General features: G+C 68.0%; 57 protein-coding genes and 1 tRNA gene (2 of these 58 cut by a window edge). 26 read left to right on the forward strand and 32 right to left on the reverse strand.

Annotated features, from left to right (window positions below):
- The 4 genes in view from NDI86_RS07020 to eif1A are tightly spaced (at most 57 nt apart) and all read right to left on the reverse strand, a layout consistent with a single transcriptional unit that may run on beyond the window.
- Positions 1-573: the 5' portion of a DUF7089 family protein gene (locus NDI86_RS07020; protein WP_310899704.1), read on the reverse strand. Its footprint begins 213 nt before the window's first position; 573 of the gene's 786 nt are visible here — the first part of the coding sequence; its start codon is at positions 571-573; the stop codon falls past the left edge of the window.
- Positions 574-669, reverse strand: coding sequence for a hypothetical protein (locus NDI86_RS22215; protein WP_470303439.1), 96 nt, complete (start codon positions 667-669; stop codon positions 574-576).
- Between the two features lie 57 nt (positions 670-726).
- Entirely contained in the window at positions 727-1,662 is a 936-nt protein-coding gene (gene rio1, locus NDI86_RS07025; RefSeq protein ID WP_310899705.1) for a serine/threonine-protein kinase Rio1, read from the reverse strand.
- 42 nt (positions 1,663-1,704) lie between these two features.
- Entirely contained in the window at positions 1,705-1,992 is a 288-nt protein-coding gene (eif1A, locus tag NDI86_RS07030; protein ID WP_220588516.1) for a translation initiation factor eIF-1A, read from the reverse strand.
- Positions 1,993-2,104: 112 nt separating this feature from the next.
- On the opposite strand from eif1A, the gene NDI86_RS07035 reads away from it, so the two are divergent.
- Both NDI86_RS07035 and NDI86_RS07040 read left to right on the forward strand, forming a co-directional pair.
- Positions 2,105-2,518, forward strand: coding sequence for an SCP2 sterol-binding domain-containing protein (locus tag NDI86_RS07035; protein ID WP_310899706.1), 414 nt, complete (start codon positions 2,105-2,107; stop codon positions 2,516-2,518).
- 80 nt (positions 2,519-2,598) lie between these two features.
- Positions 2,599-2,787, forward strand: a complete 189-nt coding sequence (locus NDI86_RS07040) for a DUF7470 family protein (protein WP_310899707.1) — start codon at positions 2,599-2,601, stop codon at positions 2,785-2,787.
- On the opposite strand, the gene NDI86_RS07045 is transcribed toward NDI86_RS07040, so the two are convergent.
- From NDI86_RS07045 to NDI86_RS07065, 5 genes are all read right to left on the reverse strand, one after another.
- The gene (locus NDI86_RS07045; protein WP_310899708.1) at positions 2,784-3,776 is read right to left on the reverse strand and encodes a sensor histidine kinase; all 993 of its coding nucleotides are present in this window, start codon (positions 3,774-3,776) and stop codon (positions 2,784-2,786) included. The genes NDI86_RS07040 and NDI86_RS07045 overlap by 4 nt on opposite strands.
- 466 nt (positions 3,777-4,242) lie before the next feature.
- Positions 4,243-6,636, reverse strand: coding sequence for a bacterio-opsin activator domain-containing protein (locus NDI86_RS07050; RefSeq protein WP_310899709.1), 2,394 nt, complete (start codon positions 6,634-6,636; stop codon positions 4,243-4,245).
- Between the two features lie 92 nt (positions 6,637-6,728).
- On the reverse strand, positions 6,729-6,878 hold the full coding sequence (locus tag NDI86_RS07055) for a hypothetical protein (protein ID WP_310899710.1): 150 nt from the start codon (positions 6,876-6,878) through the stop codon (positions 6,729-6,731).
- Between the two features lie 124 nt (positions 6,879-7,002).
- A complete protein-coding gene (locus tag NDI86_RS07060) occupies positions 7,003-9,186 on the reverse strand; it encodes an outer membrane protein assembly factor BamB family protein (RefSeq protein WP_310899711.1) in 2,184 nt (727 codons plus the stop codon).
- A gap of 251 nt (positions 9,187-9,437) precedes the next feature.
- Positions 9,438-9,508: transfer RNA gene (locus NDI86_RS07065), tRNA-Gly, on the reverse strand.
- A 221-nt stretch (positions 9,509-9,729) separates the two neighbouring features.
- On the opposite strand from NDI86_RS07065, the gene NDI86_RS07070 reads away from it, so the two are divergent.
- The 4 genes from NDI86_RS07070 (at position 9,730) to NDI86_RS07085 (ending at position 14,495) form a co-directional block, all read left to right on the forward strand.
- Positions 9,730-10,563, forward strand: coding sequence for an NAD+ synthase (locus NDI86_RS07070; protein WP_310899712.1), 834 nt, complete (start codon positions 9,730-9,732; stop codon positions 10,561-10,563).
- Between the two features lie 468 nt (positions 10,564-11,031).
- Positions 11,032-11,421, forward strand: coding sequence for a DUF7383 domain-containing protein (locus NDI86_RS07075; protein WP_310899713.1), 390 nt, complete (start codon positions 11,032-11,034; stop codon positions 11,419-11,421).
- A gap of 175 nt (positions 11,422-11,596) precedes the next feature.
- Complete coding sequence (gene thsB / locus NDI86_RS07080) at positions 11,597-13,273, forward strand: thermosome subunit beta (protein ID WP_417936249.1); 1,677 nt, start codon at positions 11,597-11,599, stop codon at positions 13,271-13,273.
- A gap of 235 nt (positions 13,274-13,508) precedes the next feature.
- Positions 13,509-14,495, forward strand: coding sequence for an ornithine cyclodeaminase family protein (locus NDI86_RS07085; protein WP_310899714.1), 987 nt, complete (start codon positions 13,509-13,511; stop codon positions 14,493-14,495).
- On the opposite strand, the gene NDI86_RS07090 is transcribed toward NDI86_RS07085, so the two are convergent.
- Positions 14,492-14,701 (reverse strand): DUF7535 family protein, encoded by a 210-nt coding sequence (locus tag NDI86_RS07090; RefSeq protein ID WP_310899715.1) that lies wholly within the window; start codon positions 14,699-14,701, stop codon positions 14,492-14,494. The two genes, NDI86_RS07085 and NDI86_RS07090, sit on opposite strands and share 4 nt — an antisense overlap.
- A gap of 124 nt (positions 14,702-14,825) precedes the next feature.
- Between NDI86_RS07090 and leuS the strand changes: the two genes are divergently transcribed.
- Entirely contained in the window at positions 14,826-17,495 is a 2,670-nt protein-coding gene (gene leuS, locus NDI86_RS07095) for a leucine--tRNA ligase (RefSeq protein WP_310899716.1), read from the forward strand.
- A 12-nt stretch (positions 17,496-17,507) separates the two neighbouring features.
- Here leuS and NDI86_RS07100 read toward each other — a convergent pair whose 3' ends face one another.
- Positions 17,508-17,960, reverse strand: coding sequence for a peroxiredoxin (locus tag NDI86_RS07100; RefSeq protein WP_310899717.1), 453 nt, complete (start codon positions 17,958-17,960; stop codon positions 17,508-17,510).
- Between the two features lies 1 nt (position 17,961).
- Positions 17,962-18,363, reverse strand: coding sequence for an Hsp20/alpha crystallin family protein (locus NDI86_RS07105; protein WP_310899718.1), 402 nt, complete (start codon positions 18,361-18,363; stop codon positions 17,962-17,964).
- Between the two features lie 244 nt (positions 18,364-18,607).
- Between NDI86_RS07105 and NDI86_RS07110 the strand changes: the two genes are divergently transcribed.
- Positions 18,608-20,347, forward strand: coding sequence for a BCCT family transporter (locus NDI86_RS07110; RefSeq protein ID WP_310899719.1), 1,740 nt, complete (start codon positions 18,608-18,610; stop codon positions 20,345-20,347).
- Between the two features lie 4 nt (positions 20,348-20,351).
- Here the strand turns inward: NDI86_RS07110 and pheA are convergent, their stop codons facing one another.
- From pheA to lpdA, 4 genes are all read right to left on the reverse strand, one after another.
- Positions 20,352-21,164, reverse strand: coding sequence for a prephenate dehydratase (gene pheA, locus NDI86_RS07115; protein WP_310899720.1), 813 nt, complete (start codon positions 21,162-21,164; stop codon positions 20,352-20,354).
- 42 nt (positions 21,165-21,206) lie between these two features.
- Positions 21,207-22,037: an aldo/keto reductase gene (locus NDI86_RS07120; protein WP_310899721.1), complete on the reverse strand. Its 831-nt coding sequence runs from the start codon at positions 22,035-22,037 to the stop codon at positions 21,207-21,209.
- A gap of 49 nt (positions 22,038-22,086) precedes the next feature.
- On the reverse strand, positions 22,087-22,713 hold the full coding sequence (locus NDI86_RS07125; RefSeq protein WP_310899722.1) for a hypothetical protein: 627 nt from the start codon (positions 22,711-22,713) through the stop codon (positions 22,087-22,089).
- A gap of 105 nt (positions 22,714-22,818) precedes the next feature.
- On the reverse strand, positions 22,819-24,240 hold the full coding sequence (gene lpdA / locus NDI86_RS07130) for a dihydrolipoyl dehydrogenase (protein WP_310899723.1): 1,422 nt from the start codon (positions 24,238-24,240) through the stop codon (positions 22,819-22,821).
- Between the two features lie 220 nt (positions 24,241-24,460).
- On the opposite strand from lpdA, the gene samp2 reads away from it, so the two are divergent.
- From samp2 to NDI86_RS07145, 3 genes are all read left to right on the forward strand, one after another.
- Positions 24,461-24,661: a ubiquitin-like small modifier protein SAMP2 gene (gene samp2 / locus NDI86_RS07135; RefSeq protein ID WP_310899724.1), complete on the forward strand. Its 201-nt coding sequence runs from the start codon at positions 24,461-24,463 to the stop codon at positions 24,659-24,661.
- A 70-nt stretch (positions 24,662-24,731) separates the two neighbouring features.
- Positions 24,732-25,223 (forward strand): peroxiredoxin family protein, encoded by a 492-nt coding sequence (locus tag NDI86_RS07140; RefSeq protein WP_310899725.1) that lies wholly within the window; start codon positions 24,732-24,734, stop codon positions 25,221-25,223.
- A 2-nt stretch (positions 25,224-25,225) separates the two neighbouring features.
- On the forward strand, positions 25,226-25,603 hold the full coding sequence (locus NDI86_RS07145; RefSeq protein ID WP_310899726.1) for a GNAT family N-acetyltransferase: 378 nt from the start codon (positions 25,226-25,228) through the stop codon (positions 25,601-25,603).
- Positions 25,604-25,606: 3 nt separating this feature from the next.
- Here NDI86_RS07145 and NDI86_RS07150 read toward each other — a convergent pair whose 3' ends face one another.
- From NDI86_RS07150 to larB, 5 genes are all read right to left on the reverse strand, one after another.
- Positions 25,607-26,059 (reverse strand): pyridoxamine 5'-phosphate oxidase family protein, encoded by a 453-nt coding sequence (locus tag NDI86_RS07150; protein ID WP_310899727.1) that lies wholly within the window; start codon positions 26,057-26,059, stop codon positions 25,607-25,609.
- 85 nt (positions 26,060-26,144) lie between these two features.
- Complete coding sequence (locus tag NDI86_RS07155; RefSeq protein ID WP_310899728.1) at positions 26,145-27,533, reverse strand: phosphohexomutase domain-containing protein; 1,389 nt, start codon at positions 27,531-27,533, stop codon at positions 26,145-26,147.
- Positions 27,534-27,577: 44 nt separating this feature from the next.
- The gene (locus NDI86_RS07160; RefSeq protein WP_310899729.1) at positions 27,578-27,865 is read right to left on the reverse strand and encodes a GIY-YIG nuclease family protein; all 288 of its coding nucleotides are present in this window, start codon (positions 27,863-27,865) and stop codon (positions 27,578-27,580) included.
- An 87-nt stretch (positions 27,866-27,952) separates the two neighbouring features.
- Positions 27,953-28,102: a DUF7563 family protein gene (locus NDI86_RS22220; RefSeq protein ID WP_310921580.1), complete on the reverse strand. Its 150-nt coding sequence runs from the start codon at positions 28,100-28,102 to the stop codon at positions 27,953-27,955.
- A 114-nt stretch (positions 28,103-28,216) separates the two neighbouring features.
- Positions 28,217-28,993, reverse strand: a complete 777-nt coding sequence (larB, locus tag NDI86_RS07165; RefSeq protein WP_310899730.1) for a nickel pincer cofactor biosynthesis protein LarB — start codon at positions 28,991-28,993, stop codon at positions 28,217-28,219.
- 248 nt (positions 28,994-29,241) lie between these two features.
- On the opposite strand from larB, the gene NDI86_RS07170 reads away from it, so the two are divergent.
- A complete protein-coding gene (locus tag NDI86_RS07170) occupies positions 29,242-29,409 on the forward strand; it encodes a DUF1931 domain-containing protein (RefSeq protein WP_220588548.1) in 168 nt (55 codons plus the stop codon).
- Between the two features lie 161 nt (positions 29,410-29,570).
- Here NDI86_RS07170 and rpiA read toward each other — a convergent pair whose 3' ends face one another.
- The gene (gene rpiA / locus NDI86_RS07175) at positions 29,571-30,251 is read right to left on the reverse strand and encodes a ribose-5-phosphate isomerase RpiA (protein ID WP_310899731.1); all 681 of its coding nucleotides are present in this window, start codon (positions 30,249-30,251) and stop codon (positions 29,571-29,573) included.
- Positions 30,252-30,309: 58 nt separating this feature from the next.
- On the opposite strand from rpiA, the gene NDI86_RS07180 reads away from it, so the two are divergent.
- Together NDI86_RS07180 and glmM are read left to right on the forward strand one after the other, a co-directional pair.
- Positions 30,310-30,483, forward strand: coding sequence for a hypothetical protein (locus tag NDI86_RS07180; RefSeq protein WP_310899732.1), 174 nt, complete (start codon positions 30,310-30,312; stop codon positions 30,481-30,483).
- 37 nt (positions 30,484-30,520) lie between these two features.
- A complete protein-coding gene (glmM, locus tag NDI86_RS07185) occupies positions 30,521-31,834 on the forward strand; it encodes a phosphoglucosamine mutase (RefSeq protein ID WP_310899733.1) in 1,314 nt (437 codons plus the stop codon).
- Positions 31,835-31,877: 43 nt separating this feature from the next.
- Here glmM and NDI86_RS22225 read toward each other — a convergent pair whose 3' ends face one another.
- The 5 genes from NDI86_RS22225 to NDI86_RS07205 all read right to left on the reverse strand — a co-directional run bounded on the left by NDI86_RS22225 (position 31,878) and on the right by NDI86_RS07205 (position 35,026).
- Entirely contained in the window at positions 31,878-32,033 is a 156-nt protein-coding gene (locus NDI86_RS22225; RefSeq protein ID WP_419181047.1) for a DUF7563 family protein, read from the reverse strand.
- Between the two features lie 64 nt (positions 32,034-32,097).
- Positions 32,098-32,676, reverse strand: coding sequence for a DUF7090 family protein (locus tag NDI86_RS07190; RefSeq protein ID WP_310899734.1), 579 nt, complete (start codon positions 32,674-32,676; stop codon positions 32,098-32,100).
- 72 nt (positions 32,677-32,748) lie between these two features.
- Positions 32,749-34,365, reverse strand: a complete 1,617-nt coding sequence (locus NDI86_RS07195) for a hypothetical protein (RefSeq protein ID WP_310899735.1) — start codon at positions 34,363-34,365, stop codon at positions 32,749-32,751.
- A gap of 57 nt (positions 34,366-34,422) precedes the next feature.
- Positions 34,423-34,863 carry a DUF2391 family protein gene (locus tag NDI86_RS07200; protein WP_310899736.1) on the reverse strand — a complete coding sequence of 147 codons (441 nt, stop codon included), beginning with the start codon at positions 34,861-34,863 and terminating at the stop codon, positions 34,423-34,425.
- A gap of 31 nt (positions 34,864-34,894) precedes the next feature.
- Positions 34,895-35,026 (reverse strand): hypothetical protein, encoded by a 132-nt coding sequence (locus NDI86_RS07205; RefSeq protein ID WP_310899737.1) that lies wholly within the window; start codon positions 35,024-35,026, stop codon positions 34,895-34,897.
- 119 nt (positions 35,027-35,145) lie between these two features.
- On the opposite strand from NDI86_RS07205, the gene NDI86_RS07210 reads away from it, so the two are divergent.
- Positions 35,146-35,826, forward strand: a complete 681-nt coding sequence (locus tag NDI86_RS07210) for a class I SAM-dependent methyltransferase (RefSeq protein ID WP_310899738.1) — start codon at positions 35,146-35,148, stop codon at positions 35,824-35,826.
- A gap of 193 nt (positions 35,827-36,019) precedes the next feature.
- The gene (locus NDI86_RS07215) at positions 36,020-37,027 is read left to right on the forward strand and encodes an AI-2E family transporter (protein WP_310899739.1); all 1,008 of its coding nucleotides are present in this window, start codon (positions 36,020-36,022) and stop codon (positions 37,025-37,027) included.
- On the opposite strand, the gene NDI86_RS07220 is transcribed toward NDI86_RS07215, so the two are convergent.
- A complete protein-coding gene (locus tag NDI86_RS07220) occupies positions 37,024-37,803 on the reverse strand; it encodes a sulfurtransferase (protein WP_310899740.1) in 780 nt (259 codons plus the stop codon). The two genes, NDI86_RS07215 and NDI86_RS07220, sit on opposite strands and share 4 nt — an antisense overlap.
- Positions 37,804-38,059: 256 nt before the next feature.
- On the opposite strand from NDI86_RS07220, the gene NDI86_RS07225 reads away from it, so the two are divergent.
- The 5 genes from NDI86_RS07225 to NDI86_RS07245 all read left to right on the forward strand — a co-directional run bounded on the left by NDI86_RS07225 (position 38,060) and on the right by NDI86_RS07245 (position 44,110).
- Positions 38,060-38,914, forward strand: a complete 855-nt coding sequence (locus tag NDI86_RS07225; RefSeq protein WP_310899741.1) for a sulfurtransferase — start codon at positions 38,060-38,062, stop codon at positions 38,912-38,914.
- Positions 38,915-39,306: 392 nt separating this feature from the next.
- Positions 39,307-39,618 (forward strand): WNWW family protein, encoded by a 312-nt coding sequence (locus NDI86_RS07230; protein ID WP_470303443.1) that lies wholly within the window; start codon positions 39,307-39,309, stop codon positions 39,616-39,618.
- A gap of 297 nt (positions 39,619-39,915) precedes the next feature.
- On the forward strand, positions 39,916-40,560 hold the full coding sequence (locus NDI86_RS07235; protein WP_310899743.1) for an SOUL family heme-binding protein: 645 nt from the start codon (positions 39,916-39,918) through the stop codon (positions 40,558-40,560).
- Between the two features lie 171 nt (positions 40,561-40,731).
- Positions 40,732-42,672, forward strand: coding sequence for a PAS domain S-box protein (locus NDI86_RS07240; protein ID WP_310899744.1), 1,941 nt, complete (start codon positions 40,732-40,734; stop codon positions 42,670-42,672).
- A gap of 205 nt (positions 42,673-42,877) precedes the next feature.
- Positions 42,878-44,110 (forward strand): MBL fold metallo-hydrolase, encoded by a 1,233-nt coding sequence (locus NDI86_RS07245; RefSeq protein WP_310899745.1) that lies wholly within the window; start codon positions 42,878-42,880, stop codon positions 44,108-44,110.
- A 626-nt stretch (positions 44,111-44,736) separates the two neighbouring features.
- Here NDI86_RS07245 and ppsA read toward each other — a convergent pair.
- On the reverse strand, positions 44,737-47,016 hold the full coding sequence (gene ppsA / locus NDI86_RS07250) for a phosphoenolpyruvate synthase (RefSeq protein ID WP_310899746.1): 2,280 nt from the start codon (positions 47,014-47,016) through the stop codon (positions 44,737-44,739).
- A 754-nt stretch (positions 47,017-47,770) separates the two neighbouring features.
- Between ppsA and NDI86_RS07255 the strand changes: the two genes are divergently transcribed.
- From NDI86_RS07255 to NDI86_RS07275, 5 genes are all read left to right on the forward strand, one after another.
- Positions 47,771-50,026 carry an NADP-dependent malic enzyme gene (locus NDI86_RS07255; protein ID WP_310899747.1) on the forward strand — a complete coding sequence of 752 codons (2,256 nt, stop codon included), beginning with the start codon at positions 47,771-47,773 and terminating at the stop codon, positions 50,024-50,026.
- A 54-nt stretch (positions 50,027-50,080) separates the two neighbouring features.
- Positions 50,081-51,247, forward strand: a complete 1,167-nt coding sequence (locus NDI86_RS07260) for a thiolase domain-containing protein (protein WP_310899748.1) — start codon at positions 50,081-50,083, stop codon at positions 51,245-51,247.
- On the forward strand, positions 51,244-51,633 hold the full coding sequence (locus NDI86_RS07265) for a Zn-ribbon domain-containing OB-fold protein (protein WP_310899749.1): 390 nt from the start codon (positions 51,244-51,246) through the stop codon (positions 51,631-51,633). Before NDI86_RS07260 ends, NDI86_RS07265 begins: the two co-directional genes overlap by 4 nt.
- A gap of 93 nt (positions 51,634-51,726) precedes the next feature.
- A complete protein-coding gene (locus NDI86_RS07270) occupies positions 51,727-52,224 on the forward strand; it encodes a gamma carbonic anhydrase family protein (RefSeq protein WP_310899750.1) in 498 nt (165 codons plus the stop codon).
- A 51-nt stretch (positions 52,225-52,275) separates the two neighbouring features.
- Positions 52,276-54,315, forward strand: a complete 2,040-nt coding sequence (locus tag NDI86_RS07275) for an AMP-binding protein (RefSeq protein WP_310899751.1) — start codon at positions 52,276-52,278, stop codon at positions 54,313-54,315.
- A gap of 126 nt (positions 54,316-54,441) precedes the next feature.
- Here the strand turns inward: NDI86_RS07275 and NDI86_RS07280 are convergent, their stop codons facing one another.
- The 3 genes in view from NDI86_RS07280 to NDI86_RS07290 are tightly spaced (at most 7 nt apart) and all read right to left on the reverse strand, a layout consistent with a single transcriptional unit that may run on beyond the window.
- Complete coding sequence (locus NDI86_RS07280; RefSeq protein ID WP_310899752.1) at positions 54,442-54,867, reverse strand: universal stress protein; 426 nt, start codon at positions 54,865-54,867, stop codon at positions 54,442-54,444.
- A gap of 7 nt (positions 54,868-54,874) precedes the next feature.
- Positions 54,875-55,300 (reverse strand): metal-sulfur cluster assembly factor, encoded by a 426-nt coding sequence (locus tag NDI86_RS07285; protein WP_310899753.1) that lies wholly within the window; start codon positions 55,298-55,300, stop codon positions 54,875-54,877.
- Positions 55,297-55,642, reverse strand: the 3' portion of a protein-coding gene (locus tag NDI86_RS07290; protein WP_310899754.1) for an amidohydrolase family protein. It continues 764 nt past the right edge of the window; 346 of the gene's 1,110 nt are visible here — the last part of the coding sequence; the start codon falls outside the window, past its right edge — the gene reads right to left on this strand; the stop codon is at positions 55,297-55,299. Before NDI86_RS07290 ends, NDI86_RS07285 begins: the two co-directional genes overlap by 4 nt.

Genomic DNA, 55,642 nt, shown 5'->3' on the forward strand with positions numbered 1-55,642 from the left:
GCCGGCGTCGGCCCAGGCGTCGTACAGGTCGGGATAGTCGTCGGCCCACGTCCCGAAGATGTCACGCGTTTGCAGGCCCAGATAGGCGTCGTACAGCGCCACCGCGAGCTGGTAGGTGCCCGTGGGACCGATTCGGGGGTCGGTCACCGCCGCCAGGTCCCGGTAGCGGTCACCGAAGAACTCGACGAACTGCTCTGGCTCGCCGAGGCTCGTCTCCACGACGGCCTCGGCGACGAGGAAGTCGACGAAGGCGTCGGGGGAGGTCTCCAGGCGGGGCTTGACGACGACGCAGGCCGGCTCGGTCTGTGTGGTCCAGGCGACGCCGCCGTCGCCGGGCAGCCCGACGGTGAAGTCGCTTCCGACGTAGCGCTGAAGCTGGTCGGGCGCGCCGTCGGGGAGCCACGACGGGTCGAGGGCGAGGGGGTCGACCGAGTCGGTGACCAGCAGGAGGTCCTCGGCCGCCGCCGGGTCCAGCGTCTCGAAGTCCGTCGCCGCGTTCAGGACGACGGCGTCGGGGGCGTAGGCCGCCCGAACTGCCGCAAGCTCGCCGTCTATCTCGCGCTCGCCGAACATCTACGCCGAGAACACGACGAGGTTCGCGACGATAGCGACCGAGAGCAGTGCGGCGACAGCGATGGTTCCGAGGACGATTTTCGTTGCCGTACTCATGTGGGTGGCTATCGCAGGCCGGACATTAAACCTTGAGAAAGCCGCGCGGGCGTGCGCTCACCCCCGCCGGTCTTCGAGACGCCCCTGTGGCACCGCGTCGTCGTCGCTACCGGGCGCGGTGTCGTCGTCGTCCTCGGGCGTCGCGTGCTCGCGGACGTACGCGAGCAGCTCCTCGGGCGTCGTCTCGACGCCCTGGCGAGCGAAGAAGTTCGCGACGTTGCGACAGTCCCGTTCGAGGAACTCCTCGGCGTTGGGGTGGTGGACCGTCACGGCCTGTCCGAGGTCGATGATGTACAGTTGCCCCTCGTGGAAGACGACGTTGTACTCGGAGAGGTCCCCGTGGACCAGGCCGGCGTCGTAGAGCCGCCGGAGGTACTCCTGAACGACCTCGTACGCGGTATCGGGGTTCTCGATGTGGACCTCGCTGAGCCGTTTCGCGCGGCCCTCGTCGGTCCCCAGATACTCCATGACGAGGACGTTGCGCTCGACCGCGATGGGTTCCGGCGTGCGCACCCCGGCCTTGCGAGCCCGTTTCAGGTTCGACGACTCCTTGCGGACCCACGCGGTGACGACCTTCTTCTTGTCGGAGCCGATGCCCTCGAAGCGGGGGTCGCCGTCGAGATACCCGCGCATGTCCGTGAAATCGGAGGCGTTGATGCGGTAGACCTTGACCGCCACCTCGTGGTCGCCCGAGAGCGCGGTGTAGACGTTTGCCTCCTTGCCGGTCGAGATGGGCCCGCCGAAGGCGTCGATGTGGCCGTCCTGGACGAGTTTGTACAGCGCGCCGTAGGTGGCGTCGTCGAAGACGCTGGCCTCGACCTTGAACTGGTCGGCGTCCTTGATGCGCTTGCGGAACTCGCTGAACTCGCGGTCGCGCTTGCGGGCGATGCGGTCGGCGTCGGTGTCGCTGACGTCTATCTCCTCCCACTCGTCGCCGACGCCGTCTACTTCCTCGGTGTCGAGCAGTCCGAACTCGGCCTCGCTGTCGGTCACGGCTCGCCCCCCGTCGACGCTGTGGCGCGGTGCATTCGGCGCTTACTCCTTGATGTGTCCCTCCTCGCGGAGCTGGTCGGCGTCCTGCTTCTCGTAGCGCCAGGTGATGTCGGCCTTCTCGTCCTGCCAGTCCCACGGCTCGACGAGGACCACGTCGTCCTCGCGAATCCAGATGCGTTTCTGCATCTTGCCCGGAATCCGGGCAGTGCGTTCCACTCCGTCCATACAGCGTACTTTGACACGGTTCGCCCCGAGCATGTTCGTGACGACGGCGAACACCTCGCTGTCGTCGGGCATCCGCAGGTCTTTCCGGCCCTCGTTGTCGCTCATACGCGGGTATTCGGTCCCGGGAGGGTTAAGTTTTGTACGATTGGCCGCGGCCCCCGTCTGTCGGCCAGACGGGATAATAAGGCCCAAGACCCGGCCAGCAGAACGGTCGTCAATGACCCTGACGCTGCCGGCCGACGCCGCTGCGTGGGCGGCCACGTGGCGCGACCGCATCAACGACCGGGAGGACTTCGCGGCCGCCGCCGCCGACTTCGAGGCGACCTTCCTCTTCGAGATACAGGCCGACGACCGCTACGACGGCGAGCCGGTTCGATTCCGCGTCACGCTCGCGGACGGCGCCTGCACGGAGACGGCGCTGGTCGACGGCGGCGCCGACTACGACTTCGCCCTGCGTGGCCCCTACGACGCCTGGGCCGCCCTGCTCGCCGGCGACCTCGACGTCTCCGAGTCGGTCATGGACGGCACCTTCGACGTGACGGGCAACACGATGACGCTGTTGCGCCGGCAGGACGCCGTCTCGGAGATGGTCGCCGCCGCCCAGTCTATCGACACCGAGTTCGAGCACTGAGCGGTCGGCGCTCCGACAGCGGCGAGGGGGGAGTGTGACGGCTTCGACGGGCTTTTTCCGTAGACGGTCGGAACGCCGGTATGTTGGACAAACTCGGACTCCCCGGCCTCGCCGGCGTCGTCGTCCTGTTTGCGGGTATCGGCCTCGTTGCGTGGCAGAACCTGATTCTGGCCGCCGGGCTCGCCCTCGTGGTCGGCGGCCTCGGACTGGTTGTCTACGGGCTCGTCACCAGCCTGCTCTCCACGTTCGGGCTGGGCGGGATGCCCTAGCAGGCGAACTCGAAGCGCGCGCCGCCGTTCGCGGCGCCGGTCACCGTCACGTCCCACCCGTGGGCCGCCGCGATAGTGCGCACGATATACAGGCCGAAGCCGGTTCCACCGGCGGCGTCGCTGACGCCCGGGTCGAAGATGCGCTCCCGGACTTCGGGGTCGATACCGGGCCCGTCGTCCTCGACGGCGAACCCCTCGGCCGTGGCTTCGAGTCGAACCGTCACCGTTCCCTCGTCGGACCGCCCGTGTTCCATCGCGTTCCGAAAGAGGTTCTCGAACAACCGCAGGAGCCGGCCGGCGTCGGCCTCCGTCTGGAGGCCGTCGGGCGCGTCGAGGACGGCGCCCGTGGTGTCGACGTACTCCCAGGCCTCGCGGGCCACCTGCGCGACGTCCGTGGTCGCCGTGTCGGTCGCCAGCGCCCCTTCGCGGGTCGCCATCCGGATGTCGGTGATGATGCGCCCGATGCGCTCGTGGGCGGCCGCGACGGCGTCGAGCGACTCGCCGCTGTCGTCCTCGCGGGCCAGCGCCAGATGCCCGCTCGCGACCGACAGCGGGTTGCGCAGGTCGTGGGCCAGCAGGTCCGCGAACTCGTCGAGCCGTTCGTTTTGCTGGCTAAGCTGGCCCGCCTGCTCGTAGCGCTCGGTCACGTCCCGGCCGATGCCGGCGAAGCCGATTACCGCGCCGTCCTCGTCGGTGAGTCGCCGGCCCGTCAGTTCGAAACGGACCGGCCCCTCGACTGTCGGGCTCCACGCCTCGACGATCGTCTCGCCCGTCTCGCGAATCTCTTCGAGGGCCGCTTCGATAACCGGCCGGTCGGCCGGGCCGAAGAACTCCGTCGCCGGCGTCCCGGAGAGCTCCGCGTCGCTCAGGCCGTACAAATCGTTGAGCCGCTGGTTCCAGTACACCAGCGTGTCCGCCTCGTCGTAGATGTAGATGACGTCGTCCAGGGTATCTAGCGCCCGCCGGAGAACACTCCCCTCTACAGCCATACCGTCGTTACGCGAGTGTTCCTGATAACGGTTCGCAGGATATCGACGACCAATTCGTACACGGGCCGCTGTCTCCCGGGCGATTCGCATCGGCCGAACCAATCGGTGAAAGGCCGTCGGGCGGAGGGCGGCGACTGTCGCCGCCCGGTCCGTTTCGAGGCGTTCGCTCAATCCTCGCCCGCTCCACGGGTCGCTCCGCTCCCCGTTCCGCTTCGCGCTACTCCGCGGGCCGCTTCGCTCCCCGTTCCGCCCCGAGGAATCTCGCTTCGGTCGATTCCTCGCTCTCCTCCACGGCTCCCGCCGGTCGCCGTTCCGTTTCGATGTCCTCCCTGCGGTCGGACATCGCCCTGCTCGCGGCTTCGCCGCTCGCTTTTTCCGAGGAACCTCCCTGCGGTCGGACATCGCCCTGCTCGCGGCTTCGCCGCTCGCTTTTTCCGAGGAACCTCCCTGCGGTCGGTTCCTCGCTCTACTCGAACAACTCTTCGTACACCTTCTGCTGTGCGGCGCGCAGATGCTGGTGGTACGTGGGGCGGGAGATGTCCATCGCACTGGCGAGTTCGTCGCCGTCGACCTCGCGGGGCCACTCGAAGAAGCCGCCCAGATACGCGGTCCGCAGCGCCGTCTCCTGGCGGTCGGTGAACCGTTCGGAGAGCGACGCCTGGAACTCCTGTTGGGTCTGGACCGGTCGCTCGTGTTCGTGATAGCCCACGAGGTCGGTCCCGTCGTAGTTGTCCTCGACCAGCGAGAACACCTCGCGGGCGTCGCCCTCGTAGGGGAGTTCGATGGTGTAGCGGGCGACGCCGTCCTCGCCGGTGACCGCTTTCGGCACCGCGCCGTGGTCGACGAGCGTCGCCAGCAGCGACTCCCCGACGGTGATTTCGAACAGGGCGCTTCCCTCGTGTTCGGCGACCTGGGTGACGCTGCGGACGGCAGCGTCGTCGACGAGGCTCGCCAGAACGGCCTCGGCGTCGCCGTCGGCGTCGAGGTACACCCTGAGCGAGCCGTCGTCCTGGGTGACGGTCCCGGCCGAGGTCAGCGTCGCGCCCGTCGCCGCCGAGAGCCGACTCATCAGCAGGTTCCGGTCGTTGACGGTGAACTCCAGTTCGATGACCTTGTCTGCCGACAGTATCTTCCCGCTTTCGATGGCGTTGATGGCGTTGGCGACGGCCCGCCCCAGCGCCTCCAGGACGACCTGTTCGCGGTCGTCGAACGCGTCTGGCTGGTCCGAACAGACGAAGAGGACGCCGTAGGTCGAGTCGGTGTAGGCCAGCGGGACGGCCATCATCGACGCGACGTCGGCCTCGTGGAGCCGCCGGACCCACTCGACGTCGCTATCGAGGTCGTCGACGACTTCGCTGTGTCCGTCGGCCAGCGCCGCCGCGCCGGGCGTCCCGTCGGCGACCGCAATCGACTCGCCGTCGGCGACGACGTCCGCCTCGCCGCTCCACTCGGTGATGTCGAGATTGTCACCGCGGACCGCGGGGCGGCCCACCCACGCCAGCGTGTACGGCTTCGTCGCCGCGAGTTCGGCACAGACGCCGGCCTCGACGGCCTCCCGCGTCGTCGCCTCGACCAGCACCTCGACGGTGTTCTCGATGAGCCCGTTGATGCGGTCGAGGATGGTCGCGATGCGCTCTCTGGTCTCCCTGACCTCCTGTTCGCGTTTCGCCCGGTTGCAGGCGGCCGCGGCGTTGGTCGCCAGCAGCGCGACGACCTGTCGGTCGACGTCGTCGAAGGCGTCCTCCTCGGTCGAGAGTACGCTCAGGGTCCCGTGGACGCCGACCGGTACGTACAGCCCCGAGCCGACGGTCGTCCCGCTCTCGTCGAGTTCGTGACTGGCGCTGTAGCTCGCCGTCTCACCGGAGGCAAAGACCCGGCCGGCCTCCCCCTCGTCGAGGCCGTACACCGGCCGCTCGCCGAGCGCCTCCACGACCGCGTCGGTCGCCGCCGCCGGGCGGAGCACCCGCTCGTCGGCGTCGTACAGCCGGACGACGGCCATGTCGAGACCGAGAACCCGTTCGGTCGCGGCGGCGACGATGCCCGCCACGTCCTCGCGGCTCGGCGCCTGCATCAGGCTCCGGGAGGTCTCCTGCAGCGCCGAGAGCAGTTCCTCGCGGCGCTTGCGCTCGGAGATGTCGCGGATGACGCCGGCGGTCCCGCGAAAGTCGCCGTCGGGTCCGTACAGCACCGTCATGTGGTCCTCGCAGGCTATCGTCCGCCCGTCGGCCCGCCGCAGTTCCAGTTCGAACGTCGTCCCGACCTCGCCGCGGCCCGACGACGAGAGCAGCTCCCGGAGCTTCGACTCGGCGAGTTCGACCGTCTCGCGGTCCTTGATGACGATGGTGTGTTCGCCCAGCAGCTCCTCGATGTCGTAGCCCGTCAGCTCCGCCAGCGCCTCGTTGGCGAAGATGAACTCCCCCTCGTCGTCGAGCGCGTACACCCCGTCGTCGAGCGCCTCGATGACCTCGCCGTGGCGGTCGAACGCTCCCATACCCGTCGGGCCGTCCTCGCTCGCGACCGACTCGATGCGGTGGGCCAGCACGACGTACTGCGCGTCGCCGCCCGGCCGGACGTACGACAGCGTCGCGTCGGCCAGCACCTCGCGGACCCGTTCCGGGGGTCCGTCGGCGAACACGACCACCGGCAGCGCCGGGCGCTGCGCCCGGAGGCTCGTGACCAGTTCGGGCGGCTCGAACGACAGGCTGACGACGCAGTCGACACCGTCGACCGAGTCGGCCCCCGCCCGGGCGGTCGCTGTCCGGACGTCGAAGTCCCCCTCGACTGCGTCGAGACCCGCCGCCGTCTCCGCCACCCGCTCCTCGTCGTCCCCGCAGACGAGGACGGTGTGTCCGCGATTCATGCCTAACTGGTTAGCTACTCTGCCACAAGAATCTGCTGCCTCGCCCGCTCATCGGGCGCGCAGACGACTACGTCAGGGGGCTGGCGGCCCGCTCACGTCCCCGCCTGTCCGAACCGCTCTTGTATCCGCGGATGACAGGACGCACAGCGTCGCTCCTCGCGCCAGTAGGTCATCGTCTCGGTCGGCCGACGGTACTTCCAGACGTGTCCTACCTCGTCGTTGCAGTTGTCACAGTTTTCCATCGTCTTGTGCAAAAACCTGTCTCACACTGGCATAAAATGCTAGCCTAATTCAGATATAGGTGGTATTATGCCTCCTACTGGAACTTCTGTCTGCGCCCCAGAGGACCGACGATGCACTCGACGCCTACGTGAGCATCTCGTGGCCGGTCCTGGCCCGCTCGCGCTGGCGCGCTATCGCCGCTCGGCTCGTGAACGTCCGCTCGGTGTCCCCGTGCCACCAGATAGCCGCTCGAAGCTGATTCGCCACGTCCTCGCCGATAGCCCCGTCGTCGAGTAGCTCGGCTATCGTCTCCGCGCCGGCGCTCCGGAGGTCGGTCAGTGTCCCGACGCCCGCCTCGGAGAGTGCCTCGTGCTGGTCGTCCGTCGACTGTGGCCAGGCGAGCAGTTGCTCCGGGAGGTGGTCGCCATCGATGTCGACCGGGACGGTGACACTCCCGTGGGTGTCGAACACGTCGGTCTCGCTGTCCTCGAGCGCGGCGAGTGCCTGCTCGTAGCGCTCGCCGGCCTGGCGGTAGTCGCGCCGCGCCGGCGTCTGTTTGCTGTGGACGTGCTCGGTTATCGCCGTCTGGAGCGTGCTCTCTGCGTCCCGGAGCGGCTCGCGAACGGCCTCGAACTCGGCGAGCCGGTCACGGGCCGTGTCCCGCTTGCGTTCCGACGCTGCGAGGCCGCCTTTGATGCTCGCGGCCAACTCGCCACCGCCTGCCTGCTCCCCGGCGCGTTCGTAGCTCGCGATGGCCTCGTCGTATCTGTCGATGGCCGTCCGATACTCCGCCCGCTGGAGCGCGCTGTCGGCTCGCTCGACCGCCCGCTCCGCTCGCTCGTACTGCTGCTCCGGACTCGGCGTCGCCTCGTCGGTACCGGTGTGCCAGTTCCGGTACGCCGCGGCCCCCGCCCCGCCGAGCGCGAGCAGGCCGACGGCGACCGGCAGCACGCCCATCCCGTCCTGACTGTCTCCCTGTGGCACCGGCTCCGTGGTCGACACAGCGCCCGGGGCGGTTCCGTCTCGGTCTGTCCGTTCGGTGGTCGGGCTCTCGCCCGCCGGCGTCGCACTCTCGGTCGGCGTCGGCGTTTCGGTCGCGGTCGGTGTCTCCGTCGGGGTCGGCGTCTCGCCGGTCAGCGCGTACACGTTGTCGTCCCAGTTCCCGATATACACGGTGCCGTTCGCGACCGCTGGCGACGAGTCCGCCTGGAAGTACTGTCCGGGGTCGACCCCCGTTTCGAAGGACCACTGTTCGGTGCCGGTCTCCCCGTCCAGCGCGTACGCGGTACGCCCGCTACAGGCGACGTAGACTGTGCCGTTCGCCACCACCGGCGACCCCGGCACCTCGTCTCCTGTGGTAAACGACCACCGTTCGGCGCCGTTCTCCGCGTCCAGCGCATACACGGTGCGGTCACCCTCGTAATCGTCGTTGCTGATATAGACGATGCCGTTCGCTACCGCCGGCGACGAGTCGAGACTCCCCGCTATCTCGGCGGCCCACTGCTCGGTTCCATCCCCTGCATCCAGGGCGTACACGGTGTTTTCGTTCCGATAATAATCCTTTGTGACGTAGACGGTGCCATCGGCAACTGTCGGGGACGAATGCCCCACATCAATCATGTCGTGGGTCCACCGCTCGGTCCCGCTCTGTGCAGCTATGGCATACACGGTGTTGTCGGTACTACCGATGTAGACCGTGTCATTCGTTACTGCCGGTGACGAGCGAACCGCCCTGCCGGTCTCGAAGGACCACTGTTCAGTGCCATCGTCCGCGTCCAGCGCGTAGACGTTGTAGTCGTCACTTCCGATATAGACCGTCCCGTCAACAACTGCCGGCGACGAGGCGACGCTGTCGCCCGTCTCGAACGCCCACTGCTCGGTGCTATCGCCCGCGTCTAGCGCGTAGACGTTGCCGTCGTCACTTCCGACGTAGACCGTCCCGTCTGCGACCGCCGGCGACGAACGCACTGCGTTGCCTGTCTCGAACGCCCACTGCTCGGCACCGTCCTCCGCGGTTAGTGCGTACACGCACCCGTCGCTGTAACTCAACTCATAGCTTCCGACGTAGATAGTGCCGTTCACCACCGCCGGCGACGACGTGTTCCTCCAGTCTGTCTGGAACGACCACCGTTCTCCGATATCGCCCACCGGACCAGTGTTGGCCGGTGCGTGGCCCGTGTTCGCCGCGTCGTAGCTGAACTGGGACCATCGTTCGCCAGCCTGTTGGGCCCCGACACTGCTGGATTCCTGGGTGAGCAGTCCGCCCGCCGCGAGTGTTCCGCCCGTCGATAGCAGGAAGCGTCGCCGAGTTACTTCCTGCTGTGTCATTACCCGGTACAGTGCAGGATACCTCAAAACAGTTGCTACGTCTGTGCCGTCTGTGGTCCGTTCACGTCTCCGATAGTCGGCGCTATCGTGATATACCGACGGGGAACGAGCGAAGCCCCGGCTTCGCGAGCCGCGAGAGACGCAGTCTCTCGGTGATTGAACCTGATGGCGAGACTCACTACGCTCGTCTCGCGTGGTTCAATTCCCTCAGTTCCGCAGACACGGCTCTCACGTCCGTTCGAGCCGAGAGATGCGCCGTCCGGGAATTGAACCCGGGCTCTAGCCTTGGGAAGGCTATGTCCTACCACTGGACCAACGGCGCGCTTCGTTCACTCCGTTCACTCGCGCCCCGAGGCTCGCAAACACTTCGTGTTTGCTCACCAACGGCCTCGTTGCACTCGATACGTCACACGGCGGCGCACTTGAACGTAGCGTTTCGGGACTTGTGGACACGATGCCCGAAACCGCCCCTTCGGCTGGACGCGCGTCCGAAAATACCGCACCGATAGATGGCTATTTGTCGCGTGCGGCCCACGATTCCGTATGGCCGACGCCGAAACCGTCATGCGGGCGACGGACCCGCTCGACCTCACCTTCTCGGAGGCCGAACTCGAGGCGCACCGCGAGCACATCACCGCGTTCATCGAGGGGCAACTCGACGCGGCGGGGGTCGACCGCGCGGTAATCGGGCTGTCGGGCGGCATCGACAGCACGCTCGTCTCCCATCTGGCCGTGGAGGCGCTGGGTCGGAACGCCGTCCACGGGCTGGTGATGCCAAGCGAGGTCAACGCCGCGGACAACATGAGCGACGCCGAGCGGGTCGCCAACGACCTGCTGGGTATCGACTACGACGTCATCGAGATAAACCCGCTCGTGGACGCGTTCCTCGACGCCTACCCCGAGGCCGAGGGCGACCAGCTCGCCGTCGGGAACCTCCGGGTGCGCTGTCGCGCCGTCCTCAACTATCTCGTGGGCAACCACGAGGACGCCCTCGTCCTGGGCACCGGCAACCGCAGCGAGGCGCAAGTGGGGTACTACACGAAGTACGGCGACGGCGCCGTCGACTGTCACCCCATCGCGACACTGTACAAACAGCAGGTCCGCCAGCTCGCGAAACACGTCGGCGTCCCCGACGACCTCGCCGAGAAGACAGCCAGCGCCGAGATGTGGGCCGGTCAGACCGACGCCGCGGAGATGGGGATGACCTACGACACGCTCGACTCCATCCTCGCGCTACACGTCGACGGCGGCGTCCCCAAGGACGCCACCGCCGACCACATCGGCGTCCCGCCCAGCGTCGTCGACCAGGTCCGGGAGATGCACGAGACCAGCGCGCACAAGCGCGCGATGCCGCCCGGACCCGACCCGCTGTACTGAGCTGTAGTTGATGGATTTAGCCGTGCGAATATTGCTGTTGCCGGCCAGCAAGTCCCGCTAGCAGGGGTCGGTAACACTGCTGCGAACAGCCAGAAAGCCCCCGCGCTCTGGACTCCCACGACTCGTTGCGCTCCTCAGTCACTTCGCTCCTTGCGGTGCTTACGTCGTCGGGGTTCGTCCAGAACGCGGCCCCTTTCAGCCCCACCCGGCACTGTCTGACCAGCTGGCGCGGGTGGGACTGAAAGGGGCGACTGGCTCCGGGAAGACGGCTGACGCAAGCACTGGAGAGAACGTAGTGAACGAAGGGCGCAGCGAAGCCCTCGACCGGAGCCAGTCGGGGCTTTCTGGCTGTTCACAGTGTATATTGCTAGCGGGACATTCTGACTCTCGAACCAAATGAGTCCGATATCGCTACTCACTCCTGCTAACGCCACCGCACTTTATCTGGCAGCCGCTCGACGCTCCGGTATGTCACACCGCGCGAACTACGCTCGCTGTTCGTTCCAGCAACACCTCGGCCCGTCGGCGGACTCGCTGGACGTGTCGTGGGCCGAGTTCTCGGGGAACCGGACCGACCAGGTGTCGTTCCGGGTGCCGACGGACGCACCGGTCGAACCGTACGTCGAGATGCAGGTGTACGACGTGAGCGAGTTCACCCACGAAATCCGGGTCAACGGCACCGAGCTGACGGGCTTTGACATCGCGCCCGGCGAAGGGTGGCAGTACTGGATGGACACTATCGCCGACACGCAACTCCACCAGGGCGAAAACACCATCCAGTTCCGGCGGGACCGGGACACCGACGACGCGTTCGTCGTCGGGACAGCCGTCGTCCACTGGAAGGAACCGGTCGACTAGTATTTAAAACACCGCTACAGTTTCGGACTCTATGTGACAGACACTCACACGATACGGTGCTCTTCCGACCGCAGTGGTGTGGTTTCGACGGCGTAATACGGTGGCCTCCGAGCCGCGTCCGTCGGCCGCCATCCCATACTTTTATATAGAACCACAGACAATCAATCGGTTGATTATGAGCCAGCGACAGATGCAGGGCCAGCCGATGATCATCCTGGGAGAGGACTCCCAGCGGATGAAAGACAAGTCTGCACAGGAACACAACATCTCGGCCGCCCGGGCGGTCGCCGAGTCCGTTCGCTCGACACTCGGGCCCAAGGGGATGGACAAGATGCTCGTCTCCTCGATGGGCGACGTAACCGTCACGAACGACGGCGTGACCATCCTCCAGGAGATGGACATCGACAACCCGACGGCCTCGATGATCGTCGAGGTCGCAGAGACCCAGGAGGACGAGGCCGGTGACGGCACCACCTCCGCCGTCGCCATCGCCGGGGAACTCCTGAAAAACGCCGAGGACCTGCTGGACCAGGACATCCACCCGACGGCCATCATCAAGGGGTTCAACCTGGCCGCGACCGAAGCGAAGGCCGCCATCGAGGACATCTCGACCGAGGTCGACCCTGACGACGAGGAACTGCTCCAGAAGGTCGCCGAGACCTCGATGACCGGCAAGGGCGCCGAGCTCAACAAGGAGCTGCTCGCTCAGATTATCGTCGACGCGGTCAACGCCGTCACCGTCGAGACCGAGGACGGCGAGCACGTCGTCGACCTCGAGTACCTCAACATCGAGACCCAGACCGGCAGCGCCGCCGGCGAGTCCGAACTGCTCGAGGGCGCCGTCATCGACAAGGACCCCGTCCACGAGGAGATGCCGACCGCGGTCGACGACGCCGACGTCATGCTGATGGACACCGCCATCGAACTGGAGGAGACCGAGGTCGACGCCCAGCTCTCCGTCGACGACCCGAGCCAGCTCCAGAACTTCCTCGACAAGGAAGAACAGCAGCTCAAGGACCTGGTCGAGAAGGTCGAGGCCACCGGCGCCGACGTCCTGTTCTGCCAGAAGAACATCGACGACATGGCCCAGCACTACCTCGCCCAGAAGGGCATCCTCGCCGTCAAGCGGGCCAAGAAGTCCGACATCGAGTTCCTGAAGGAGGTCCTGGGCGCCAACGTCGTCTCGGACCTCGACTCCGCGAGCGAGGACGACCTCGGCCACGGCTCGGTCTCGCGTGACGAGGCCGAGGGCCTGTTCTACGTCGAGGGCAGCGGCGACGAGGCCCACGGCGTCACCCTCCTCCTGCGTGGCTCGACCGACCACGTCGTCGACGAGCTCGAACGCGGCGTCCAGGACGCGCTGGACGTCGTCGCCGCCACGGTCACCCAGGGCCAGGTCCTGGGCGGCGGCGGTGCCCCCGAGGTCGAGGTCGCCGCCCGCCTGCGTGACTATGCCGACGGCGTCGAGGGCCGCGAACAGCTCGCCGTCGAGGCCTTCGCCGACGCGCTCGAAATCATCCCGCGCACGCTCGCGAACAACGCCGGGCTGGACTCCATCGACACGCTGGTCGACCTGCGCGCCGCCCACGAGGACGGCGAGGTCAGCGCCGGTCTGAACGTCTTCACCGGCGACGTCGAGGACACCCTCGAAACCGGCGTCGTCGAGCCGTCCCACGCCAAGCGCCAGGCCATCTCGTCGGCTGCCGAGGCCGCGAACCTCGTGCTCAAGATCGACGACATCATCGCCGCGGGCGACCTCTCCACCTCGGGCGACGGGGAAGAGGGCGGCCCCGGCGGCGCGCCCGGTGGCGCCCCCGGCGGTATGGGCGGCGGCATGGGCGGTATGATGTAAGACCACTTTTTGCAACTCCTTCGGGCGCTTCGCGCCCTCAGTCGTGCAAAAACGTGGGGAAAAATCGCGGCGTCGCCTCCTGTCGCGCGGCAAAGCCGCGCGGTAGTCGGCTCGCCGCGGGAGAACCGGCGCGCTGCGCGCGCCGGATGCTTTCCGCAGTGTATTTCATCGACCGCTGATCGTCGATGGCGTGTACAGACGGATAGTTAAGTATCAGCACGGTCCACGTCCTCCCATGCAGACGCTGTTGCTCGGTCCCGACGACGTGGTCGAGTGCGCCGACCTTCCGTCGGTCATCGACGCCGTCGAGGCGGCCTTCGCTGCGGACGCCCGGGGCGACACCATCATGCCGGCGAAATCCTACATCGACCTCCCCGAGTACAACGGCGATTTCCGGTCGATGCCGGCGTACGTCCACGTCGGCGACTGGGACGCCGCGGCGGTGAAGTGGGTCAACGTCCATCCCGACAACCCGGCGGACCACGACCTCCCCACCGTCCTGGGGACGCTCATCTACTCCGACCCCGAGACTGCCTTCCCGCTCGCGGTGATGGACGGGACCAACCTGACTCGCCTCAGGACGGGCGCCGCGGCCGCCGTCGCCACCGACCACCTCGCCCGTTCCGACGCCGATTCGCTCGGCCTCGTGGGGGCGGGCGTCCAGGCCGCGACGCAACTGGAGGCCATCGCCGCCGTTCGGGACATCGAACGGGTCGTCGTCGCCGACCGCAACGACGAGAAACAGCAGGCGTTCGTCACCCAGTTCGCTGACCGCTTCGACGCCCGCGCGGGCTCTCTCGCCGACGCCGCCGAGTGTGACGTGCTCTCGACGATTACGCCCGTCGAGTCGCCCATCGTCGAGCGCGAGTGGCTCGGCGAGTACACCCACGTCAACGCCATCGGCGCCGACGCCGAAGGCAAGCACGAACACGACGACCGGACCTTACTCGACGCCAAACTCGTCATCGACGACTACGAGCAGTGTACCCACTCGGGGGAAATCAACGTCCCCTGGCACGAGGGGGTCCTCTCGGACGACGACATCTACGGGGAACTCGGACGTATCGTCGCTGGTGAGCTTCCGGGCCGCGAGCCCGGCGACGGCATCACCGTCTTCGACTCGACCGGGCTGGCGATTCAGGACGTGGCTGCGGCCCACGTCGCCTACGAGAACGCGCGAGCGGTGGGCGAGGGCAGTGATTTCACGCTTGTCGGGACCTAGGACTGCCCCAGCGCGTCCTGGGCCTTCGCGATGAGCCAGATGACCGCGATGATGGGGATGAGCGGCGTGAGGATGACCACCAGTCCGATGAATATCGCCCAGCCGATGACGTCCATGCTCTCGTCGGGGTGGGTTCTGGAAGGGGGCGTCACTGTCCGGAGCGGTTCGGGGAGCGCCGAGCCGTTCGATTCGTCGCTGTCACTCATACTCGATGATACGTTCGCTGCGGATATAAGCCTCTGCCCGCTCGGGCTCGTCGCAGTCGCCGTCTCCAGCGACCCTGCCCCGTGAAGGGAAAGCTATAGCAACGTCGGTGTCCGACCCACTATCATGACTACGACTGGTGAGGAGCGCGAGCGGGCCTTCGACCACGGCGAGGTCGAGCCCCGCTGGCAGTCGGCCTGGGACGAGGCCGACGTGTTCCGCATCGACGACGACGCCACCGACCCCGAGTACGTGCTGGCGATGTTCCCCTACACCTCGGGCCAGTTGCACATGGGCCACGTCCGCAACTACACTATCACGGACGCCTACGCCCGCTTCGAGCGGATGCGCGGGGAGGACGTGTTGCACCCGATGGGATGGGACTCCTTCGGCCTGCCCGCCGAGAACGCCGCCGAGGAGCGCGATACGAACCCGCGGGACTGGACGATGAACTGTATCGACCAGATGCGCGACCAGTTCGTCGAGATGGGCTTTGGCTACGACTGGGAGCGCGAAATCGCGACCTGCGAACCGGAGTACTACCAGTGGAACCAGTGGCTCTTCAAGCAGTTCCGCGAGGCCGGCCTGGTCGAACGGCAGGCGGCGGAGCTGAACTGGTGTCCCTCCTGTGAGACCGTGCTGGCCGACGAGCAGGTCGAGGGCGAGGCCGAACTCTGCTGGCGCTGTGACACGCCCATCGAGCACCGCGAGATGGACCAGTGGTTCCTGACCATCACGGACTACGCCGAGGAACTGCTGGCGGCACTGGACGACCTGGACGGCTGGCCCAACAACGTCCGGGAGATGCAGCGCAACTGGATAGGCCGGCAGGAGGGCGCCAGCGTCGCCTTCGAGGTGGGCGAGTACGGCGACGTGGACATCTTCACCACCCGGCTGGACACCATCTACGGCGCGACCTACTTCTCGCTGGCGCCGGGCCACCCCGTGGCCCAGGAAATCGCCGAGGACAACGACGAGGTCGCCGAGTACGTCGAGATGGCCGAGGGGGCCGACGAGGACGACCTGGACGTGACTTCGGGCGTCTTTACCGGCGAGTACGCGACCAACCCCGCCACGGGCGAGGAGATTCCGGTGTACGTCGCCGACTACGTCCTGACCGACGTGGGGACCGGCGCGCTGTACGCCGTGCCGGCCCACGACGACCGGGACCACGAGTTCGCCACGCACCACGACATCGACATCACGCAGGTCGTCGAACCCGCTCCCGAGGCCGATGTCGACCCCGAAGACGTGAACGTGCAAGAGGCGGCCTACACCGAGGACGGCCTGCTGGTCGGCAGCGGCGAGTTCGACGGGCTGACGAGCGAGGAAGCCCGCGACCGCTTCGTCGACGAGTTCGACGGCGAACACCGCACCGAGTACAACCTGCGGGACTGGGGCATCTCCCGCCAGCGCTACTGGGGGACGCCCATCCCGATGATTCGCTGCGAGGACTGTGGCTACGTTCCGGTCCCGGACGAGGAGCTCCCCGTCGAACTGCCGGAGTTCGTCCACACGACGGGGAACCCGCTGGACGCCGCCGAGGAGTGGAAACACGTCGACTGCCCCGACTGCGGGGCCGACGCCGTCCGGGAGACCGACACGATGGACACCTTCGTCGACTCCTCGTGGTACTTCCTGCGCTACGTCTCGCCCGACCTGGATTCGGCCCCCTTCGACACCGAGCGGGCCAGCGACTGGATGCCCGTCGACCGCTACGTCGGTGGCATCGAACACGCCGTGATGCACCTGCTGTACGCCCGCTTCTTCACGAAGGTGTTAGACGACGTCGACCTGCTTTCGGGGGTCCGGGAACCGTTCATGAACCTCACCAACCAGGGGATGGTGCTGGGCGAGGACGGCAACAAGATGTCAAAGAGCCGCGGCAACGGCGTCTCGCCACAGCGCATCATCGACGAGTACGGCGCCGACACCGCCCGCCTGTTCATCATGGAGGCCGCCCAGCCCGAGAAGGAGTTCGCCTGGAGCCCCGAGGGCGTCCAGTCCTCCCATAGCTTCCTGCAGAACGTCTACCGGCTGGTCGGCGAGTTCGCGGACGGCGAAATCGCGTTCGGCTCCGACGGCGACATCGCCGACTACGTCGCCCGCGAAATCGACGCCACCGCCGCTCGCGCCACCGAGGAGTACGAGCGCTTCCGCTTCAACCACGCCCTGCAGGCGGTGCGCGAACTGGTCTCCCTGCTGCGACGGTACCGGGAGGCCACCGACCCCGACCGGGACACCGTCGAGCGCGGGCTGGTGACCGCCGCGAAACTGCTGGCCCCCGTCGCGCCCCACGTCGGCGAGGAGCTGTGGGAACAGCTGGACGGCGAGGGACTCGTCGCCGAGGCCGACTGGCCCGCCGCCGAGGCGCCCGCGGACTACGCCATCGAGCGCCGCCTCGTCGAGAACACCCGCGAGGACGCCCGCGACATCGTCGACACCGTCGGCATCGCGGACCCAGAGACGATCACGCTCGTCGTCGCGCCCGAATGGAAACACGACGTCGTCTCGATAGCCCGCGAGGCCGACAACGTCGTTCCCGCCGTGATGCAAAACGAGGACCTGCAACGGTACGGCGAGGCCGCCGCCGACTTCGCGAAGAGCCTGGCGGGCCGAGCCAACATCGACGAACACCTGCCCCCGGAGCGGGAACTGGCCGCGCTGGAACGCGCGGCGTGGCTCGTAGAGCGGGAGTTCGGCGCCGACGTGGTCGTCCAGTCGGCCGACGACGCCGAGGACAGCCTCGCGTCGAAGGCCGAACCCGGTCGCCCGGCCATCGATATCGCGGAGTAGGCCGAACGGCGTCTACTCGGGGTTCAGCAACCCGGTCTCGCCGAGGTCACGGAGCACGTCTTTCGCGTGGCCGCTCGGCCGGACGCCCTCGTACAGCCCGACGACCGTGTTGTGTGCGATGACGAACGTCGTCCGGCGGGCGTGGCCGTCCGCGAGTTCGACGCCGAACGCCTCGGCGACGTTCCCGTCGGGGTCGGAAAGCAGGTCGAAGGAGAGCCCCTCGCTCTCGGCGAACTCGCGGTGGCTCTCGACGCCGTCGGTGGAGACGCCGTACACCGAGACGCCGTAGTTCTCGTAGCGGTCGGCCTCGTCCTCGAACTCCCTGGCCTCGGTGGTACAGCCCGGCGTGTCGTCTCTGGGGTAGAAGTAAAGCACCGTCGGCGTCGCGAAGTCGGGCCGGACTACGTCGCCGTGCTGGTTCTTGGCCACGACGTCGGGGACCGACACACCCGGTTCGAGCGCCATCTCAGTTCACCGGGATGGAGGTGCCGTCCTCGTCGTCGGTGGCCTTCGGCAGCGTGACCGTGAGCACGCCGTCGTCGTAGTCGGCGGTCGTCCCGCTCTCGGCGACGGGTTCCGGCAGACTGACCGACCGGGACAGGGACTCCTGCCGGCGCTCGCGCTGGACGTAGCGGCCGTCGTCCGTCTCGCGCTCCTCGCTGTGGTCGGCGCTGATTGTCAGGGTCCGCCCCTCTGCCAGTTGGACGTCGATGTCGTCGCTGTCGTAGCCCGGGAGGTCGGCCCGGACGACGAAGCTGTCGCCCTCGTCTACGACGTCGGTCGGGACGGTCCCGGCGGCGACGCCGAACTGGTCGCCCAGCACGTCGAGGGCGCGCTCTAGCTCCGACAGTGGGTCGCGGTCGCTCATGGACGGGGCTACACGCCCCCGGAACTTAAGGCCTGTACGCTCCGGCGGTGTCTCCCCCGGCGAAAGACTATTGTCAATGTACTAACAATAATTGCCATGGCACACGGTACCGTCTCTCTCGCAGTTCGCCCGCTCACCGCATGTCACCATCCCCGCCCGTCGGCGTCGGGGGCGTTCGAGAACGGCGCCCCGAGTCGACGCGAGACGGGTAGACGGCGGCAGCCCGCGCTGGAGGAACGGGTCGATGTCAACGGGTGACGACGACGTCCTCGGGGAGACGTCGGAGGGGCTCCAGGTCGAACTGTTCCATCCGGACACCGACCGGGAGACGGGCGACGCGAACGTCCAGGCCTTCGGCATCGACGTCCATTCGCGGGTGTTCCCGCTCTCCTGTCTGTTCATCGCGCTCTTCATCGCGGGCACGCTGGCCTTCCGCTCGCAGGCCGCGGGGATGTTCAGCGCGATTCAGACCGGGATTTCCGCCGTCGCCGGCTGGTTCTACATCCTCTCGGTGAACGTCTTCATCGTCGTCGTCCTGTACTTCGCGCTCGGCAAGTTCGGCTCGATTCGAATCGGGGGCGTCGAGGCGGAGAAGGACTTCTCGGACTTCTCCTGGGTCGCGATGCTGTTCAGCGCGGGCATGGGTATCGGACTGATGTTCTTCAGCGTGGCCGAACCGATATTCCACTTCGGTGCCGTGCCGCCCTTCTACCACGACGTACAGAGCGGGGGCGCCGCGGCCCGCGGGGCCGCGATGGCGACCACGTTCTTCCACTGGGGAATCCACCCGTGGGCGATTTACGCGCTCGTCGGTCTCGGCCTGGCCTTCTTCTCGTTCAATCGCGGCCTGCCGCTCACGTTCCGCTCGATATTCTGGCCCCTGCTGGGCGAGCGCATCTACGGCTGGCCGGGCCACGTCATCGACATCCTCTCGGTCATCGCGACGCTGTTTGGCCTCTCGACGTCGCTCGGCATCGGCGTCCAGCAGATAAACGCCGGCCTCACGGCGCTCTCCGGGCAGTTCCTCCCGACGACCATCCCGCAGGCGGTGTGGATTCAGGTGGTCCTCATCGGTATCATCACGGCCATCGCGACGCTGTCGGTGGCGGCCGGGCTCGACGGCGGCGTGCGGCGGCTCAGCGAGTTCAACGTCTATCTCATGGTGACGCTGCTGGGCGCGATGCTCGTCGTCGGCCCGACGCTGTACGTCCTCGCGAACTTCGTCACGAGCCTCGGTACCTACATCAACGTCCTCCCGGAACTGGCGTTCTGGAGCCAGACCGGCGGCGGGACGACCTGGCAGAGCGGCTGGACTATCTTCTACTGGGGCTGGTGGATATCCTGGTCGCCGTTCGTCGGGATGTTCATCGCTCGCATCTCGAAGGGCAGGACCGTTCGGGAGTTCGTCCTCGGCGTCCTCATCGTGCCGACGCTGTTTTCGTTCTTCTGGATGTCCACGTTCGGCGGGTCCGCGCTGTTCGTCGAACTGGAGACGGGCGGCTCGCTCGTCGCCGCGGTGAACGCCGACGTCGCGACCGCCATCTACGAGATGTTCTCGTACTTCCCGCTGGCGGTCCCCCTCTCGGCGCTGACAGTCGTCCTCGTGGTCACCTTCTTCGTCACCTCCTCGGACTCGGGCTCGCTCGTCATCGACCACCTGACCTCCGGGGGGAAACACGACGTGCCGGCCGCCCAGCGCATCTTCTGGGCGGTCATCGAGGGCGTCATCGCCGCCGTCCTGCTCATCGGCGGGGGGCTAGAGGCGCTCCAGACCGCCTCCATCACCGCCGGGCTCCCCTTCACGTTCGTCCTGCTGTTGATGTGCTACACGGTCTACGTGGGGCTGGGCAACGAACGTCGCATCATGGCGTCCGAGGAGTTCGCGGAGTGGATGGAACGGCTCGAGGAACGCGGCTCCGTCCAGGTTCAGGACGACGGCGTCGTCGTCACCGACGACGGCGACCCCGCTCCCGGCGACGACTGACGGTCTAGTCGATGACGGTCTCGGTGTCGTACGAGCCGAGGTGGCGGACCCAGCCGTTCTCGGCCAGTTCCTCGATGTCCGCCAGGGCCTTCTGGGCTCGCTCCTCGTAGAGGCCGGCGGCCGCGTCGATGTGGAAGACGTAGTCGCCCAGTCGCTCGCCGCTCGGGCGGGACTCGATGCGGGTGAGGTTGATGTCGCGGTCGGCAAAGGCCTCCAGTAGCTCCAGCAGGAGGCCGGGGTAGTCGGCGTTCGGGTAGATGATAAAGGAGGTCTTCCCGCCGGCCGCGGCGCGCTCGCTCGCGGGCGCGACGGCGACGAAGCGGGTCGCGTTCGATGACTGGTCCTGGATGTCCTCGGCGAGCAACTGCAGGCCGTCACCGGCGTTGTCCGGGTGGCCGATGGCGGCCACGTCGGGGTCCTCGCGGGCGCGCTCGACGCCGCGGGCGGTGGAGGCGACGGCCTCGACGTCGACGCCGGGGTACTGTTCCTCCAGCCACCCGCGACACTGGGCCAGCGCCTGGGCGTGGCTGGCGACGAGCGAGAAGCGCTCGTCCTGGGCCAGCAGGGCGTGACGGATGGGGGTGATTATCTCGCGGACGACGGCCACGTCGTAGTCGGTGAAGGCGTCCAGCGACTCCGTGACCGACCCCTCGATGCTGTTCTCGACGGGGACGACGCCGCGGTCGGCCTCGCCGTCGGCGACGGCCTCGACGATGGCGGTCATCGACTCGGCAAACTCGATGTCGCCGTCGTCGGCCACGGCGCGGGCGGCCCGGTGGGAGTACGTTCCCGAGGGCCCGAGCGTGATAGTCGTCATGTGGGGCTGCTACTCCGTAGCGCGATAAAAGGCCGGTGGTCGTCAGGTCAGCGTCGCCAGTTCCTCGTCGGTCAGGTCGATGTCGGCGGCGGCGACGTTCTGTTCGAGGTGGTCGATGCTCGCCGTGCCGGGAATCGGCAGCGTCACCTCGGAGGACTGCAGCAGCCACGCCAGCGCAATCTGGTGGGGCGTGGCGTCGTGGCGCTCGGCGATGTCGTCGATACCCGCGACGCCGTCGAGGTCTCCGGCCGCCAACGGGAACCACGGGATGAAGCCGATGCCGTAGTCCTCGCAGGCCTCGAGCACGTCCTGTGCGTCGCGGTTCGCGATGTTGTACTGGTTCTGGACCGTCGCTACCTCGACGATGTCGCGGGCCCGGTCTAGCTGGTCGACGCTGACGTTCGAGAGGCCGACGTGCCGGACGAGGCCGGCGTCTTTTAGCTCCGCCAGCGCGTGGACGGAGTCCTCGAAGGGGGTGTCGGGGTCCGGCCGATGGTACTGGTAGAGGTCGATGGTGTCGACGCCCAGTCGGTCCCGCGAGCAGAGATACGCGTTGCGCAGGTAGTCGGGGTCGCCGTGGGGGAGCCAGTCGGCGTCGGTGTTGCGCAGCAGGCCCCCCTTGGTCGCGACCACGAGGTCCTCTCGCTCGGCGTCGAGCGTCTCGCCGACGAGCCGCTCTGAGACGCCGGGGCCGTAGGAGTCGGCCGTGTCGACGAAGTCCACGCCCAACTCGACGGCCCGTCGGAGCACGTCGCGGGCGTTCTCGACGTCGTCGGGCTCGCCGATGATTCCCTCGCCGGTGATGCGCATCGCGCCGAAGCCGAGTCGGTTGACCGTCAGGTCGCCGCCGATGTCGAAGGTATCGCTGGCCATCGCTCCGGCGTACGTGCCACGGCCTCAAATGCGGCCGGGTCGGGGCGACTCAGTTCCGGCGGCGGACCTGTGAGAGCCGGACCGAGAGGTACCCGCCCGCGTAGAAGACGACGACGCTGGCGACGAACGCCACCAGCGAGACGGCGACGACCGGCAGCCCGAGGCCGGAGGCCACGAACGGGTTGGCCCCTGCGGTCCCGACGTAGCTGTCGACGGCCGCGCCGCCGCCCAGCCCCACCGCGAAGACACACACCGTCAGCAGGATGGCCAGCCCGCCGGTGCCCAGGCCGACGTAGCGGGCGAAGTCCTCGATGTCGAGTACCGTGTGGGCCTGGGACTCGGTCAGCGGCCCCTGCCGGACGCGGTACAGCGCCGTCCCGACCAGCAGCGTCGCGCCCAGCAGTTCGAGCAGTCCGCCGAAGACGCCGAGCAGCAGGACCTTCGGGGAGGCGGCCGCGGGGTCGGTCGTGGGGAGGTAGCCGGCGACGCTCTCGGGGAACAGGCCGTACATCGGCAGCAGTGCGACGAGCAGTCCGAGCAGCGCGCTCTGGAGCATCAGCGTGCGCGGGACCGGCTGCCGGAGGAACGAGTGGCGCTGGAATCGGACTTTCTCGTACGTACTACCCGAGAGAATGGCACTCGCGATGTGGTCGTCCGCCTGGGGGTCGGTAGTCATATATGTTGCCGGTTCTGGCGGTGTTTTTTCTAGCGAGATTATAACCTTTGTGTCTGGCCCGAATCCTGCCGTCGTAGGCTCTCTCGCGTGGTATCTCGGTGGATACTATCTGGTGTGTATAGCCTCGCCGCGGGCGGCTTTGGCGGCCTCGTGGACGGCCTCCGACAGCGTCGGGTGGGTGTGGATAGTGCCGGCGACGTCTTCGAGTCGGGCACCCAGTTCGACACCCAGTCCGACTTCGGCGACGAGTTCGGACGCTTCGGGGCCGACGATTTGTGCGCCCAGCAGGAACTCCGTGTCCGCGTCGGCGACGACGCGGACGAACCCCTCGCGCTCGTTCAGCGTCAGCGCCCGGCCGTTCGCCCGCAGGGGCATCTCGCCGACGACGGGGTCGAAACCGGCCTCGCTCGCTTCCGCCTCGGTCAGTCCGACGGTGCCGATTTCGGGGTCGGTGAACACCGCCGCCGGGACGGCCTGGTGGGACAGCGCAGCCGGCTCGCCCGCCGCGACCTCGGCGGCCACTTCGCCCTCGGCCATCGCCACGTGGGCCAGCATCGGCTCGCCGGCCACGTCGCCGACGGCGAACACCCCGTCGAGGTCGGTCCGGGCCTGCTCGTCGGTCGCCAGGAAGCCGCTCTCGTCCGGTTCGAGGGCGATGTTCTCGAGCCCGAGCGTGTCGGTCACGGGTTCGCGACCGACCGCCACGAGGCACTTCTCGGCGTGGTACTCCTCGACGCCGTCGTCCTCGTCGGTCGTCGCCACGCGGATGCGGCCGTCCTCGATGTGCTCCCAGTCGCTTGCGGCCTCGCCGAAGGCGAACTCGACGCCCAGTGACTCGGCGCGCTCGCGGACCACCTCGGCGATATCGTCCTCGTAGCCCGGCAACACGTCGTCCAGCATCTCCACGACGGTGACCTCGGCGCCCAGTTTCGCGAACACCGTCGACAGCTCCATCCCGATGTAGCCCGCGCCGACAACGAGCAGTTCGTCCGGGACCGCCTCCAGGGCCAGCGCCTGACGCGAGGAGAGGATCTGCTCGCCGTCGAACGCGAAGCCCGGCACCTCGATGGGCCGGCTCCCGGTGGCGACGATGGCGTGCTCGAAGGCGATGGTCTCCGAGCCCTGCCCCTCGCCGCCGTGGGCCACCCGGACCGTCTCCGCGTCGACGAACTCCGCGGTCCCCTCGACGAGGGCGACGCCCGCCGACTTACAGAGCGACTCGACGCCACGGGTCAACCGGGTGACCACGCCGTCTTTCCACTTTGTCATCCCTTCCATGTCGACGGCCGGGTCCGCGAAGACGCCCATCGCCTCCGCCTCGCGGGCGTCGTGGGCCACGTCCGCCGCCGAGATGAACGCCTTCGACGGGATGCAGCCGTGGTTCAGACAGGTCCCGCCGTAGGCGTCCCGTTCGACCAGCGTCGTATCCAGACCCAGTTGCGCCGCCCTGATGGCGGCGACGTACCCCCCCGGACCGCCGCCGATGACCAGTACCTCCGTTCCCGTGGTGACGTCTCCAACGACCATACGGGAGTCTGGAGGGCTGCCCGGATAAATGGGCCGAGCGAGGAATTGCTGTCGGTGACTGGTCCGTGTGTCTCGCTGCAGATGCAAACAGCCAGCGAGCTTCGCTACCAACCGCAGTCAACCACACCGCTGTCAATATCCCCGCTGGAAACACTGTTGGTGTCATCACACGCTATTCCTAGCCGACAGACTGAAGCCCGCAATCCCGATACACACGTCCATGCACGTCACCGTCGAGGTGGCCGGCGAGGACACCCACGAACTCGACGTCCCCGAGGACGCCACCTACGCCGACCTGCTGGCCCCGCTGGAGCTCTCGCCCCACGCCGTGTCGGTGATGGTCGAGGACCGGACGGTGCCGACGAACCAGCCCGTCGAGTCCGACCACGTCCGCGTGGTCCGGCTCATCAAGGGCGGATAGCGCTTCCCTCGCTCCGCTGGTCACCGCGCCGTAACCGCCCGTTTTTGCCCGTCGAGCGCCTATGGGGCGTATGTCCATCGAGGCGACCGACTTCTCCTTGCCGAACGTCGGGCCGGGGCCCGACCCGCTGTCGCTGTCGGCGCTTTCGGCCGACCACGACTTCGCCCTCCTACTCTTCCAGCGGGACCACTACTGCACGAACTGCCGACAGCAGGTCCAGACCGTCGCGGGCCGCTACGAGGCGTTCGCCGAGCGGGACACGGCGGTCGTCTCCATCGTCCCCGAACCGCCCGAGAAGGTCCGCCAGTGGCAGGCGAGCTACGACCTCCCCTATCCGCTCGTGGCCGACCCCGAAGCGACGGCCGGCGACGCCTACGACCAGCCCGTTCGCTTTGGCTTTCTGGGCGAGTGGAGCGACTTCCTGGGCCGGATGCCCGAGGCGGTACTGGTCGACCTGCGCGAGTCGCCGGCAGTCGTCTGGGACTACCGGAGCAAGTCCACGTTCGACCGGCCCAGCGTCGACGACCTGCTTTCGGCCATCGACGACGCGCGCGGGGCGTAGCGATGGTCACTGTCCGCGAGTCGACGGTCCGGGACCTGCCGGACGTGATGAACGTCCTCGACGGCGCGGTCCTCCAGGCCGACGCGGCCGATGTCCGTGACCGCATCGCCGCCGACGAGGTGCTGGTGGCCGCCGCCGACGACGACCCGGAGCGCGTCCTGGGGGCGCTCGTCCTCGACGGTGACCACATCGACGCCGTCGCGGTCCGGCGACGACGGCGGGGCCAGGGCATCGGGACGACGCTGGTCGAGGCCGCCGGCGAGCGCCGAGAACGCCTGACCGCCGAATTCGACGCCGACTTGGAGCCCTTCTACGGGGGGCTGGGGTTCGAGGTGGAACCGACCGACGACGAGCGCCGCTGGCGCGGCGAGTGGTCCTGACGGTCAGTTCTGCCGGCCCGAGAGCACCTCGGGCTGGAGTTCGTACAGCGTCAGTTCGACCTCGTCGTGGGCCTCGTCGAAGATGCGGATGGGCGCGAACTGCTCGTTGACGTACTGGACGTCGTAGACCGGATGCGACCGGGGGACCCGCTCGATGGGGCCGCGAGCGATGACACTCCACCCCCGCTCCTGGGCCGCCTCGGCGGTCTCCTCGGCCTCGAAGACGACGTAGGTCGCCGTCTCGGTGGTCTCGATGTAGTCGCCCTTGCTGTTGTCGGGCGTCTCGCCGAGTCGGAAGAAGAAGGTGCCGTCCTCGTAGTGGTGGTACAGCGGGATGGCGTAGCTGTCGTCGCCGTCGGCCAGCGAGAGGACGCCGTGGCCGACGTCGCGCAACCGCGATTCGATCTCCGCTTGGGACATCGCCCGGGTGTAGGCGAATCTGACGTCGGGGTCCATACGAAACCAACGCCCGCTGACAGGTTAAGTCACCGGCTCGACCGGGTTCGCCGCTCCAGCGGGGCACCCCGACGCGGCCGCGGACTCAGACCAGCGGCTCGACCAGGTCGCGACCGGCCTCCAGCAGCTCCCCGACGCGGTCCTCGCTGCCGGCTTCGGCGTAGATACGCAGTTTCGGCTCGGTGCCGGAGGGTCGCATCAGGAGCCACGTGCCGTCTTCGAGGCGGACCTTGAACCCGTCGACGGTGTTGATGCCGTCGACGGCGACGCCGGCGACCGAGTCGGGGAGTTCGGTCTCGAGGTCGTCCAGTACCGGTTCCTTGCGGTCGTCGGGACAGGAGACGCTGATGCGGGACTGGTGAATCTCGCCGTAGGCGTCGATGAGGTCGTCGACGCGGGCGTCCAGCGATTTCTCGGACTCGGCGGCGGCGGCGACCAGTGCCAGCATCACGCCGTCCTTGTTCCGGAGGTGGTCGGTCAGCCCGAAGCCGCCAGACTCCTCGCCGCCGAAGAGGGCGTCGTGTTCGGCCATTGCCTCGGCGACCCACTTGAAGCCGACGGCGGTCTCGTGGACCTGCTGGTCGTGGGCCTCGGCTACGCGGTCGACGATGCTCGACGTCGAGACCGTCCGGACCACGTCGCCGTCGCGGGTTTCGAGCAGGTAGGCGTACATCGACGCGAGGAAGAGGTTCGGGTCGAGGAAGCCCCGCTCGGGCGTGACGATGCCGAGTCGGTCGGCGTCGCCGTCGTTGACGAAGCCGATGTCGGCGTCGCCCTCGGTCACCTCTTCGATGAGGTCGCCGACCTTCTCCGCCGTCGGTTCGGGCGAGCCGCCGCCGAACTCGGGGTCGAGGTAGTCACGCATGGCGGTCACGTCGGCGCCGGCGCGGGAAAGCAGAGCGTCGGTGACGCCGCGGCCGCTGCCGTACATCGCGTCGTAGGCCACGGAGAGTCCGTCGAGGTCGGCGTCGACGTACCCGATGGCGTGGTCGGCGTAGTCGGCGACGAGGTCGCGCTCGGTGACCTCGCCGTGTTCGTCCTCGGGGAGGCTCTCGGGGTCGGCGAGGTTGCTCTCGACCTCTTCGGTGAGGTCGGGCAGCGCCGGCGCGCCCTCGCCGGGGATGAACTTCACGCCGTTGTACTCGGGCGGGTTGTGGCTCGCGGTTATCTGGAGCGCGCCGTCGTGGCCGCCCTCCTTGGCGGTCCAGGCGACGATGGGCGTCGGTGTGTCCCGCTCCGGCAGTACCACGTCGAACCCGTTGGCACAGAACACGCGGGCCAGTTCCTCGGCGAACCCGCGCGAGGTCTCGCGGGCGTCGTAGCCGACGACGACCGAGTCGTCGTGACCGCGGTCGCGAAACGTCGTCGCGAGGGCCTGCCCGACGATTCGCACCCGTGGCTCGGTGAACACGTCCAGAGTCGCTCGCCAGCCGTCTGTACCGAAACTGATCGCCGCAGCATCGTCTTCGTCCATATCCGAAGTGTCTCAGGGACCCATGAAAAAGGCTACCCCCTCGCTCAGGGGTCGAACGCGGCTGCAGCGTCCGAGTCTTCGACGAGCCGCTCTTTCGCCGCTCGCGATAGCTGCTTTATCTCGTACTCCCGGGACATCGCCGCGGACTTCGAGTCGAACCGCTCGACGTGGACGAGTTCGACGGGCGTCCGGCCGCGCGTGTACTTCGCGCCCTCGCCCTCGTCGTGTTCACGCACCCGTCGCTCCACGTCGGTCGTATAGCCGGTGTAAAAGCTGCCGTCACTACACCGCAGTACGTAGGCGTAGTGGACAGGGCTCCGCGTGGTGGTCATCGCACGATGCGGGCGGCCCAGTGGGCCTCGTACGGCTGGTTGTAGCTGTCTCCCGGCGAGACCGGTACGAGACTACAACCATCCGTATCACGCCTGATGGGCGCGCTCTTTCGACACCTCGGCGATGCCAGCGTTCGCCGAGCAGTTCGGGCAGGCCCTGATGTGTCCGTACTCGTCCGCGAACACACGGGCGAACTGGTCTGATACGTGCGCGCCGCAGTGATTACATTCGGGCATCGTGTCAGTCGGCGACACCACCGCCGACATACAAACAGAGGTGTTCTAGTCCTATATTCGTTTACCCAAATGGTTTGGTATCCTCCGGCGCTGACAGTTCTCGGGGGCCAGCGGTTAGCGTCCATCGTCCCCTCGTGCGGCCGCCACCCGGCGAGCGATGAGCCCCGCCTGGGTGCCCGCGGTAAAGCCCGCGTCGACGTTGACGACCGACAGCGCCGTACAGGACTGGAGCATCCCCGAGAGGGCCGCCTCCCCCTCGCCGCCGTGGCCGTACCCCGTCGAGACCGGCAGGCCGACGACGGGCGTGTCGACGAGCCCGGCGACCACGGTTGGCAGGGCGCCCTCCCGCCCGGCGGCGACGACCAGGACGTCCTGCCCGCGCAGGCGGTCCACGGCGTCGACCGTCCGGGCGAGGCTGGCGACGCCCACGTCGTCGATTCTGGTCACGTCGGCGCCCATCTCGCTGGCCACCATGGCCGCCTCGCCCGCGGGGACGGCGTCCGAGGTCCCGGCGGTGACGATACCGACGCCGGCCTCGATAGCGGGTCGCTCGAAATCCGGCGCAGTGGCCACGAGCCACCGCGAGCGTTCGTCCCACCGGACGGTGGCCCGGGGCGCCGTCTCCGCCAGTCGCCGTCGGACGGTCCCCGCGTCGTCGGGGTCGATGCGGGTGACGATGGCCCGTCCCGTAGTCCCGACGGCCGTCGTCGCCAGGTCGGCTATCTCCCCGGCCGTCTTGCCGCTGCCCAGCACCGCCTCGGGGACGCCCGAGCGGGCCTCTCGTGTGGCGTCGAAACGTCCGGCGCCGGTCGTGGCGTAGCCGGCCAGTTCCGACTCGGCCTCGGCGGGGGTGAGTTCGCCCGCCGCGACGGCCTCCAGTATCTCGCGCATACCCCCTCTCCGGGGGCCGGCTACTCCTATCCGTCGGTCTGGTGCCGACAGCGCGCGCGAGACGCCGGGATAGGGGCCGTCGCTCCTCCCATATCAACTATTTGGCCGCCCCCCTCGCGGAAGGGGTCAAATTGGCCTTATTTATATGGGTGGTGTTGCGCGAAAGCGTCTCAAACCCCCGTCAGACCCGGCGAGAGCGACCCAGATGGGGAAAGTATATAAGCGGCCCCTTCGGACGGAGGTACTGTATGGCAGACCTAATCGTCAAAGCCGCCGTGAAGGAAGAGCTCGATGACATGAACGTTGCGTCGGACTTCTACGATGCCCTCGACGCCGAGGTCGAGGAGCTCCTCGCCGACGCCGCTCGCCGAGCTGACGCGAACGACCGAAAGACAGTCCAGCCGCGAGACCTGTAAGGTCGTTTCCACCCGGTATTCTTTCGGTAGCGCCCGATAGCGACGGCGTCGTTCGTCGAGAGCGACGCGCCACCGTTCCCCGCGTGGTCGCGGCTCGCTACCGCTCTGTGGTTCGCTACGCTCACCGCATCGCCTCGAGGTCACTCACTTTCGTGACCTCGCTACAGCTCTCGGACCGTCACGCCGTCTTCGCCGCCGACGTGGACCGCGTCTGCCAGCCCGACGAACAGCCCGTGTTCGACGACGCCCGGCAGGCCCGCCAGTTCCGAGCCCAGCGCCCCCGGCGCCTCGATAGGGCCGAACTCGCAGTCCAGCACGAGGTTCCCGTTGTCGGTGACGACGGGGCCGTCCTTGCGCTCGGCCTGCCGGAGCGTCGGCTCGCCGCCCAGGTCGCGGACGCTCGCCGCCACCGTCGTCCGGGCCGCCGAAAGCACCTCGACGGGCACCGGATGCGAGAGCACGTCGGCGGTCTTCGTCGGGTCCGCGACGACGAGGAAGCGGTCGGCGCTCGCGTCGACGACCTTCTCGCGGGCGTGGGCCGCCCCGCCGCCCTTTATCAGGTCGCCGTCGGCTACCTCGTCGGCTCCGTCGATGGCCAGGTCGACCGACACCTCGTCCAGGTCCGAGAGCGGGATACCGACCTCGCGGGCCAGTTCACGCGACTGGAAGGAGGTGGGAACGCCAACGACGTCGATGCCGGCGTCGACCTGCCCACCGATTGCCCTGATGGCGTGGGCCGTCGTACTGCCGGTGCCCAGCCCGACGACCATCCCGTCTTCGACCGCCTCGGCCGCCGATTCGCCGGCCGCCCGTTTCGCCGCGTCGGAGCCGCCCTGTTTCATGTGCTGACTCTCTGGGGACGCGGACAAAACGTTTGTTCTCCCGACCGGAACGGACGATATGGACTGCACCTACTGTGGCTGTGCCGTCGAGGCCCACGACCCGGTGTACCTCTCGACGACACCGGACGGCGACCCGGCCAGTCAGTTCTGCAACTACGGCTGTCTGGCGGCCCACGTCGACGCCGCCGACCTGGCGACCGGCACGGCCTGTAACTGGTCGCCGGCCGAGTGAGCGGTAGCCTTTTTTCCGCTGGCTGCGCGGTCGGCGTATGACACTCTTTGGAACGAGCGGAATCAGGGGACCGGTCGGCGAGACGGTCACGGCCGAGTTGGCGCTGTCGCTGGGTCGTGCGCTGGGCGTCGAGTCGGACCGCGTCGTCGTCGGTCGGGACCCGCGAGCGAGCGGCGAGTTCCTCCAGTCGGCGCTGGTCGCGGGGCTGCGCGAGAGCGGTACCGACGTGGTCGACGTGGGCGTGGCGGCGACGCCGACGGTCGCTCGCGCAGTCGGGTGGCGCGACGCCGACGCCGGCGTCTCCGTCACGGCGAGTCACAACCCGCCCGAGGACAACGGGCTGAAGCTCTGGCAGCCCTCCGGGCAGGCCTTCGACAGCGAGGGCCAGGAGCGAATCGAAGCGCGACTCGAAGACGGGACCTTCGAGCCGGCCGCCTGGGACGGGAGCGGCGAGTTAGAGACGTGGGACGCCCGCGCCCGCCACGCCGCGGCCATCCGGGCCGAACTCGACCGCGAGTCGATGGACAGCCGCGTCGTCGTCGACGTGGGCAACGGCGCCGGCGGCGTCACCGTCGACGTGCTCACGTCGCTTGGCTGTCACGTCGAGACGCTCAACGCCCAGCCCGACGGCGCGTTCCCGGGCCGGCCAAGCGAGCCCAAGGCCGAGAACTGCACGTCGCTGTCGACGCTCGTCGCCGAGAGCGACGCCGACATCGGTATCGCCCACGACGGCGACGCCGACCGGATGCGGGCGGTCGCCGGGGACGGCACCTACCTCTCCGGCGACGTGACGCTCGCTCTCTTTGCCCGCGCGGCCGCCGAACCCGGCCAGCGGGTCGCAGTCCCCGTGGACACGAGTCTGGCGGTCGCGGACTACCTCGCCGACATCGACGTGGGCGTCGAGTACACGCCGGTCGGTGACGTCTACGTCGCCGAGGCCGCCGAGGCCCCCGACGTGGCCTTCGGCGGGGAGCCAAGCGGCGCGTGGATATGGCCGGCCCACACGCTCTGTCCGGACGGCCCGCTGGCGGCCTGTACCATCGCGACGCTCGACGCCGACCGCCCGCTCGCCGACCGAATCGCGGCGGTGCCCACGTACCCCATCCGCCGGGACAGCGTCGAGGTCGACGAGAAGGCGGCGGTGATGGAGCGGGTCCGCGAGCAGGTGCTCGACGAGTACGACGACGTGACGACGCTGGACGGCGTACGGGTGGATTTGGGCGACGCGTGGTTCCTGTTGCGCGCCAGCGGCACCCAGCCGCTCGTCCGGGTGACCGCGGAGGCCCGCGAGGAAGCCCGCGCCAACGAGGTGCTGGCCGCGGCTCGGGACTGTCTGGCGGCCACTCGCTAGAAACGGAGCCCCGTGACCGACCCAGTCACGGAGCCGAGAAGCGCTATCTGCGCGTCGACCGGGCTTCGCGGATGTCGGCTCCGTCGCGTATCTTGTCCTCACACTGCGGGCAGACCCGTGGTTTGTCCACGCCGTTGGGCGTGAACACCCGCGCGTATGCGGCAGTTACGAAGTTCTCACAGTTCTGGCATTCCGGCATACACCCTGATAGACGCAGTATGACATCTTAATTGTGGTGTCGTGCCACAGCGTAGCACGCGCGTTCAGAAATCGCTCGTCACGCTGTCGTCCTCGCCCAGTTCGACCACGCCGTCGAACAGCTCCCGGAACTGCGCGACGGTGTCGTCGTCGTGGACGCCCTGGGCGAGATGGAACATCCCGACGGCGTCGTACTCGTCGAGGAGTTCGAGGATGTCCTCGACGGCGTCGAGTGCCCGCTCCTCGTCGGCGTAGTAGATGAGTTCGGTCACCGAGTCGAAGCTCACGCGCAGTTTCCCGTCGTGGTCCCGGAGGAACCGTTCGGTCTCCTCGACGATACCCGCCAGGTCGTCGGGGGCGGAGACGTAGCGTACCTGGTCGGACTGGCGGCGGGTGTAGCCCCGTTCGACCGACAGCGTATCGAGGATGGTCGCCCGCTCCTCGTCGACCTCGTAGTACTCCAGTTTCTGTTTGACCTCGCGGGCGGTGGTCCGCGTCGAGATGACCAGCATCGCGTCGGTGTCGGTCGAGAGGAAGTCGGTGTCGAGCCGGTCGGTCGCGCCGGTGCTGGGGTGGACCAGCAAGATTCCGGTGCCACCCTCGACAGTGTCCGGCGTATTGTCGATGGCCAGCGTGTACTCCATGTGACGGGAAAAGCGACGCGACACGCATTAAGTCTGCGGGTCTCGCTATTCACACCTGCCCCGTCGACCGCGTCACCGCTCCTCGGGCAGCGCTCGCCGGAGCGCCCGGTGGAACTCGCCGGGCGAGTCGTGTCGGTCCGCGGGGTCGGTGGCCAGCGCCCGTTCGAACACCGCGACGGTCTCGTCGGTCACGCGCCACCCGTCCGGCGCCTGCCACGTCACCGACCGCTCGGGGTCTTCGAGCACCGCCGCCTCGGTGTCCCGGAAGGGCGGTTGGCCGAACAGCGCGTAGTGTGCCGTGGCCGCGAGCTGGTAGACGTCGACACGGTCGTCGGTCGGGCCGTCCCCGAACTGCTCGGGCGCGCAGTAGCGGGTCGGCAGCGTCACCGCGTCGGTGACGGCGCTCAGTTCGCGCTGGAGCTCCCAGTCACCGACCGTCGCGTCCAGTCGGTCCGCCGCCGGGCCGGCCCCGCCCTCGCGTTCGACGAACACGCAGGCCGGTCGGACCGCGCCGTGGGCGATGTTGTACCGTCGCCCGGTCGTCATGGCCTCTGCGACGGCGCCGGTGACCGCGGCGACGGCCGCCGGCGAGAGCGCCCCCATCGCCCGGAGCGAGCCGTCCAGCGGGTCGTACGCGACCCACGGCGTCGGCGCCTCGCCCGTGTCGTAGACGGTCGTCACGTTCTCGCTCCCGCTGATGCCCTCCCACCGACCGACGGCCCGCTCGAAGGCGGCCACCGCCGCTTCGTCCTCGGTCGCCAGCGAGGCGAACTGCACCCGACCGTCGTCGCCGGCTTCCAGCCGTTCGATGGCGCCCTCGGTCTCGACGTGCCGGGCGCGCTCGCGAAAGCGCGTGTAGTCCGTCTCGGTCCCGGATTCGCCGCCGGCCCTGTCCGTCCCGGTTTCTGCGGCGTTCGTCTCCGTGGCCGCCGTCGAGTCGGACGACAGCGCGTCGCCCACCGTCTCGGCGACCGACACGACTGCCCCGCTCACTGTGGCCGCCTCGCTGTCGCTCCCCGCCCCGGCGTGTTCGGCCACGTAGTCGTGATAGCGCTGGCCGACCAGCCCGGCCACCATCGCCAGTACCAGAAAGCCGACGAACAGCCAGCCGACGATGGTTATCACGCTGAGCGCGAACACGACGTAGCCGACCGTCAGCGCGACACCGGCGACGAGCGTCGTCACCAGATACTGCGGTGAGACGAGCCACCGCCACGCCCGGCGGTCCAGAAACGCCCGCCAGGAGCCGCGACCGTAGACGGCGACCGACCACGGTGTCGCGTACCCCCACCCCACGAGCCAGGCCCCGGCCGTCGCGCCGTCGGACACGCCGCCAATCGCCGCCACGAACGCCACGAGAATCAGAATTCCTATGAACAGACACGTCTGGACGACGACCAGCCCCAGTCCGCGGAGATACAGGCGCTGCCAGTCGCCGAAGTCGGGAGCCGGCTCCCCGCTCCCGACGGTCCGGCCGACGTCGAGGAAGTAGCCAAACAGCAACGGCAGCGGGAGATAGAGGAGCGAACCCAGGACCAACAGCCCGCCCTTGACGACCGTCTCGCTGTCCATCGTTCGCGGGTACGCCGCCGCTCGCCGGACCGCACCGACGACCCCACTCCCGTCGGGTAGCTCGGTCGCCGGCCGACCGAACAGGCCACCCTCGTCCGTCGTCTCGTCGGTTCCCATCGTCTATTTCTCAGTACAGGACAACTTGAAACTTGGGCGTCCCGGCCGAGCGGCGAGTCAGAACACGCTGTCGGCCGTCGCCGCGCCGACGACCGAGAAGATGGCGCCGACGCTAATGGCTTTCAGCGTCGTCAACGCGACGGTCGACCGCGTCGGGTCGGGGAGGATACCCCCCTCGACGAGGAACGCCTCCGGCGCCGTAAACAGCAGCGCGAGCGTCGCCACAGAGCCGAAGGCGACGCCCATCAGGGAGACGAACCGCACCGGGACGCCGGCCACCTCGGCCTCCCGCTCCGGGTCGCGGTCCTCGTCGGCCTTGTAGAGTGCCCCGTAGCCGATGGCGAAGACCACGCCCGCGACCAGGACGGCGTGGACCAGACTCATGTTCGCGGCGAGCACCCACACCTCCTCGGTGACGACGAACGGGCCAGCCAGCAGGAACCCCCCGACGACCTGCTGGGCGGTGTTCGCGACCCGATAGCGTCGGCGGCGTGGCATGTCTCCCTGTCTGAGACCGCCCCGGTTAACCCTACTGGGTCACGGCGACCCACCTGACCGCGACGGCGTGGCCGCCACGCCGTCGGGCCCGCTCGCTCCCCCGGGCGGCCACGTCCCGGTAGACCCAGTAGCCGGCCGCGAGCGGCCCGCCGAAGACGAACACGTCGGTCCCGAGGACGGCGACGACGGGCGGTACGGGTGGAATCTGCCGGCCGAACGACAGCCGCCGTCTAATAGCTCCCGAAACGCAACCGGTTTCGGCGGCGGGCGCCCAGTCCGGGTATGAGCGTCAGCGACGAGTTCGACGACTGGGCCGCCAGCGGGAAGGACCGCGGGATGGAAGATCGCCACTGGCACACCGCCAAGCACGTCCTCGCGCGGATGCCCGTCGAGGCGGGCGACACCGTGCTGGACCTGGGCTCGGGCAGCGGCTACGCCGGCCGCGCGCTCAAGGAGACGGCCGACGCCGGCCGCGCCTACGGTATCGACGCCTCGCCCGCGATGGCCGCGAACGCCCGGGAGTACACCGACGACGGCGACGTGGGCTTTCTGGTCGGCGACTTCGAACACCTCCCCTTCGAGGCCGACAGCGTCGACCACTGCTTCTCGATGGAGGCGTTCTACTACGCTGGCGACCCTCACGCCGTGCTGGACGAGGTCGCTCGTGTCCTTCGTCCGGGCGGCACCTTCCACTGTGCGGTAAACTACTACGAGGAGAATACACACTCCCACTCCTGGGACGAACTGGTCGAGGTGCCGATGACCCGCTGGAGCGGGCCGGAGTACCGCGAGGCGTTCCGCGAGGCGGGGCTTTCCGTCGCCGTCCAGGACAACGTCCCCGACCGCGAGATAGAGATTCCCCCGGCGAGCGAGTTCCCCACCGAGGACTGGGACAGTCGCGAGGCGATGGTCGAGCGCTACCGCGAGTTCGGGACGCTCGTCACCGTCGGTGTCGCGCCCTGAGGTCGTCGGCGTCGTAGCCGGGTTCCGGTTGCGTGGCGGCCCGCGAACGGCCAGAACGTCCCACCCACGTCGGCTGGACAAGCCCAGACGGTCGGGGTTTTCTGGCACTCGGGCGACAGTTCGTTCCCGACGGGGCCCTTCGACGACTGGCCGTCGGAGGAATCCTTTTGGTATCCAATCGACAAGGTAGGCCGTGTCGACTCGCCAGCGGACGTACGTCCTCGCGGGCCTGTTCGCCGCGTTGCTACTGCTGGCGACGGTGTTGCTGTCGAGCGTGCTGGCGACCGTCTTTTTCGCCATCACGGTGGCGTACGTCCTCTACCCGCTGTCGGCGTGGTTCGTCGAGCGGGGGCTCTCGAAGCGCGTCGCCGCCGCCGTGTCGACGGTCGTCGCCTTCGCCGCCGGGTCGCTGGTGCTGGTCCCGCTGGTGTTCGTGGTCTACCGCCGTCGGCGGGACCTCTTTTCGTTCTTCCAGCGTCTGCCCGACGAGATTCCCCTCTCGATAGCGGAGTACACCTACACCGTCGACGTGCAGTCGTGGCTGGTGGCCGCCCGCGACGGCCTCGCGGGCGTGGCCGTGGCGTTCGCGAGCGAGACGCCGATTCTCGCGCTGAAGGCCGTCCTGTTCGCGATACTCGTCTACGCGATGCTCTGGCGGCCGACGGCGCCGGGCAGAGTCGTCTACCGGACCATCCCACCGGCGTACCACGACGTCGTCAAGCGGTTCCACAGGCGCCTGCGGTCGACGCTGTACGCCATCTACGTCCTGCAGGCGGCGACGGCCTTCGGTACCTTCCTGGTGGCGTGGGCGCTCTTTGCCCTGCTTGGCTACAACGGCGCGTTCGCGCTGGCGGTCGCCGCCGGCATCCTCCAGTTCATCCCGGTCGTCGGGCCGAGCGTCGTCATCGTCGCCATCGCCGCCGCGAAACTGGCAGGCGGCGACGTCGTCGGCGCGGCCGTCGTCACCGTGTTCGGCCTCTCGCTCGTGGGCTTTCTCCCGGACGCGGTCATCCGCCCCCGGCTGGCCCGCTACACGACGGGGATGCCGGCCAGCCTCTACTTCGTCGGCTTCACCGGCGGCGTGCTCTCGCTCGGACTCGTCGGCTTCATCGCCGGTCCTGTCGTGGTCGCGCTGCTGGTCGAGGCGGTGAACCTGCTGGCCGCCGAGAACGGGTCGACCGAACAGCGCCAGCTCTCCTAGCCGGACTCCAGGGGCCGGTCCTGGGCCTCCCACTCGGTGAGGCTGCCCTCGTAGAACTCCACGTCCTCGAAGCCGAGATGGCGGAGGACGACGTAGGTGTGGCTGATGCGCCGCGCGGTGTTGCAGTAGAGGACGACGCGTCTCTCCGGGACGATACCCGCGTCTTCGAGGACCGAGAGGGCTCCCTCGCGGGGGAGCAGTCCCCGCGTCTCGTCGTCGACGAGTTCGCGCCAGTCCAGCAGGACGGCACCGGGGATGTGGCCCGTGGCGTACTCGCTCTCGTCGCGGGTGTCGACGAGGACGGCGTCGGGGTCGTCGCTGGCGGCGGCGACGCGGTCGGCGTCGACCAGCGGCGTCTCGGCGGGCGACTCGACGTCGTAGTCGCGCTCCTCGACTTCGACCGCGTCGCCGCTCGTGGGGTGGTCGAGCTGCCAGCTGGAGAAGTCGCCGTCCAGCAGATGCAGTTTGTCGGGGTCGTGGCCGAGCAGTTCGGCCGTCACGAGAAAGCGGGCGGCGAAGACGCCGTGGTGGTCGTCGTAGGCGACGAGTTCGCTGTCGGCGCCGACGCCCGCGGCTCCGAGCAGCGACGCCCACTCCCCGCGGCTGGGGAGCATCCCCTCGCTGTCCGACGACCCGGTGCGAAAGCGGTCGAACGGAATCGAGACCGCGCCCGGCAGGTGGGCCATCGCGTCGTACTCCCAGCCGTCGCGCACGTCGACGACGCGCAGGCGGTCGAGGTTGTCGGCCAGCCAGTCGGCGGAGACGATATCGGTCATTATCGACGCTTCCGGCTCCGGCCGCTTGAAAACTCCCATCGCGGGCGGTCGAAGCTGGTGGCAACTGTTGCCGCCTCTTTCGCGGCGGGTTTTCGGGGCCCGACCGACGGCTGTGATTTCGGGGCGACATGATGTGTAACGTTGACACTCGACATTCCTGTTGTAGGGGCAACATATGCCGTTAGGGGGGAGGAGTGGCCGTCTATGCCGCCACTCGTGGTACTATAGTGATGGTGGACCAACGGTACAACGCATTATGACTGACTACGCCAACGACGTGCTCGTCTCGGCCGACTGGGCCAGCGAGCACCTAGCGGAGTTCCAGGACGACGACTCCGACCTCCGACTGGTCGAGGTCGACGTCGACACGGAGGCCTACGACGAGGCCCACGCGCCCGGCGCCATCGGCTTCAACTGGGAGACGGACCTGCAGGACCAGACCACCCGCGACATCCTCTCGAAGGACGACTTCGAGGAGACGATGGGCGCGGCCGGCATCAGCGAGGACGACACCGTCGTGCTGTACGGCGACAACTCCAACTGGTTCGCCGCCTACACCTACTGGCAGTTCAAGTACTACGGCCACGACGACGTGAAGCTCCTCGACGGCGGCCGCGAGTACTGGCTGGAGAACGACTACGAGACGACCGACGAGGTCCCCGACTTCTCGGCGACCGACTACGAGGCCTCGGGCCCGCGCGAGTCCATCCGCGCCTACCGCGACGACGTCCAGAACGCCGTCGACAAGGACCTGCCGCTGGTCGACGTCCGCTCGCCCGAGGAGTTCTCCGGCGAGATTCTCGCACCGCCCGGACTCCAGGAGACCGCCCAGCGTGGCGGCCACGTCCCCGGCGCACAGAACATCTCGTGGGCCGCCGTCACGAACGACGACGGCACCTTCAAGAGCTACGACGAGCTCGAAGCGCTCTACGGCGAGTACGGCATCGACGGCGACTCCACGACCGTCGCCTACTGCCGCATCGGCGAGCGCTCCTCGGTCGCGTGGTTCGCGCTCCACGAGCTGCTGGGCTACGAGGACACCATCAACTACGACGGCTCCTGGACCGAGTGGGGCAACCTCGTCGGCGCGCCAATCGAGAAAGGGAACTAGTCGGTCTCAACTACGCCGATTTTTTCGTGTGTTGGCAGGGTAGCGGTGCGTGAGTCGCTCACAGTCTCGATACCGCTACTACCCAGAGCCAGAAAGCCCCCGACCGTTCGAGTGCCGGGGCTCGCTGCGGTCCTCGCCTTCGGCTGCGGTCCTTGCGTCGCCCAGGCTACTCCAACGGTCGGCCCCTTTCAGTCCCGTCCATGCGGTTGGTCAAACAACGCGGGTGGGACTGAAAGGGGCGGCTGGCTAAGCGACGGCGGCCGATGCAAGGACCGCAGGGAACGTAGTGACCGAGGACCGCAGCGAGGCCCCCGAGCTTAGCCAGCCGGGGCTTTCTGGCTGTTCGAACCGGTGCTGCCGGAATCGACGACTCCGACTGCTCCTAGCCGTAGATTCAAGACGATAGCACGCCACGAGGAGGTGTGGACCGACAGGAACTCGAACGCGTCTTGCGCGAGACGTTCGACGACGCGGGGGCGGCCGCGGTGGTGGCGCGCCAGGCCGGCGACATGGCCGACGGCGGCCAGTTCGACGCGGACTTCGGCGGCGAACTCACCGTCGAGACGGTCGTCGAGAACCTACGGGACGCTCCGGCGGAGTACTCGCTGGCCGAGCGGTGGAACTGGTGGCTCGGCGCGCTGGACATCTCTCACGGCGGGTACACCCGATTCAGCGTCCGCCCGGACGTGGATACGCAATCATAGCCGCGTCACGTCCGCAGAAACCGAGCGCCAGCCTCAGAATACTGAGAGCCCGTGAGCCTCTCGTGCGTGTTCGAGGAGGGCGTCCGTCGTGTCGAACTCCTCGCCGCATGTGCACGTGTGGTACGTGGTCGGGGTTTGCTGGCGTGTTGCCATAGCAGACTCACCTTGTTCGGCAATCATAATAATTGTTTATGTGGTTATGTTACCACGACACATTGGCGGTGGGACCACACCCCACGGCCACGCACTTATATTGGATACTCAATATTTTTCCGGGTGCGGCCCGTCGTCGGACCCATGGCTGCCCGCAATCGCTCGCTGCTCGCCGGCCTCGGGACTGCGCTCGCGCTCTGGGTCGCGTGGGGGCTCTACGTCGGCCGGACGACGGGGCGCGTCCCGTTCGAGACCGTCGACGAACTGGACGGCGTCGAACTGCGCCAGTATCCACAGACCGTCCTCGTCGAGACGACGGCGCCGACGGCCCGCGAGGCGTTCGGGCGGTTGTTTGGCTACCTCAAGGGGGCCAACGAGGGCGACCGGAGCGTCTCGATGACCGCGCCGGTGCGGACCGACGGGGCGACGGTGGACATGACCGCGCCGGTACGGACCGCCGCCGAGGGCGACCGCGTGACGATGGCGTTCTGGCTCCCGGCCTCGTACACGCCCGAGAGCGCCCCGGTGCCGACCGACCCGCGCGTCAGTCTGGTCGTCGAACCGGCCCGGACCGCGGCCGTCCGCTCCTTTGGCTGGTACGCGACGGCCGGCCGCGTCGCCCGGGAGCGCGAGCGCCTGCTCGACACACTCGCGAACCGCGGCGTCGACGCCCTCGGCGACCCCGTCGTCCTCCAGTACGACGACCCCTGGACGCCGCCGTTTATGCGACACAACGAGGTGGAAGTCGACGTCGACCGGGAGACGATAGCTACCGACGCCGCTCGATAACGACGACTTGCTGCTCGGTGGCGCTCTATCCTCACTCGATAGCGGCGAATCGCTGCTGATTCCGCTCTACTGTCGTTCGATAGCGCTCAAACCCTGCATTTTCTCATATGATTCTCACGCCAGTGACACTATATGAGATGAATCCTAAGAGGGCGTCGAACGTCGCCTACCATGAGTGAGAGAGCGTCACAGCCGTCTGCCCGTGAACGCGTCTACGAGGCGTTCGCCGACCGGAACCAGTCCGTCGAAGCGGCCGTCGAGACGGCGCTCGAAGCCGGAGTGGACCGCCTCGGCGTGTCGGTCGGGTTTCTGACGCGTATCACCGACAGCACCCAGCACATAGAGCAGGCCGTCGGCGAGCACGAGGCCATCCGGGCGGGTCAGCACTGTCGGCTGGCGGAGGCGTACTGCCGGCGAACGATAGAGCAGGACGGATTTCTGAGTGTGCAGGACGCGGCGGCCTCGTCGAAGGTCTCGGAGGCGGCCTACGAGACGTTCGGCCTCGGGTCGTACGTCGGCTGCCGGGTCGTCGTCGACCACGAATCCTACGGTACGGTCTGTTTCGCCGACGGTGCGGCCAGGGACACACCGTTCTCGGAGGCCGAGGAGCTGTTCGTCGAACTCGTCGCCCGACTGGTCGGTCGCGCCATCGAGCGCCGCCAGTACGAGCGACGACAGACGGAACGGACGGCCCAGCTCGCCGCGGAGAAACGCCGCTTCGAGGGTATCGCCGAGAACAGCTCCGACATCATCTACCGCATCGACACTCGCGGCGAACTCACGTACGTCTCCGAGGCCGTCGAACGGCTGCTGGGCTACGCGCCCGACGAACTCGTCGGCGAGAACTTCGCCTTGCTCGTCACCGACGCCGCGGCGCCGGCGGCGCTCGACGCGTTCGACAGAATCCTCGACGGCGAGGAGGTCCAGGGGCTCGAACTCACCTTCAGCCACCGCGACGGGCGGACGCTCACGATGGAGATAAACGCGACCCCGATTACGGCCGACGGCACCGTCACCGCCATCCAGGGCGTGGCCCGCGACATCACCGAGCGCAAGGAACGCGAGTCGGAGATTCGCCTCCGCACGCGGGCCATGGAGGTGGCGGAGGTACCGATAACGATGGCCGACGCCACGGACCCGAACAACCCGATTATCTACGCGAACGAGGCCTTCGAGGAGGTCACCGGCTACAGCGAAGCCCAGATACTCGGGAACAACTGCCGGATGCTCCAGGGGCCGGGCACCGACCCCGAGGCCATCGAGACGATTCGGGACGGCATCGAGGCCGAGCGACCCATGACCGTCCGGGTGCTGAACTACCGACGGGACGGGACGCCGTTCTGGAACCGCGTGACGGTGACGCCCATCGCGGACGAGAGCGGCGAGGTGACTCACTTCCTTGGCTTCCAGCAGGACGTCACCGAGCAACAGCGCATCACCCGCCTCGTCGAACTGCTGAACCGCGTCCTCCGACACAACCTCCGCAACGAACTCACCGTCATCGAGGGGTACACCGACTTCGTCGACGACCCGCCCGAGGGGACGGACCTCCAGGAGCAGATACGCCGACCGCTCCGACGGCTCGTGTCGCTCAGCGAGCGCGCCCGGGAGCTCGAGAGCCTCGCGAAGAAGGCCCACGACCCGGTCCGGCTCGACCCGGACACCGTCCTGTCGGCCGTCGCCGACCGGTATCGGGGCCGGGCGACGGTCGATATCAACGTCGACACCGACCGCGGTATCTGTGCCGGTACCGAACTGGAGACCGCTCTCGACGAACTGGTGACCAACGCCATCACCCACGACCCGGCCGACAGCACGAGCGTCTCGCTGTCGGCCCACGACGACGGCGAGTGGGTGGTCGTCACCGTCGCCGACGACGGCCCCGGCATCCCGCCGATGGAGGTCGCGGTCGTCGAGGCGGGCCAGGAGACGCAACTGGAACACGGGAAGGGGCTCGGGCTCTGGCTCGTCAACTGGGTCGTCACCCAGTACGGCGGCTCGTTCCAGCTCTCTGCCGACGACGGCACTGTCGCCCGACTCCGCCTGCCCGCCGTCGGACCCGACGAGTCCGTCGACGACGCTGCCCGTCGGCCGACTGCGCTGTTGCGATAGCGCGTCAGCGTTCCAGTCACGGGTCGGAACCGGCGGTCCGCCCGCCTCACTTGCCGGTCGGAACCGGCGGTCCGCCCGCCTCACTTGCCGGTCGGAACCGGCGGTCCGCCCGCCTCACTTGCCGGTCGGAACCGGCGGTCCGCCCGCCTCACTTGCCGGTCGGAACCGGAGAACGGAAACGGGGCCCGCTCCTACCCCCGCCCAGATGGAGGTCACGTTCCTGGGTGGGGCCGACGAAATCGGGCGCAGCGCCGTCCTGATAGACGACTCGCTGTTGCTCGACTACGGCATGGCCAGCGAGTCCCCGCCCCAGTACCCCGTCGGGAGCGTCGACCCCGACGCCGTCGTCGTGAGCCACGGTCACCTGGACCACGCCGGCGCGGTGCCGGCGCTGATGTCCTCGGGCCAGTTGCCGCCGGTCCACTGGACCCCGCCCACCCGCGACCTGGCGACGACGCTGGCCGAGGACACGCTCAAACTCCACGGCTCGACGCCGCGTTGTCCCTTCACCGACACCGACGTCCGGCGGCTGACGCAGGCCTCGGTGACCCACGACTACGGCGAGTCGTTCGAGGCGGCGGGCTACGAAATCACGCTGTACAACGCCGGGCACATCCCCGGCAGCGCCCACGTCCTCGTCGACGATGGCGAGACGCGACTGCTCTATACGGGCGACTTCCACACCGGCGACCAGCGGCTGGTCGCCCCCTCGACCGCCCGGCCCGAGGCCGACGTGGTCATCTGTGAATCGACGTATTCGGACGTGACCCACGAGGCCCGCGGCATCGTCGAGCGGCGCTTCGCCGAGAGCGTCCAACAGACCGTCTGGGAGGGTGGGACCGTCGTCGTTCCGGCGTTCGCTATCGGGCGCACACAGGAGGCGATGCTGGTGTGTGCGGCTCACGACATCGACTGCTACGTCGACGGAATGGGCCAGCGGGTCACGAAGCAACTGAAACGCCACCCCGAGTTCCTGCGCGATGGGGGCGCGCTTCGGGGGGCCACGTCGAGTGCGCGGTTCGTGACCGGCCGCGATGGACAACGGAAGCGCATCGCCGAGCAGAACACCGTCATCATCACCACGTCGGGGATGCTCAACGGTGGCCCCGCGATGACCTACGTCCCCGCCATCCGCCACCACCCGACGAACAAGGTCGCGCTGACGGGCTACCAGGTCGAGGGGACGCCCGGCCGCCAACTGCTCGATACGGGCAGCGCCGAACTCGACGGCCGCGTGATGCCCGTCAGCGCGCAGGTCGAACTCCACGAGTTCTCGGCCCACGCCGACCGCGAGGGGTTGCTCGACTTTCTGGACCACTATCGCGACACAGAGATTGTCCTCAATCACGGGGACCGCTGTGGACCTTTTGCCGACGAACTGCGAGGCGACGGTTACGACGCACGGGCTCCCGAACTCGGTGCGACGCTCACCGTCTAATCGGTGCCTCCCAGCCGGGGAACGCGGTAGGCGCCGAGCGAGTAACGTTCGCACGTGTCCCGATAGTACGTCCTCCCTCGGACGACGGCGAAGGGACCGAACGCCGGTGGTGTGAGAACGCGGCAGACAGGTGCCAGCCCCTGCGTGGCCAAACATCAGATTCACAGGATAATAATAAAAGTGATAATTAATCGCCATCGGCGGTGTCGGTCCGCTGCTCGGTGGCGTTTTGCGTCCGTCTCTCCATCCGACGGCATCGAACGGCGACTGATTACAGAGTATCCGCCCTTGGGGCGTTACGGAGGCGAATCGTGGCCGAATCTGTCAGTCCGACTCACTCGTCCCGTCCGTGGCCGACGTAGAACGCCAGTAGAGACAGATGTGGACGTATATGGCCCAGAAAAGAACGAACGGGGCGAATCGACGCTGAAGGCTCCTCGATCGAGTTCTATTCTCGTCAGGCCGCCTCGCCACTGTGCTTCGAGCGGCAGAAATAGTAACCTTAGCTATCATTAAGAATTGTGGTCGGGTTCAGAATACTTTTTGATGTGGCGTTCGAGCTTCCACCACCGGGCCTGTGGGACCGGCGCCCGTCCCGGAGCGCCGGTCGTGCCTTCACACGGCCGTCACTCGCGCACGGCGTCGAGGATGAGGTGCTGTTCGACGCGTTTGGCTTCCTGCTGGGCGTCGTGGACCGCGTCGACGTTGACGCTGACGGAGGTGATACCCGCCTCGACGAGTTCGCGTATCATCGCCGGCTTCGAGGCGGCCTGCCCGCAGATACTCGTCGCGACGCCCCGCTCCCTACAGGTGGCTATCGTCTCGCGGATGAGGCGGACGACGGCCGGGTGGAGCGCGTCGTAGCGGTCGGCGACGGCCCCGTTGTTCCGGTCGACGGCCAGCGTGTACTGGGTGAGGTCGTTGGTGCCAAAGGAGACGAAGTCAACGCCGGCGTCACAGAGTTCCTCGGCACACAGCGCGCTGGCGGGCGTCTCTACCATCACGCCCCAGTCGCGCTGGTCGGGGTCGATGCCGACGGCCTCCATCTGCGCGCGGGCCTGCCGGACGTCGTCGCCGTCGACGACCAGCGGGAACAGTAGCTCCACGTTGTCGTAGCCCATCTCGTAGAGCTTCCGGAACGCGCGCAGTTGCAACCGGAAGGTCTCGGGTTCGTCGAGCGACCGCCTGATACCGCGGTAGCCGAGCATCGGATTGTGCTCGACCGGTTCGTCCGTGCCGCCCTCTAGCTGGCGGAACTCGTCGGTCGGGGCGTCGAGTGTCCGTATCCGGACGGGACGCGGGTAGAACGCCTCGGCGACGGTCCGCATCCCGTCGGTCAGCGTACTGACGAACGCCGCTTCACCGTGGTTGGCGACGTAGTGGGCGGGTGTCTCGTTCGTCGACAGCACCATGTGTTCCATCCGGAGCAGGCCGACGCCGTCCGCGCCCGTGCTGGCCGCTCGCTCGGCCGCCTCCGGAATCGAAACGTTGACCTTGATATCCGTGGCCGTCATCGGCTTGGCGGCTGGCGCACTCGACGCCGCCGCCGACTGCTGGCCGTCGGTGTCGCTGGCGGGGGCCTGCTGCCCGTCGGTCACGACACCGCGGTCGCCGTCGATACTGACGAGCTGGTCGTCGGTCAGCGTCGCGGTCGCGGTCTCACAGCCAACGACCGCGGGCAAGCCGAGTTCGCGGGAGACGATGGCCGCGTGGCTGGTCATCCCGCCCTCGTCGGTGACGAGTGCCCCGGCGCGTTTCATCGCGGGCACCATATCGGGCGTGGTCATCTCCGTGACGATGATGTCGCCCTGGTTGACCTTGTCGAGTTGGTCCAGCGAGCCGACCACCCGCACCGTCCCGGCGGTGGTCCCCGGACTCGCGCCGAGCCCGTCCACGAGGACGCCGTCGTCCTGCCCGTCGACTGTCCCCGTGGCGTGACTGCCGTCGTCCCGGGCCTCGCTCTCCTCGTCGATAGTCGTTATCGGCCGGGACTGGAGCAGGTAGATGTCGCCCTCGCTAATCGCCCACTCGACGTCCTGGGGCTGGCCGTAGTGCGATTCGACGAGGTCGCCGACGTCGTTCAGGTCGTGCAGTTCCCCGTCGGTGAGGACCCGCTGGTCCTGTTTCGCCTCGGGGACGGCCGTCTCTGTGGTCTCGCCCGTCTCCGTGTCCCTGACGTGCATCACCTTCTTCGTCGAGACGGTGACGTCGTCGACGGCGTCGGCGTCCCGGTCGTAGGTGTAGTGGTCCGGCGAGACGGCCCCGGAGACGACGGCCTCGCCCAGCCCCCAGGCGGCCTCGACGGTCATCTCGGCCGCGCCAGTCGAGGGGTGACTCGTGAACAAGACGCCGGACTTCTCGGCGTGAACCATCTTCTGGACGACCACGGCGATGTCCACCTCGCTGTGCTCGAAGCCCTGCTCGTCGCGGTAGTAGATGGCCCGCTGGGTGAACAGCGACGCCCAGCACCGCTTGATGCGGTCGAGGACGTCCTCCCGGGTGACGTTGAGGTAGGTGTCCTGCTGGCCGGCGAAGGAGGCGTCGGGCAGGTCCTCCGCCGTCGCCGACGAGCGAACGGCGACGACCGACTCCGAGCCGAGGTCGTCGAACGCCGCGAGTACGTCCGCGCGGATATCCTCTGGCCACGGAGCGTCGAGAATCAGTGTGCGGGCCCGCTGCTCGGCCTCGGCCAGCGCGCGTGAGTCTTCGACGTCGACGTCGACCGCGTCGAACAGCTCTTCGGCGATCTCCGTCTCGGTGATGAACCGCCGATAGGCGGGTGCCGTGACGGCGAACCCGTCCGGAATCGGCAGGCCGTGTGACGTCAACTCGCCGAGTGACGCAGCCTTCCCGCCGACGGTATCGATATCGTTGGCACACACCGCGCTCAGCCAGGCTACTGACATTGGTTCGTGTAACGGGCACATCCCTATATAATCCCCCGTAAACCGGCTGAACGTACCGTTTAGCAGTTGGATTAACTCGGTTACGAGTCAGCGAACAGTTCTCCCGCTGTCCCGTCTCGGTCGACTGATATCGCGACCGGGTATCCGGGCCGGCGGGCAGCGCCGGGCTGACGACCCCGAGGCGGTCGACACACGGTGCTGGCCACCCGTTTTAAATCCCGACGGCGCCGCCTCGATCGCAGGGGCCGTCGGTTCGCTCGGTCACCGTCCCGGCGGGCAATCCCCACATGTCGAATCGCCCGCCACCATGCTGGGACGACACTATATGTGTCCCAACACCGGCCGCGGCGTCGGTCCCGGCCCGGTTGCCGATGGCGGGGTCCCCCGACTCGATGCTACCGGTCGGTCACACGTATATAATCCACGCCTCGCGAATCGACGGCAGTGGGGAGAGAGCGGGTGTACACGGGGTGAGCGCGCTCTCTCGCTGTCACGGCCCCGCCTCGCAGGAACCGGCGGTGGAGAACGCTTGGAAATGGAGTGACTGCCCGTAGGGCCCCCTCCCTCGCCACCGAGCGGGCGACAGTGACACTCCTGACCGCTACTCCGCGGGCGTGTGTGTCGGTACCGTGGATAAAGTTCGCAAGGAACGGACGACAGCCGCGTCGCCGCCTGGCAGTCGTTCGACGGCTGGCGGGCGACCACGCCGTAACGAGGACACAAGTTTATGGTCCAGCCCAAAGAGAGGTGAGCCATGAATCTCGACGAGCAGTCGCTCGAGTACCATCGTCGCGATCCGCCGGGGAAAATCGAGATCGCCACGACGAAACCGACGAACACGCAGCGGGACCTCTCGCTGGCGTACTCTCCCGGGGTAGCGGCTCCCTGTGAAGCCATCGCGGAGACGCCCGAAGACGTCTACTCGTACACGGCGAAGGGGAATCTGGTGGCCGTCGTCTCCGACGGCAGTGCCACGCTGGGCCTGGGCGACATCGGTCCCGCGGCCTCGAAACCGGTGATGGAGGGCAAGGGCGTGCTGTTCAAGCGCTTTGCCGACATCGACGTCTTCGACATCGAACTCGACGTGGCCGACACCGACCAACTGGTCCGGACGGTCCGCGCCATGGAGCCCACCTTCGGCGGCGTCAACCTGGAAGACATCGGTGCCCCGGCGTGTTTCGAGGTCGAACGGCGCCTGCGCGAGGAGATGGATATCCCCGTCTTCCACGACGACCAGCACGGGACCGCTATCATCTCCGGTGCCGGGCTGCTCAACGCGGCGGCCCTCGCGGGCAAGGAACTCGAAGACTTGTCCGTCGTCTTCACCGGCGGGGGCGCGAGCGCGCTCGCGACGGCGGAGTTCTACATCTCTCTGGGCGTGCAACGCGAGAACATCACGATGTGTGACGCCGACGGCGTCGTCACCCGGTCGCGGGCCGAGAGCGGCGAGGTCAACGAGTACAAGGCGGCCTTTGCCCGGGACGTACCGGAGGACGACCTCGCGGACGCGATGAACGGCGCGGACATGTTCGTCGGGCTGTCGGTGGGCGGCATCGTCGACGCCGACATGATTCGCTCGATGGCCGACACGCCCATCGTCTTCGCGATGGCGAACCCCGACCCCGAAATCGACTACGAGACGGCCAAACACGCCCGCGACGACACGGTCATCATGGCGACCGGTCGGTCTGACTACCCGAACCAGGTCAACAACGTGCTGGGCTTCCCGTACCTGTTCCGCGGGGCGCTGGACGTTCGCGCGACGGAGATAAACGAGGCGATGAAAGTCGCCGCCGCCGAGGCGCTGGCCGACCTCGCGCGCGAAGACGTGCCGGACGAGGTGCGCAAGGCCTACGGCGACCAGCCGCTCACCTTCGGCCCGGAGTACATCATCCCGAAGCCACTGGACTCGCGGGTCCTCTTCGAGGTGACGCCGGCCGTCGCGCGGGCGGCTATCGAGAGCGGCGCGGCGCGGAAGGACATCGACGTCTCGGCGTACGGCGCACAACTGCAAGCCCGCCTCGGGAAGCACCGCGAGATGATGCAGACCGTCTTCAGCAAGGCCCGGAGCGACCCGAAGCGGCTGGTCCTCGCCGAGGGTGACGACCCCAAGATGATTCGCGCCGCCCACCAGCTCGTCGAGGAGGGCATCGCGGAACCGCTGCTCGTGGGCTCGACGGCGGCGATCGACGAGCAGGTCGCGTCGCTGGACCTCGATTTCGAGCCGACCGTCGTCGACCCGGTGGCGACCGACCTCGACCGGTACGCCGACCGGCTCCACGCGCTGCGACGGCGCAACGGGATGACGAGACGGGAGGCCAGAGACCGGGTTCGAGAGGGGAACTACCTCGCCAGCGTCATGGTCGAGCAGGGGGACGCGGACGCCATGCTGACCGGCGTGACCCACGACTATCCCACGGCGCTGCGGCCGCCGCTGCAGGTCGTCGGCACCGCCGACGACGCCGAGTACGCGGCCGGCGTCTACCTCCTGACGTTCAAGAACCGCGTGGTCTTCTGTGCCGATACGACGGTCAACCAGGACCCCGACGCGGACGTGCTGGCGGAGGTCACGCGCCACACGGCCGCCCTCGCACGGCGGTTCAACGTCGAACCGCGGGCGGCGCTGCTGTCGTACTCGAACTTCGGGAGCGTCGACAACGCGGGCACGCGAAAGCCCCGCGAAGCGGCGGCCCGGCTTCGCGCCGACGACGCCGTCGACTTCCCCGTCGACGGGGAACTGCAGGCAGACACTGCGGTGGTCGAGGACATCCTGACGGGGACCTATGGCTTCAGCGACCTCGAAAAGCCCGCGAACGTGCTCGTCTTCCCGAACCTGGAAGCGGGCAACATCTGCTACAAGCTCCTCCAGCGGCTGGGCGGGGCCGAGGCGATCGGACCCATGCTCGTCGGCATGGACAGACCGGTCCACGTCGTCCAGCAGGGCGACGCGGTGACGGATATCGTCAACCTGGCCGGCGTCGCCGTCGTCGACGCCCAGCGGAGCGGGTAACCGCCGCGACGCGTAGGAAGTTATTTATAATACGCGTCGGAACGCTTCTCTCAGATGCCGAGTGTGAGAGTTGCTGGCGTAGGGCTTACGCCGTTCGGGGAGCACCCAGACCGGACGACGCGTGACCTCTTCGCCGACGCGGGGATACAGGCAATGAGTGACGCCGACGTGCCGAGCGATGCCGTGGATGCGGTCTACTTCGGGAACTTCGTCGGTGAACTGGCGGACGGACAGGGCCACCACGGCCCCCTCGTCGCGGAGAGCCTGGGCGTGACAGCGCCGGCGACCAGATTCGAGAGCGCCTGTGCCTCCAGCGGCGTGGCGGTGCGCCACGCGGTGCGAGCCGTCGAACACGGGGCCGCCGACGTGGTGGTCGTCGGCGGCGCCGAGCGGATGACCCACGTCGGTACCGACGAGGCGACGGCGATGCTCGCGACGGCGGCCGACGCGATTCACGAGGTCAGCGCCGGGGTGACGTTCCCGGGGGCGTACGCGCTCATGGCCGACGCCTACTTCCGGACCCACGGCGGGTCGCGCCGTGACCTCGCCCACGTCGCGGTGAAGAACCACGCACACGCCCTGGAGAACGAGTACGCGCAGTTCCAGTCCGAGGTGAGCGTCGACGACGTGCTGGAAGCGCCGACGGTGGCGGCCCCGCTGGGGCTGCTCGACGCCTGTCCGGTGACCGACGGGGCCAGCGCGCTCGTCCTCGTCAGCGACGAGTACGCCCGCGACGCGGGCGTCGAGGCGGGAGTCGAAGTGACCGGCTCCGGACAGGGGAGCGACACGCTCGCGCTGCAGGACCGCGAGACGCTCAGTCGGACGCCGGCGACCGAACGCGCGGCGGCCGAAGCGTATCGGGAGGCCGGTATCGAGGCGGCCGACATCGACCTCGTGGAAGTCCACGACTGTTTCACCTGCGCGGAGGTGTTCGCCCTGGAAGCCCTGGGGCTGTACGACCCCGGCGAGGCCATCACCGCCGCTCGCGATGGCGAGACCTGGCGGGACGGCCAGTTGCCGGTGAACTGCTCGGGCGGGCTCAAGGCGAAGGGCCACCCCGTCGGGGCGACCGGTGCGAGTCAGGTCGTGGAGATGACGCGGCTCCTGCGGGGCGACCACCCCAACAGCGACTACGTCGCCGACGCCGCGACGGGGGTCACACACAGCGCCGGCGGCACCGTCGCCAGCACGACCGTCCACGTCCTGGAGGTGGTGGCGTGACGGGGGAGGAGGCGGCGGCGTGGTCACACGACGCGTTCTGTGGGGCCATCGAGGCGGGCGAGCCGTTCTACCTCGCCTGTCCCGAGGGCCACGGGTCGGTACCGCCCCGCCGCGTCTGCCCCGACTGTGGCGCTCAGTCGCTGACCGACCGGCCGCTCCCCGAGACCGGCCGCGTGCAGGCTTCCACGGTCGTGCACGTCGCCACGGCGGCCTTCGCAGAGAGCGCGCCCTACGTCACCGCTATCGCCGACTTCGGCCCCGTCAGCCTGACTGGCGTCGTCACGGAGACGCCCCCGGAGGAGGTCGAGTACGGGACGGAAGTGACCGTCGGCATCGAGCGGACCGACGAGCGCGCGCGCCCCACACTCGTCTTCGAGCCGAAGTAGGCACTGAGCGGCCCGCTCTGAGTCGGCGTCGACGCGACGTGACGACTGCCGCTGTGGCTACGTTCAAGTGAGCCGGCTCCGTGCGGTACAGACATGCAACGCGAAGTACTGGGCGAGAGCCCGACAGTCGCACAGTCGGCGTTCGTCTCTGAGATGGCGTATCTGGTCGGCGACGTGCGGGTCGGCGAGCGGTCGAGCCTGTGGCCGTTCGTCTGTCTCCGCGGGGACCGCGAGGCAGTCGTCGTGGGCGACGAGACGAACGTCCAGGAGTTCTCGATGCTCCACGGGGCGACGCTCGGCGACGGCGTCACCGTGGGTCACAACGTCGTCATCGACTACGCGACCGTCGAGGACGGCGCGCTCGTCGGGATGTCGAGCACGCTCCAGCAGGGGGCCGTCATCGAGTCCGGCAGCATCGTCGCCCCCGGCTGTGTCGTCACCGAGGACCAGACCGTCCCGGCGGACCACGTGGCCTACGGCGTCCCGGCGTCGACACAGCCACTCGACGACGCCCAGCAGGCCGAGATAGAGCGCGTCCACGCGCTCTACGTCGACCACGCGGCTACCTACAAGGCGGCCGGCCTGGAGTAGCGCGGGGAGAAGAATTAAGCGGCTCTCCGTCCACAACTGGCCTGTAGGCCCATGGCCAGTGAGACACTTACAGACATAGACGAAATAGTCCACGAACCGACCCAGTCGGACGTCGAGTCGACCAACGTCTGGGCGTTCATGCAGGCACACGACATCGACGACTACGACGAACTCATCGAGCGGACGACGACCGAAGTCGACGGCGTCGAAGCGAGCGGCGTCGACTGGTTCTGGGACGAACTCGTCGACTACCTCGACATCGAGTTCTACGAGGAGTACGACACCGTCCGGGAGAACCAGACGCGTCAAGTCTCGACGGCGAACGGTGACACGGTGACCTACGACGGTCCGCAGTTCACCGACTGGTACCCCGGTGGCAGCATCAACCTCGCTCACAACGTCCTCGACAGGCACGCGGCGGGCAACAGCGACCGGCGCAACACGGTGGCCTGTATCTGGGAGGGCGAGGGCGGGACGACGCGGGACGTGACGTACCACGAACTCCACCGGCAGTCGAACAAAGTCGCGAACGCCCTCGAAGCACGGGGCATCGAGCAGGGCGACACCGTCGGGCTCTACATGCCGATGGTGCCCGAAGTCATCTCGATTCTCTACGGCTGTTTCAAGGTGGGTGCCATCGCGGTCCCCATCTTCTCGGGCTTTGGCGTCGACGCGACGGCGACCCGAATCGAGGACTCCGGGTGTAGCGTCGTCTTCAGCGCCGACGGCTTCTACCGGCGGGGCGGCGAGATAACCCTGAAGGACACGCTCGACGAGGCCATCGACGAGGTCGAGACCGAGGTGACCTCGGTCGTCGCCTACGAACGCACTGGCGCCGAGATGCCCTGGACCGAGGGCCGCGACGAGACGTGGGACGCGGCCGTCGAGGAACAGTCCGACGAGTTCGAGACGGTCGAACTGGACTCCAGCGACCCGTCGATGTTGCTCTACTCCTCGGGCACGACCGGCAAGCCGAAGGGCATCGTCCACACCCACGCCGGCGTCCAGTTGCAGTGTGCGAAGGAGCTGTACTTCGGGTTCGACGTCAAACCCGGCGACCGCTTCTTCTGGGTCAGCGACATCGGCTGGATGATGGGCCCCTGGACCCTCATCGGCAACCACACGTTCGGCGGGACCATCTTCATGTACGAGGGCGCGCCGGACCACCCCGAGCCCGACCGCTTCTGGGAGATGATAGACCGCCACGGGCTCACCCACTTTGGCATCTCGCCGACGGCGATTCGCGCGCTCCGGAAGCAGGGCGACCACTGGGTCGACGAGCACGACCTCTCCTCGCTTCGTATCCTCGGGTCGACCGGCGAGCCCTGGGACCCCGAGAGCTGGCAGTGGTTCTACGAGCACGTGGGTAACGGCGAGTGCCCCATCATCAACATCTCGGGGGGCACCGAAATCTGTGGCTGCTTCCTCATGCCGATGCCGTCCCAGCCGCTCAAGCCGTGCTCGCTCGGCGGCCCCGGTCTGGGGATGGACATCGACATCGTCGACGGCGACGGCGACTCCATCGCCGACACGCACGAACGGGGCTATCTCGTGGCGCGGGACTCCTGTCCGTCGATGACCCGGTCGCTCTGGAGCGGCGACGAGCGCTACGTCGAGGAGTACTGGTCGGCGTGGGACGACGTCTGGGACCACGGCGACTGGGCCCAGAAGGACGAGGACGGGTTCTGGTTCCTGCACGGCCGGGCCGACGACGCCTTGAACATCGCCGGGCGGAAGGTCGGCCCCGCGGAGGTCGAAGGGGCGGCGATGGACCACGACGGCGTCAACCAGGCCGCCGCCGTCGGCGTCCCCGACGACACCACCGGAACCGCGGTCGCGCTCTACGTCGTCACCGAGGACGGCGTCGACGAGTCTGACGACCTGCGCGGCGAGGTGCGGGAACTGGTCGGCGAGGAACTCGGGAAACCGTTCCGCCCGCGCGAGGTCCGCTTCGTCGACGAGTTCCCGGTCACGCAGTCGGGGAAAATCGTGCGACGCGCGATTCAGGCCCGTCACACCGGCGAGGACATCGGTGACCTCTCCAGCGTCGAGAACCCGGAGGCGCTCGACGCCATCGACGCCGCGCGGTAGCCGGTCCGGGCGGCGTCACCGCTGGTCGGTCGCTTTCTGGCGCATCCGAAACGAAGAATGAGTGCCCGTAGCGTCCGGTCGACGCTGGGTCGGGCGGGTAGTGGCTGGGGTCTGGGGGCGGGCCCATCAGTGCACGATTGTCACCGGGACCTGTGACCGTCGGGCGACGCTCTCGGAGACGCTGCCGATGAGGATACGCGTCGCGCCCGTTCGACCGTGGCTGCCGATGACGACTTGGTCGACGTCGTGGTCGCTGAGGTAGTCGATTATCTCCCCGGGCGGCGACCCGTCGCGAATGACGGTCGTGACGTCGCCGTCGTGGTCGAGGTCCGCGGTGAGGTCCTCGAAGAGCGCTTCGGCGTCCTCGCGGGCGCTCGCGTACCACCCTTCGGCCTGTTTCCGCCCGCCTCGTTCCGGGTCCGTGAGCGACTCACTGTACTCCACGACGTTCAGCAAGACGAGGTCGGCCTCGGGGTGGACCTCGCTGGCGTGGTGGACCGCGGCGCTCGCTTGCGGCGACCTGTCGACTGGAATCAGGAGGCGTCGTGTCATCGCTGGGTCACTCCGACCGTTCGGCGTAGGGGACGATGTCGGCCTCCTCGACGCGGCGCTCGAAGCGCTCGCGTCGGGCCCGCCGTTCGTCCGGTGCCATCCGGTCGGCGGTCCATATCTCCCCGCTGGTCACCTGGTGGACCTCGACCGTCTCGACGTCGGGCAGCGAGCCGACGCGTTCGCATATCTCGTCGTCGATGTCCAGGAAGTACGTACACCGCTGGGAGGTCAACAGGAGGTGGACGGTGACCGTCTTCGTGCTCTCGTCCCACTCGATGTCGTCGACGAGTCCCAGGTCGACGATGCTGACTGGGTGTTCGCTCATACAGCTACAGGGGTCAAACACCGCTTCGAGTTCGGCCTTCACCTCGGTCTTGACCTCGCTCTGGAACTCCGTCGTCGGAAGGACGTGGTCAGTAACCTCGGTGCTCATACGTACTTCACACGTTCCTTCGAGGCATCCTCTGTCGGCTCCTCGTAGGTCGACCACGGGGGCGCGGGGTACTCGCCCTGCTCTTTCAGCTCCTGAATCTTCTGGTCCCACTTGTCGCCCTTGATGTCCTTCTTGACCTGCTCGGGGTCCTTGCCCATGAGGCGGAGTTTGTTCTTGCCCAGTATCTTCTCCTTGTCCTCCTGGGTGACCTCGGGGTAGTCCTCGCCGGCGCGGAGGTCCTCGGGCATCTCGAAGTCCCAGATGGCGTCGATGGGCGGCTGCGGGTGTAGCGCCGTCGCGCCACTGGAGAAGACGATGCGGTCGGGGCCGGCCCAGTACAGC

The sequence above is a fragment of the Haloarcula onubensis genome (genome assembly GCF_031624605.1).
Taxonomy (GTDB): Archaea; Halobacteriota; Halobacteria; order Halobacteriales; family Haloarculaceae; genus Haloarcula; species Haloarcula onubensis.

Bases quoted from the DNA above. Each gene is read 5' to 3' on its own strand.
- eif1A (WP_220588516.1), bottom strand. From the start codon at position 1,992: ATGAGCGACAACGAGGGCCGGAAAGACCTGCGGATGCCCGACGACAGC.
- NDI86_RS07235 (WP_310899743.1), top strand. From the start codon at position 39,916: ATGGCTGCCCGCAATCGCTCGCTGCTCGCCGGCCTCGGGACTGCGCTC.
- NDI86_RS07050 (WP_310899709.1), bottom strand. From the start codon at position 6,636: ATGAATCGCGGACACACCGTCCTCGTCTGCGGGGACGACGAGGAGCGG.
- NDI86_RS07055 (WP_310899710.1), bottom strand. From the start codon at position 6,878: ATGGAAAACTGTGACAACTGCAACGACGAGGTAGGACACGTCTGGAAG.
- NDI86_RS07190 (WP_310899734.1), bottom strand. From the start codon at position 32,676: ATGGAGTACACGCTGGCCATCGACAATACGCCGGACACTGTCGAGGGT.
- NDI86_RS07195 (WP_310899735.1), bottom strand. From the start codon at position 34,365: ATGGGAACCGACGAGACGACGGACGAGGGTGGCCTGTTCGGTCGGCCG.
- NDI86_RS07075 (WP_310899713.1), top strand. From the start codon at position 11,032: ATGTCACACCGCGCGAACTACGCTCGCTGTTCGTTCCAGCAACACCTC.
- NDI86_RS07280 (WP_310899752.1), bottom strand. From the start codon at position 54,867: ATGACACGACGCCTCCTGATTCCAGTCGACAGGTCGCCGCAAGCGAGC.
- NDI86_RS07200 (WP_310899736.1), bottom strand. From the start codon at position 34,863: ATGCCACGCCGCCGACGCTATCGGGTCGCGAACACCGCCCAGCAGGTC.
- pheA (WP_310899720.1), bottom strand. From the start codon at position 21,164: ATGACGACTATCACGCTCGGGCCCTCGGGAACGTACTCCCACCGGGCC.
- NDI86_RS07255 (WP_310899747.1), top strand. From the start codon at position 47,771: ATGAATCTCGACGAGCAGTCGCTCGAGTACCATCGTCGCGATCCGCCG.
- NDI86_RS07045 (WP_310899708.1), bottom strand. From the start codon at position 3,776: ATGGCTGTAGAGGGGAGTGTTCTCCGGCGGGCGCTAGATACCCTGGAC.
- NDI86_RS07125 (WP_310899722.1), bottom strand. From the start codon at position 22,713: ATGACTACCGACCCCCAGGCGGACGACCACATCGCGAGTGCCATTCTC.
- NDI86_RS07120 (WP_310899721.1), bottom strand. From the start codon at position 22,037: ATGGCCAGCGATACCTTCGACATCGGCGGCGACCTGACGGTCAACCGA.
- NDI86_RS07100 (WP_310899717.1), bottom strand. From the start codon at position 17,960: ATGGCGCTCGAACCGGGTGTGTCGGTCCCCGACGTCGTGGCCAAGAAC.
- NDI86_RS07105 (WP_310899718.1), bottom strand. From the start codon at position 18,363: ATGAGCGACCGCGACCCACTGTCGGAGCTAGAGCGCGCCCTCGACGTG.
- NDI86_RS07180 (WP_310899732.1), top strand. From the start codon at position 30,310: ATGGACTGCACCTACTGTGGCTGTGCCGTCGAGGCCCACGACCCGGTG.
- larB (WP_310899730.1), bottom strand. From the start codon at position 28,993: ATGCGCGAGATACTGGAGGCCGTCGCGGCGGGCGAACTCACCCCCGCC.
- NDI86_RS07225 (WP_310899741.1), top strand. From the start codon at position 38,060: ATGACTGACTACGCCAACGACGTGCTCGTCTCGGCCGACTGGGCCAGC.
- NDI86_RS07085 (WP_310899714.1), top strand. From the start codon at position 13,509: ATGCAGACGCTGTTGCTCGGTCCCGACGACGTGGTCGAGTGCGCCGAC.
- rpiA (WP_310899731.1), bottom strand. From the start codon at position 30,251: ATGAAACAGGGCGGCTCCGACGCGGCGAAACGGGCGGCCGGCGAATCG.
- NDI86_RS07110 (WP_310899719.1), top strand. From the start codon at position 18,608: ATGTCAACGGGTGACGACGACGTCCTCGGGGAGACGTCGGAGGGGCTC.
- NDI86_RS22215 (WP_470303439.1), bottom strand. From the start codon at position 669: ATGAGTACGGCAACGAAAATCGTCCTCGGAACCATCGCTGTCGCCGCA.
- leuS (WP_310899716.1), top strand. From the start codon at position 14,826: ATGACTACGACTGGTGAGGAGCGCGAGCGGGCCTTCGACCACGGCGAG.
- NDI86_RS07260 (WP_310899748.1), top strand. From the start codon at position 50,081: ATGCCGAGTGTGAGAGTTGCTGGCGTAGGGCTTACGCCGTTCGGGGAG.
- NDI86_RS07270 (WP_310899750.1), top strand. From the start codon at position 51,727: ATGCAACGCGAAGTACTGGGCGAGAGCCCGACAGTCGCACAGTCGGCG.
- thsB (WP_417936249.1), top strand. From the start codon at position 11,597: ATGAGCCAGCGACAGATGCAGGGCCAGCCGATGATCATCCTGGGAGAG.
- NDI86_RS07140 (WP_310899725.1), top strand. From the start codon at position 24,732: ATGTCCATCGAGGCGACCGACTTCTCCTTGCCGAACGTCGGGCCGGGG.
- NDI86_RS07210 (WP_310899738.1), top strand. From the start codon at position 35,146: ATGAGCGTCAGCGACGAGTTCGACGACTGGGCCGCCAGCGGGAAGGAC.
- NDI86_RS07035 (WP_310899706.1), top strand. From the start codon at position 2,105: ATGACCCTGACGCTGCCGGCCGACGCCGCTGCGTGGGCGGCCACGTGG.
- NDI86_RS07160 (WP_310899729.1), bottom strand. From the start codon at position 27,865: ATGACCACCACGCGGAGCCCTGTCCACTACGCCTACGTACTGCGGTGT.
- NDI86_RS07040 (WP_310899707.1), top strand. From the start codon at position 2,599: ATGTTGGACAAACTCGGACTCCCCGGCCTCGCCGGCGTCGTCGTCCTG.
- NDI86_RS07060 (WP_310899711.1), bottom strand. From the start codon at position 9,186: ATGACACAGCAGGAAGTAACTCGGCGACGCTTCCTGCTATCGACGGGC.
- NDI86_RS07220 (WP_310899740.1), bottom strand. From the start codon at position 37,803: ATGACCGATATCGTCTCCGCCGACTGGCTGGCCGACAACCTCGACCGC.
- NDI86_RS07170 (WP_220588548.1), top strand. From the start codon at position 29,242: ATGGCAGACCTAATCGTCAAAGCCGCCGTGAAGGAAGAGCTCGATGAC.
- glmM (WP_310899733.1), top strand. From the start codon at position 30,521: ATGACACTCTTTGGAACGAGCGGAATCAGGGGACCGGTCGGCGAGACG.
- NDI86_RS07275 (WP_310899751.1), top strand. From the start codon at position 52,276: ATGGCCAGTGAGACACTTACAGACATAGACGAAATAGTCCACGAACCG.
- NDI86_RS07070 (WP_310899712.1), top strand. From the start codon at position 9,730: ATGGCCGACGCCGAAACCGTCATGCGGGCGACGGACCCGCTCGACCTC.
- NDI86_RS07245 (WP_310899745.1), top strand. From the start codon at position 42,878: ATGGAGGTCACGTTCCTGGGTGGGGCCGACGAAATCGGGCGCAGCGCC.
- NDI86_RS07285 (WP_310899753.1), bottom strand. From the start codon at position 55,300: ATGAGCACCGAGGTTACTGACCACGTCCTTCCGACGACGGAGTTCCAG.
- NDI86_RS07240 (WP_310899744.1), top strand. From the start codon at position 40,732: ATGAGTGAGAGAGCGTCACAGCCGTCTGCCCGTGAACGCGTCTACGAG.
- NDI86_RS22225 (WP_419181047.1), bottom strand. From the start codon at position 32,033: ATGCCGGAATGCCAGAACTGTGAGAACTTCGTAACTGCCGCATACGCG.
- NDI86_RS07150 (WP_310899727.1), bottom strand. From the start codon at position 26,059: ATGGACCCCGACGTCAGATTCGCCTACACCCGGGCGATGTCCCAAGCG.
- ppsA (WP_310899746.1), bottom strand. From the start codon at position 47,016: ATGTCAGTAGCCTGGCTGAGCGCGGTGTGTGCCAACGATATCGATACC.
- NDI86_RS07145 (WP_310899726.1), top strand. From the start codon at position 25,226: ATGGTCACTGTCCGCGAGTCGACGGTCCGGGACCTGCCGGACGTGATG.
- lpdA (WP_310899723.1), bottom strand. From the start codon at position 24,240: ATGGTCGTTGGAGACGTCACCACGGGAACGGAGGTACTGGTCATCGGC.
- NDI86_RS22220 (WP_310921580.1), bottom strand. From the start codon at position 28,102: ATGCCCGAATGTAATCACTGCGGCGCGCACGTATCAGACCAGTTCGCC.
- NDI86_RS07090 (WP_310899715.1), bottom strand. From the start codon at position 14,701: ATGAGTGACAGCGACGAATCGAACGGCTCGGCGCTCCCCGAACCGCTC.
- NDI86_RS07155 (WP_310899728.1), bottom strand. From the start codon at position 27,533: ATGGACGAAGACGATGCTGCGGCGATCAGTTTCGGTACAGACGGCTGG.
- samp2 (WP_310899724.1), top strand. From the start codon at position 24,461: ATGCACGTCACCGTCGAGGTGGCCGGCGAGGACACCCACGAACTCGAC.